General features: G+C 60.7%; 44 protein-coding genes (1 of these 44 running past the window's edge). 29 read left to right on the top strand and 15 right to left on the bottom strand.

What is annotated here, in order from left to right; genetic code table 11:
* Positions 1 to 339 precede the first annotated feature (339 nt).
* The 3 genes from OBACDRAFT_RS18410 to OBACDRAFT_RS18400 form a co-directional block, all read right to left on the bottom strand.
* Positions 340 to 1,005, bottom strand: a complete 666-nt coding sequence (locus OBACDRAFT_RS18410) for a putative globular PEP-CTERM protein (protein ID WP_043588131.1) — start codon at positions 1,003 to 1,005, stop codon at positions 340 to 342.
* A 52-nt stretch (positions 1,006 to 1,057) separates the two neighbouring features.
* Positions 1,058 to 3,241, bottom strand: coding sequence for a hypothetical protein (locus OBACDRAFT_RS18405; RefSeq protein ID WP_043588130.1), 2,184 nt, complete (start codon positions 3,239 to 3,241; stop codon positions 1,058 to 1,060).
* A 444-nt stretch (positions 3,242 to 3,685) separates the two neighbouring features.
* Positions 3,686 to 4,423: a hypothetical protein gene (locus tag OBACDRAFT_RS18400; RefSeq protein ID WP_157837173.1), complete on the bottom strand. Its 738-nt coding sequence runs from the start codon at positions 4,421 to 4,423 to the stop codon at positions 3,686 to 3,688.
* A gap of 1,420 nt (positions 4,424 to 5,843) precedes the next feature.
* Here OBACDRAFT_RS18400 and OBACDRAFT_RS18395 point away from each other — a divergent pair.
* Positions 5,844 to 7,448: an FAD-dependent oxidoreductase gene (locus OBACDRAFT_RS18395; protein WP_043588128.1), complete on the top strand. Its 1,605-nt coding sequence runs from the start codon at positions 5,844 to 5,846 to the stop codon at positions 7,446 to 7,448.
* A 139-nt stretch (positions 7,449 to 7,587) separates the two neighbouring features.
* Here the strand turns inward: OBACDRAFT_RS18395 and OBACDRAFT_RS18390 are convergent, their stop codons facing one another.
* The 8 genes from OBACDRAFT_RS18390 to OBACDRAFT_RS18355 all read right to left on the bottom strand — a co-directional run bounded on the left by OBACDRAFT_RS18390 (position 7,588) and on the right by OBACDRAFT_RS18355 (position 14,247).
* Positions 7,588 to 8,109, bottom strand: coding sequence for a GspMb/PilO family protein (locus tag OBACDRAFT_RS18390; RefSeq protein ID WP_043588127.1), 522 nt, complete (start codon positions 8,107 to 8,109; stop codon positions 7,588 to 7,590).
* Between the two features lie 8 nt (positions 8,110 to 8,117).
* Entirely contained in the window at positions 8,118 to 9,668 is a 1,551-nt protein-coding gene (locus OBACDRAFT_RS18385) for a hypothetical protein (protein WP_052362228.1), read from the bottom strand.
* Positions 9,669 to 9,707: 39 nt separating this feature from the next.
* Positions 9,708 to 11,093 (bottom strand): general secretion pathway protein GspK, encoded by a 1,386-nt coding sequence (locus OBACDRAFT_RS18380; protein ID WP_052362227.1) that lies wholly within the window; start codon positions 11,091 to 11,093, stop codon positions 9,708 to 9,710.
* A gap of 14 nt (positions 11,094 to 11,107) precedes the next feature.
* The gene (locus OBACDRAFT_RS18375) at positions 11,108 to 11,908 is read right to left on the bottom strand and encodes a prepilin-type N-terminal cleavage/methylation domain-containing protein (protein ID WP_232767371.1); all 801 of its coding nucleotides are present in this window, start codon (positions 11,906 to 11,908) and stop codon (positions 11,108 to 11,110) included.
* Positions 11,909 to 11,922: 14 nt separating this feature from the next.
* Positions 11,923 to 12,384 (bottom strand): PulJ/GspJ family protein, encoded by a 462-nt coding sequence (locus OBACDRAFT_RS18370; RefSeq protein WP_043588125.1) that lies wholly within the window; start codon positions 12,382 to 12,384, stop codon positions 11,923 to 11,925.
* Positions 12,381 to 12,992 carry a prepilin-type N-terminal cleavage/methylation domain-containing protein gene (locus OBACDRAFT_RS18365; protein WP_052362226.1) on the bottom strand — a complete coding sequence of 204 codons (612 nt, stop codon included), beginning with the start codon at positions 12,990 to 12,992 and terminating at the stop codon, positions 12,381 to 12,383. The genes OBACDRAFT_RS18370 and OBACDRAFT_RS18365 overlap by 4 nt, the downstream gene beginning before the upstream one ends.
* A 51-nt stretch (positions 12,993 to 13,043) precedes the next feature.
* On the bottom strand, positions 13,044 to 13,529 hold the full coding sequence (gene gspG / locus OBACDRAFT_RS18360; RefSeq protein WP_052362229.1) for a type II secretion system major pseudopilin GspG: 486 nt from the start codon (positions 13,527 to 13,529) through the stop codon (positions 13,044 to 13,046).
* An 85-nt stretch (positions 13,530 to 13,614) separates the two neighbouring features.
* Positions 13,615 to 14,247, bottom strand: a complete 633-nt coding sequence (locus tag OBACDRAFT_RS18355) for a hypothetical protein (protein ID WP_232767369.1) — start codon at positions 14,245 to 14,247, stop codon at positions 13,615 to 13,617.
* Between the two features lie 361 nt (positions 14,248 to 14,608).
* On the opposite strand from OBACDRAFT_RS18355, the gene OBACDRAFT_RS18350 reads away from it, so the two are divergent.
* Positions 14,609 to 15,898 (top strand): site-specific integrase, encoded by a 1,290-nt coding sequence (locus OBACDRAFT_RS18350; RefSeq protein WP_043588122.1) that lies wholly within the window; start codon positions 14,609 to 14,611, stop codon positions 15,896 to 15,898.
* A gap of 222 nt (positions 15,899 to 16,120) precedes the next feature.
* Here the strand turns inward: OBACDRAFT_RS18350 and OBACDRAFT_RS28485 are convergent, their stop codons facing one another.
* The 3 genes from OBACDRAFT_RS28485 to OBACDRAFT_RS18340 are packed head-to-tail and all read right to left on the bottom strand — an operon-like array spanning position 16,121 to position 17,371.
* Positions 16,121 to 16,534, bottom strand: a complete 414-nt coding sequence (locus OBACDRAFT_RS28485; protein ID WP_157837172.1) for a hypothetical protein — start codon at positions 16,532 to 16,534, stop codon at positions 16,121 to 16,123.
* A gap of 13 nt (positions 16,535 to 16,547) precedes the next feature.
* On the bottom strand, positions 16,548 to 16,838 hold the full coding sequence (locus tag OBACDRAFT_RS18345) for an EF-Tu/IF-2/RF-3 family GTPase (RefSeq protein WP_043588121.1): 291 nt from the start codon (positions 16,836 to 16,838) through the stop codon (positions 16,548 to 16,550).
* On the bottom strand, positions 16,835 to 17,371 hold the full coding sequence (locus OBACDRAFT_RS18340) for a helix-turn-helix domain-containing protein (RefSeq protein ID WP_157837171.1): 537 nt from the start codon (positions 17,369 to 17,371) through the stop codon (positions 16,835 to 16,837). The genes OBACDRAFT_RS18345 and OBACDRAFT_RS18340 overlap by 4 nt, the downstream gene beginning before the upstream one ends.
* A gap of 76 nt (positions 17,372 to 17,447) precedes the next feature.
* Between OBACDRAFT_RS18340 and OBACDRAFT_RS18335 the strand changes: the two genes are divergently transcribed.
* From OBACDRAFT_RS18335 to OBACDRAFT_RS25730, 27 genes are all read left to right on the top strand, one after another.
* Entirely contained in the window at positions 17,448 to 17,711 is a 264-nt protein-coding gene (locus tag OBACDRAFT_RS18335; protein ID WP_043588119.1) for a hypothetical protein, read from the top strand.
* Complete coding sequence (locus tag OBACDRAFT_RS18330; protein ID WP_043588118.1) at positions 17,708 to 18,250, top strand: hypothetical protein; 543 nt, start codon at positions 17,708 to 17,710, stop codon at positions 18,248 to 18,250. Before OBACDRAFT_RS18335 ends, OBACDRAFT_RS18330 begins: the two co-directional genes overlap by 4 nt.
* The gene (locus OBACDRAFT_RS29015; RefSeq protein WP_043588117.1) at positions 18,247 to 19,056 is read left to right on the top strand and encodes a BRO-N domain-containing protein; all 810 of its coding nucleotides are present in this window, start codon (positions 18,247 to 18,249) and stop codon (positions 19,054 to 19,056) included. Before OBACDRAFT_RS18330 ends, OBACDRAFT_RS29015 begins: the two co-directional genes overlap by 4 nt.
* Before the next feature lie 20 nt (positions 19,057 to 19,076).
* Entirely contained in the window at positions 19,077 to 20,492 is a 1,416-nt protein-coding gene (locus OBACDRAFT_RS18320; protein WP_043588116.1) for a recombinase RecT, read from the top strand.
* Between the two features lie 52 nt (positions 20,493 to 20,544).
* Positions 20,545 to 21,432: a hypothetical protein gene (locus tag OBACDRAFT_RS30875; protein WP_157837170.1), complete on the top strand. Its 888-nt coding sequence runs from the start codon at positions 20,545 to 20,547 to the stop codon at positions 21,430 to 21,432.
* 6 nt (positions 21,433 to 21,438) lie between these two features.
* Complete coding sequence (locus OBACDRAFT_RS18310) at positions 21,439 to 21,819, top strand: hypothetical protein (protein ID WP_043588114.1); 381 nt, start codon at positions 21,439 to 21,441, stop codon at positions 21,817 to 21,819.
* Positions 21,816 to 22,007, top strand: a complete 192-nt coding sequence (locus OBACDRAFT_RS18305; protein WP_043588113.1) for a hypothetical protein — start codon at positions 21,816 to 21,818, stop codon at positions 22,005 to 22,007. Before OBACDRAFT_RS18310 ends, OBACDRAFT_RS18305 begins: the two co-directional genes overlap by 4 nt.
* Positions 22,004 to 22,420, top strand: coding sequence for a nucleoside triphosphate pyrophosphohydrolase family protein (locus OBACDRAFT_RS18300; RefSeq protein ID WP_052362224.1), 417 nt, complete (start codon positions 22,004 to 22,006; stop codon positions 22,418 to 22,420). Before OBACDRAFT_RS18305 ends, OBACDRAFT_RS18300 begins: the two co-directional genes overlap by 4 nt.
* Positions 22,421 to 22,424: 4 nt before the next feature.
* The gene (locus OBACDRAFT_RS18295; protein WP_043588112.1) at positions 22,425 to 23,624 is read left to right on the top strand and encodes a DUF2800 domain-containing protein; all 1,200 of its coding nucleotides are present in this window, start codon (positions 22,425 to 22,427) and stop codon (positions 23,622 to 23,624) included.
* A 2-nt stretch (positions 23,625 to 23,626) separates the two neighbouring features.
* Positions 23,627 to 24,082, top strand: coding sequence for a RusA family crossover junction endodeoxyribonuclease (locus OBACDRAFT_RS18290; protein ID WP_043588111.1), 456 nt, complete (start codon positions 23,627 to 23,629; stop codon positions 24,080 to 24,082).
* 6 nt (positions 24,083 to 24,088) lie between these two features.
* Positions 24,089 to 24,559: a hypothetical protein gene (locus tag OBACDRAFT_RS18285; RefSeq protein WP_043588109.1), complete on the top strand. Its 471-nt coding sequence runs from the start codon at positions 24,089 to 24,091 to the stop codon at positions 24,557 to 24,559.
* Positions 24,560 to 24,677: 118 nt separating this feature from the next.
* The gene (locus OBACDRAFT_RS18280) at positions 24,678 to 25,151 is read left to right on the top strand and encodes a hypothetical protein (RefSeq protein WP_043588107.1); all 474 of its coding nucleotides are present in this window, start codon (positions 24,678 to 24,680) and stop codon (positions 25,149 to 25,151) included.
* Positions 25,152 to 25,216: 65 nt separating this feature from the next.
* On the top strand, positions 25,217 to 25,513 hold the full coding sequence (locus OBACDRAFT_RS18275) for a hypothetical protein (protein ID WP_043588106.1): 297 nt from the start codon (positions 25,217 to 25,219) through the stop codon (positions 25,511 to 25,513).
* Entirely contained in the window at positions 25,513 to 25,656 is a 144-nt protein-coding gene (locus tag OBACDRAFT_RS28480; protein ID WP_157837169.1) for a hypothetical protein, read from the top strand. Before OBACDRAFT_RS18275 ends, OBACDRAFT_RS28480 begins: the two co-directional genes overlap by 1 nt.
* A 2-nt stretch (positions 25,657 to 25,658) precedes the next feature.
* Entirely contained in the window at positions 25,659 to 26,513 is an 855-nt protein-coding gene (locus OBACDRAFT_RS18270) for a hypothetical protein (RefSeq protein ID WP_043588103.1), read from the top strand.
* Positions 26,510 to 27,457 carry a DNA-methyltransferase gene (locus tag OBACDRAFT_RS18265; protein WP_052362223.1) on the top strand — a complete coding sequence of 316 codons (948 nt, stop codon included), beginning with the start codon at positions 26,510 to 26,512 and terminating at the stop codon, positions 27,455 to 27,457. Before OBACDRAFT_RS18270 ends, OBACDRAFT_RS18265 begins: the two co-directional genes overlap by 4 nt.
* 225 nt (positions 27,458 to 27,682) lie before the next feature.
* Positions 27,683 to 29,131 carry a DNA cytosine methyltransferase gene (locus tag OBACDRAFT_RS25740; protein ID WP_081722179.1) on the top strand — a complete coding sequence of 483 codons (1,449 nt, stop codon included), beginning with the start codon at positions 27,683 to 27,685 and terminating at the stop codon, positions 29,129 to 29,131.
* The gene (locus OBACDRAFT_RS18250; protein WP_043588101.1) at positions 29,128 to 30,753 is read left to right on the top strand and encodes a helicase-related protein; all 1,626 of its coding nucleotides are present in this window, start codon (positions 29,128 to 29,130) and stop codon (positions 30,751 to 30,753) included. The genes OBACDRAFT_RS25740 and OBACDRAFT_RS18250 overlap by 4 nt, the downstream gene beginning before the upstream one ends.
* Complete coding sequence (locus OBACDRAFT_RS18245) at positions 30,750 to 31,319, top strand: hypothetical protein (protein ID WP_043588100.1); 570 nt, start codon at positions 30,750 to 30,752, stop codon at positions 31,317 to 31,319. Before OBACDRAFT_RS18250 ends, OBACDRAFT_RS18245 begins: the two co-directional genes overlap by 4 nt.
* A gap of 23 nt (positions 31,320 to 31,342) precedes the next feature.
* Positions 31,343 to 31,789 carry a hypothetical protein gene (locus OBACDRAFT_RS18240; protein WP_043588099.1) on the top strand — a complete coding sequence of 149 codons (447 nt, stop codon included), beginning with the start codon at positions 31,343 to 31,345 and terminating at the stop codon, positions 31,787 to 31,789.
* Positions 31,790 to 32,219: 430 nt separating this feature from the next.
* On the top strand, positions 32,220 to 32,651 hold the full coding sequence (locus tag OBACDRAFT_RS25735; RefSeq protein WP_052362221.1) for an Acb2/Tad1 domain-containing protein: 432 nt from the start codon (positions 32,220 to 32,222) through the stop codon (positions 32,649 to 32,651).
* A gap of 551 nt (positions 32,652 to 33,202) precedes the next feature.
* A complete protein-coding gene (locus OBACDRAFT_RS18225) occupies positions 33,203 to 33,940 on the top strand; it encodes a deazapurine DNA modification protein DpdA family protein (protein WP_157837168.1) in 738 nt (245 codons plus the stop codon).
* Between the two features lie 46 nt (positions 33,941 to 33,986).
* Positions 33,987 to 34,412 carry an ASCH domain-containing protein gene (locus tag OBACDRAFT_RS18220; RefSeq protein ID WP_043588097.1) on the top strand — a complete coding sequence of 142 codons (426 nt, stop codon included), beginning with the start codon at positions 33,987 to 33,989 and terminating at the stop codon, positions 34,410 to 34,412.
* Positions 34,409 to 34,999 carry a hypothetical protein gene (locus tag OBACDRAFT_RS18215; RefSeq protein WP_052362219.1) on the top strand — a complete coding sequence of 197 codons (591 nt, stop codon included), beginning with the start codon at positions 34,409 to 34,411 and terminating at the stop codon, positions 34,997 to 34,999. Before OBACDRAFT_RS18220 ends, OBACDRAFT_RS18215 begins: the two co-directional genes overlap by 4 nt.
* Positions 34,992 to 35,945 (top strand): phage Gp37/Gp68 family protein, encoded by a 954-nt coding sequence (locus OBACDRAFT_RS18210; RefSeq protein ID WP_043588095.1) that lies wholly within the window; start codon positions 34,992 to 34,994, stop codon positions 35,943 to 35,945. Before OBACDRAFT_RS18215 ends, OBACDRAFT_RS18210 begins: the two co-directional genes overlap by 8 nt.
* On the top strand, positions 35,942 to 38,005 hold the full coding sequence (locus tag OBACDRAFT_RS18205; RefSeq protein ID WP_043588094.1) for a DEAD/DEAH box helicase: 2,064 nt from the start codon (positions 35,942 to 35,944) through the stop codon (positions 38,003 to 38,005). The genes OBACDRAFT_RS18210 and OBACDRAFT_RS18205 overlap by 4 nt, the downstream gene beginning before the upstream one ends.
* Positions 38,006 to 39,781: a DnaB-like helicase N-terminal domain-containing protein gene (locus OBACDRAFT_RS25730; RefSeq protein WP_052362218.1), complete on the top strand. Its 1,776-nt coding sequence runs from the start codon at positions 38,006 to 38,008 to the stop codon at positions 39,779 to 39,781.
* Between the two features lie 17 nt (positions 39,782 to 39,798).
* Here OBACDRAFT_RS25730 and OBACDRAFT_RS18195 read toward each other — a convergent pair whose 3' ends face one another.
* On the bottom strand, positions 39,799 to 41,548 hold the 3' portion of the coding sequence (locus tag OBACDRAFT_RS18195) for an InlB B-repeat-containing protein (protein WP_043588093.1). Its footprint extends 1,412 nt past the window's final position; the window shows 1,750 of its 3,162 coding nt (coding positions 1,413-3,162); the start codon falls outside the window, past its right edge; its stop codon occupies positions 39,799 to 39,801.

Genomic DNA, 41,548 nt, shown 5'->3' with positions numbered 1-41,548 from the left:
TTAAAACGATCCGTCGAAAGCGGCGATGAATCGCCGCACTCCATGTCGAACCATTGAAAATGTCGAAGAACCCTATATCTCAACTTATACTGCTCAATCATTGAAGCTACGCAAACGTCGCCTTGTTAGAGGAACCACGAGAGGCACAGAAGACAGGGAACCTTTGATTTGCATTCCTATGAAGCCCGGCCCTCTGTTGCCTCCGTGGTTAATACCTATGGAGGGCGGGTCTCCCGACCCGCCGACGGTGCGAAGCACCGCCCTTCCGTTTTTCCCGGATGGGCGCGGCTGCGCCGCGTCTGGCGGGGATTGGCAATAAAAACCCGCCCTCCGATTGACTTACCGGTGACGGCGCATCACGTAGGCGTAGGCCAGCAGCGCCAGTCCGGCCAGCGCCGCATACGTCGAAGGCTCCGGCACCGCGCCCACGACCTGGTCGAGCACCGCGCCGGGGAAGTTGACGCCGATGTTTGTCCCGAAATCAGGGTCAACATCGACGCTCTGCCAAGTAACCTCGGCATACTTGCTGCCGGTGACCAAGTTGTAAAAACTGTCCTCCAACTGCTGGAGACTGGTAATGGTGGCTACCGTCGCATCGCCAGGATACTGCCAGGCGCGAGCCATGAACGTAATGGTATCTCCGGTGAGCCAACCGCCTTCCAGCGTCCAAGACGACTGGGTGTAGACTGGAATCCCGCCTCCAGGCGTCGATTCGACATAGCCGGCTTCGATCCCGTACTCCGGATATATCCTGTCCTCGAAGAGCCCGCCGCCCAGAAACGTCCACTGGTCGGTGGTGCCATAGGTCTGATACCAGAGGCCGATCACGTAGTTGTCGTAGCCCGACAACCCGTTGCCGTCCTCGTCCAGGAACTTGTTTCCACTCCCGAAGTAATCGGGATCGTTGGAGAAGTTGACACTCGCCGGGGGCGAAGCGCCCCATGCGGCATGGCTTGCTATCAGCGCCACGAGGGCGATGACGGATGCTTTGATTGATGTTTTCATAATGATGGATGTCTTTCTTTGATTCTTACCAGCTTGAGGGCCGATAAATGGTTTACTTCTGAATACCCAGATCGGGCGTGTCTGTGGTGAGGGTGATCTCCTGCGCCCAAGCGGCCGGAGCACCTTTGCGGGAGTAGAGGAACCCTTCGCCGATCCCGAATGCGGGCACGCCGCCGGACCAGCCGTTGCGAAGATAGATGTGCTCGGTGGATATGCCGGTGGCGGTCTCCGTGAGCATATCGTTGAGCACCGGCGTCACCGAAAAGCCGGTGATCGCCGAAGCGATCGGCAAGGTCGAACCCGCCGCGGTGGTTACGTTCGTGGCCAGCGTCGCAGTAGCCGACAACGGCACTGTGCCCGTCACCGTCACCGTAAACGGTGTGGCCGCGGGATTGTTGACCAGCACCGCCTCGCCCAGTCCCACTGTGAAGCCTTGTGACCAGCCGTTGCGCATCATCATGACCTCCTGCTTGCTGCCACCCGCCCAGCGGGCGGCTGCCGTGTTCATCGGCGCGGCAGGGATTAGCTGGCCCAGCGCGATGCTGCCCGTTCCGGTCTGGTCGAGTTGATACGCGACAAACTTCCGCTTCCCCGCCGGCACCGTGACCTTGTATTGGCCGAAGGGGACGCAACTGTAGAGCACCGGAGCGTCGGGCCGGGGGGCGCCGTTGACATCCACCGGGTGCAGCGTCGTGGCCAGACGCCAGAAACGGGCCTGGTCGGCGTGGGGGGCGGTGACAACCGCAAGGATGTCGCCCTCGGGACTCACCTCCACCGTGTAGGTGGAACGGGCGGCTGGCGTCCACGGACCGTTCTCAAGGTCCGTCGTCGTCACGAGGAATATCTGTTCGGTGCCGAAAACCTGCGACTGGTCGGGGTCTGCGGGATCGGGCGGCACGATGCCGCCGCCGATGACGATGCTGCCGGGCACGTCGGGGTCGGGTATCACCGTGACGGTGCCATCGTCGATCACCGGCGGGATCGTGGGCAGGGGAAGCACCTCCACGCCCGCCAGCGCGATCGCGGGCGCGGGGATATCCACCGTCACGGTGCGGGTGGCATTGCCGTTGGCGTTGGTGGCGCGCAGGGTCCAGGTGCCGGCGGTGGCGGCGGCGGCGTAGCCCGTCTGGCCCGTCACGTCGATCTCGGTGCCCACGGGGGTGATGAGCGTGAGCGTGGTGGCTCCGGTGCTCGTCCAGCTCAGGGTCGCGGGCGCGGGGCTGGCCGTCACCCGGAAAGTGTGCTCGCCGATCACGGATACCGTCACCGGCTGGCTGCCGCTGGCCGCAGCGGGGGCGGACGGGTCGAAGCCGGGGCCGCTCAGGGAAACCGTGGCGGCGTTGCTCGTCGTCCATGTCACCGTCGTGTCGAGCGTGCCGTTGCCCACCGTCGGGTTGGCCTCGATCGCCGCCGTCGGCGTCGCAGGGGCCGCGCTCACGCTGAAGCTGTCGATCGTCGGCGGGGGCACGATCGCCGTCGTCAGAAACGTGGCGACGTTCCGGGCGAACTGGGCGTTGGTGCCGACAGCGCCACCGCTACCGCTCGACGGCCAATTAATATCCAGCGCCACGAGGAAGTTCTTGTTGTTTTCGGCGAGGACGATCGTGTTGTCTGACGTGATAGCGATGTTGCCTGTGCCAATAGCACTGAATTTGCCCGCAGCAGTAAACGCGACCGAGGTGACCCCCTGGGTCAGGATTGGCCATGCTGCCGAATTGACCGTTTGCGTATTTGCCCCATTTGTACTGGCATCAGCAGTGGCTCCGATAAGGGTGGCCAATTGAGCATTGCTCGAAGCCCAATTCCCCATTATAGAAGTGACATTCTCCCCGAAAACCAGAACGGGCACATTGCTGTCGCGGAGAGCCGCCAGGACGCTGAGTTCGTCATCCGTATAAGTTTTGCCGCCACTAAGCGCATCAACGATCACGGCATCGGCACTCCCGATCGTATGCGTAGCGAGGCTGTTGTTACCCCCAACGACTACCGTAGCCCCCGTCGCCGTCAGAAAGCTGCGAAAGATGCTATAATCGGTCCCAGTGGAAACCAGGGGGCTCACCGGAGCTGCCGGCGTAAGGAATTTGATGGTCCAGGCGTTGAGCGGTGAGGCGGCGAGGGATGCCGTGAAGACCGCCAGGAGGAGGCGTAGCATAAAGCCGCCTCCGGCGAGAGGAGCGAGCAAGGCCCGCCGAAGCGTGCCTGCGATGCGTGGCGTTGTTTTTATTTTGGTATTCATTTGTTGGTTACGAACGGGGGGAAAGGGAGGGGAGGAGGAATTAATAATTAAGAATTAATAATTAAGAATGACGGGCAGGCTCCGGCGTGGCACGGCCATCCTGACCGTGGACGGCGCCAATCCCGGCGGCTTCGCCGTCTGCGGGCGGACGCCCGCGCCACAAGGGGCGTCGCTTGCGACGCCCGCGTATGCAGGACGTGGCATCGAATCGCGAGCACGGGCGTCCCGCCCGCATGCTGACGTAGCGCAGGCGTCTCGCCTGCCATCTTGTCTATTGCGCGAAGCGCGGTGACTTTTATGGAGTGCGGCGCTTCGCGCAGCAGGCTGGATTGCAGGCGGGACGCCTGCGCTACATCGGATTGCGGGCGATTGGCAGAAAAAGCCCGCGCCACTCGGAATATCATTTGGGTTTTGGTTTCTCATCGTGCGGGAGAATGGGAGAAATCAGCCGGTGCCTTCGGAGTGTTCGGCGAGGTAGGCTTTGGCGGCTACGTCTATAATGTCGCCGGGGATGCCCACGTGGTTGCCTTTGGCGTATCCAAACACCTGCACGCGCCACATCTGCGGTGTGTCGGTGGGGAGGGGGGTGGGGTCTTTGAAGGGGCTTTCGTGCACCACGTGCTCGGCGTCGAACTCGCCCGTGCCGTGATCGATCTTCACCATAAAATATTGATAGCCGGCTTTGGTGAGTTTGACGGTGAGCTGGTTGTGGTCGATATAGGCTTCGTATTGGGGTTTGGCTCCGGTGACCGCTCCGGGGAGGTGTTTGGGCAGGGGATTGAGGCGCAGGAGGTCTTTTATTGCCTGATCGAGTTTGCCGCTCCGGTTGCTGAGGATGTCGTCGCATAGGGCGATGGCCAGGGGGTAGGCTCCGGCTTCGGCGCTTTGGGTCGCTTGGGGGCCGGTGTCGGTGGTGGTGGGGCGCACATAAACGTGTTGGCCGATGGGGTTCCAGGCGGCTTCGTTTTTGTTGGCGGTGCGTTCTTCGGCCAGACTGCGGGTGGCTTGATGGTAGCGGTGGGTGTCGGTGAGTAGTTGCGCGGCTTGCACCAAGGGGGTGGCTTTTTGCCCGATGCCGAGCAGGTTGGCCACGGAGGGTAGTTGTTGCGCAAGGTTGGTCAGCCATAGGTAGGCTTCCGTCTCGGTTACGGGCAGGTAGTTGCGGGCCATGTGGTTACTCATGAGTTTTCCTTGGATTGGGAGTTGTGGTTGCGGTCAAAAGAGGCAAAATGAGCCCTTCGGGACGCCGTTTCTGGCGAATGGGACGTCGCTTCCGAGTAATGGGACGTGACGTCCGAGCAATGGGAAGCCGCGTCCGAGTAATGGGACGTGACGTCCGAGCAATGGGAAGCCGCGTCCGAGTGATGGGACGTGACATCCGAGCAATGGGAAGCCGCGTCCGAGTGATGGGACGTGACATCCGAGCAATGGGAAGCCGCGTCCGAGTAATGGGACGTGACGTCCGAGTAATGGGAAGCCGCGTCCGAGTGATGGGACGTGACGTCCGAGCAATGGGAAGCCACGTCCGAGTAATGGGACGTCGTCTCCCGATGATGGGAAATCGCGTCCCGTTCCGCCATCGTCCCGTCCGGACATGGTACCCCCTTGTTTGGGTGTTCTATGCTGACACAGCTTAAGCTAAGCTTGGGAGCTTGGGAGCTTGGGAGCTTGGGAGCTTGGGAGCTTGGGAGCTTGGGAGCTTGGGAGCTTGGGAGCTTGGGAGCTTGGGAGCTTGGGAGCTTGGGAGCTTGGGAGCTTGGGAGCTTTGTGTAGTCCCGTATGTCGCGTTTAAGCTCATTTTCAAGCAGTTAGCGGGTTTGACCCAAGTAGTTTCGGTTGTTCGTTGATCCGGTGTGCGCGTCCCTGACGCAAATGTGCGGCAGAAAAAGACGGGCTCAGATCAGCGCGTCAAGCCGTTTTATCCTATATTCCACAGTTGATGGCCGCAAAAAGGCACAAAAGGCGCAAAAAAATGCAGAGACGGAAATACTTGTGGGAACTTCTAAAAATTTCCAAGAACCGGACAAGAGCATGATTTCCATCTTCCATCTGGTAACTGATGTTACGCAGCCGAAGCAAGGAGCGGCGGTCTCCAGGCCGCCGGACGACGCGAAGCGTCGCCCGTTTGAATGCTGAACTGCATGAGGCGAGGCGCGTTGCGCCTCGTCCGGCGGCCTGGAGACCGCCGCTCCTTAGCAAACGTCCGCGTAACATCAGCTGGTAAGAAGAGTTTCCCGCCACGGCGCAACGGACGCCACGTCATCAGCCTGCTGGTGCCTCCGATACCATTTCCCAATCCGAAATATCTCACGCAGGCGCAGAGAAGAAACTGATTTTTATTGTTTGTTTTCTCTGCGCCTTTGCGTCTCTGCGTGAGATTCTTCTCTGCCTCTCAGCCGTTGCGCCCGTTGCGCCGTGGCGGGAAACCCTTCGTGTCTTCGTGTGCGATTTCTGATTCCTCTTGTTTTCATTTCTCCGCGCCCCCGCGCCTCCGCGTGAGATATTCTGGATGGGCGGTGCCCTCCCCTGACTTTACAGTTAATCTTTCCGCGCATTGCATTTCACTCAAACCCGTAAGAACCAGTGAGCCTTTCGCTGCATCATGAACACCAACACCCGCACCACCCATCCCGCTTATTATCGTCCGGCCCCCGCCGTGTCCGCCGACCAGCCCGCGTATGAAGCCGACCTCGTCATCTACTCGGCCAATGCCGCCGGTTGCGCCGCCGCCATCCAGGCGCGCCGCCTCGGCCTCTCCGTCGCGCTCTTCAACCCCCATACCCACGTCGGCGGCCTGACCACCGGCGGTCTCGGCTTCACCGACTTCGGCAACAAGGACGCCATCGGCGGTCTCGCCCTCGAATTTTACCAGCGCCTCGGCCAGCACTACGACTGCGAAGCCGAGTGGCGTTTCGAACCCTCCGCCGCCGAAAAAGTCCTCAACGCCTGGCTCGCCGAGGTCGGTGTCACCGTCCACCACGGTCATTATTTCAAAACCGCCGCCACCTTCGAAGGCCGCGTCACCGAAATCACCTTTACCAACGGCGCCCGCGCCCGCGCCCCCTACTTCATCGACTGCTCCTACGAAGGCGACCTCATGGCCGCCGCCGGCGTCAGGTTCACCGTGGGACGCGAGGGCAACGCCACCTACGGCGAGGCGCTCAACGGTCAGATCGTCCACCCCAAGCACCAGTTCGACAACCCCGTCGATCCCTACATCGTCCCCGGCGACCCGAAGAGCGGACTCCTCCCCGGCATCGAACCCGGGCGTCCCGAACCCGGCGCAGGCGACCACCGCGTGCAGGCCTACAACTTCCGCATCTGCATGACGCAGGAAAAGGACAACCTTGTGCCTTTCCCGAAGCCGCAAAACTACGACCGGCAGGCCTACGAACTCCTTGCCCGCTACCTCGCCACCGGCTGGCGCGAGACATTCAACAAACACGACCGTATCCGCGGACTCAAGACAGACACCAACAACCACGGCGCCGTCTCCAGCGACTACATCGGCGCCAACTACGCCTGGCCCACCGCCTCGCACGAGGAGCGCGAAAAACTCTTCCAAGCCCACGTCACCTGGGTGCAGGGCCTCTGGTGGTTCTACGCCAACGACCCCGCCGTGCCCGCCGACATCCAGCAAAAAGTGAACACATGGGGACTCGCCAAGGACGAGTTCACCGACAGCGGCAACTGGCCCAACCAACTCTACATCCGCGAAGGCCGCCGCATGGTCAGCGATCTCGTCATGACCGAGCACCACTGCCTCTCGAAACAGAAGGCGGACGACGCCATCGGCATGGCCGCCTACACGATGGACTCGCACAATTGCCGCCGTTTCGTTGACGAAAACGGCCACGTCAAAAACGAAGGCGACGTGCAGGTGCGCCTGCCCAAGCCGTATCCGATCAGCTACCGCGCCATCGTGCCGGCAAAGGCTGACAACGTGCAAAACCTGTTCGTGCCCGTGGCACTCTCGGCTTCGCACATTGCCTTTGGTTCCATCCGCATGGAGCCCGTGTTCATGATCCTCGCGCAGAGCGCCGCCATTGCCGCCGCCACCGCGCGCCGCGCCGGCGACGCCGCCGTCCAAGCTGTATCCTACGCGGAACTACGCCCGCAACTCGACGCGGCAAAGCAGGTTCTCGCCTGGGACGACTCGAAACGACACGCCGGCGACGGCAACGACAGCAGCCCGATCGGGCGCTGAGCATTTCTCCCGGAGGGCGGGTCTCCCGACCCGCCGGACGCGGCACAGCCGCGCCTTTCCGATTTCCGGAAGTGCGAGGCTCGCGCTTACGCACGAGCCTCGTCGGCGGGTCGGGAGACCCGCCCTCCCCTATATTCCCTCAGCGCACCAGTTCGACCGAGGCCACCTGGAATGTCACGTTGACCATGCCCGCGGCCCCGCGGTCCTGCTGGATCGTCAGTTGCTCCAAGGCCAGATAGGGCGCGCGACCCGCCAGTTCGGCATAGAAACGAATCACCGCCGGCATCTCCGCGCGGCGGCTGGATACCCGCACGGAGTGAAACGCAAACTGGCTGGTGCGCTGTGTAGTGGGCGAATCACTACTCACTTGCAGGCCGGCGTTGCCCGCCAGCGCCATCACCTCGGCCACCAGCTTGGTCGCATCGTAGGTGCTGTCGGCATCGAGATTGTCCACGGCGGTGGTCGCGGCCGCCTCGATCACGGCCCGGTTGTCCAGCAACACCTGTTGCGTGGCCAGATCGGTGCCGGCAACACGCCACGCACGGTAATTGGTCTGCAAACGCTTCGTGGAACCGCTTAGCCAGATGGCCATCACCACCACGACAAACGCGAGGACGAGGAGTTTTTCACGAAGATTGCGGGAGAAAAAATAGGATTTCATGGGAGGGTTCAGCTTTTCAGTTTTTCCGTTTTCAGCTTGTCCGCCGTCGCAGCGGAACCGCCTGGCAGGGGCGTAGGAATGTCGGCCCCTTCGATGTCCGCCGGGCCGCCGGCAGGCGGAGTTTCGGGAGGCTCGGGTTCAGGAGGAGGCGTCAGGCCGGGCAAGATCACTCGTTTGATAACAGGGGGAGTGGCTCTGGCTGGCGCAGTGGGAGCGGGCGCGGCAGGCTGCACCGCCGGTTCCGGAATGCTGACGGGTTCCACTTCGACGGTGCCTGCCGCGGGCACGGGGGTGAGGGGGACGGGCGTGGGAGCGGCTTCCGCAGGCGGAGGCTCGGGCTTGCGCGCCCCAGGGGGCACGACGGGCGCCCCATTGGCGGCGCGCAATGCATCGGGCTTGAAGGCGAGCGTGATAATGAAGGACGTCAGACCTTCGCTGGAGCGATTGATGCGTGTCTGCTCGCTGGCGATGGCGGGCAGGTTGCGCAGCACTTCTTGATAGGTGCTGACATCGGCGGGTGTCTTGCTTTGCGCCTCGATTTCGAGCTCGGTGGCGCTGCGGGTGACGACGCGCAGGAAGGTGATCGACTGGGGACGTCCGGGGTTGATGAGCGCGAGCATTTCAAGCGGCATGAGCCGGCGTTCGGAGAGTTCGCCGATGCGCTGGGCCAGCCCTTGCGCCGTGAGCAGGTGCTCCACGTCGGAGGTCTGGGCTGCGATACGCGCCTGGCGTTTGGTCGCCTGCCAGCGCAGGAGGCTGGCTCCAACCTCCACCAGCGCGGCCCCGATGATGAGGCATATGATGAGTTGCACGCCGCGCCACAGCCAGTTGTCACGGCGCGCGGCTCGTTCGCGGGCGGCAAGGAACTCGCGGTCACGCACGTCGGCCATGTCGAGATCGGCCACACGGAGAACAAACGGGGAGTGCGCGCCGGTGACGCCGCCAATGGTGCCGGTGCCAGCGACGCGGAGTTCCACGTCGCCGTCGTCACGAACGGCACCGTTCAACGGGCCTTGCACGACCGTGACCTCGGCATCGGCGGGGAGTCCGGCGCGGGCACACAACTCCGCGGCAAATTTTTGTTGATCGGCCCCGAGGCATTCGCGGACGAGAAGCACGGACGGGAGCGCCTCGCCGTTGCGCCAGGCCAGGCCAGTGATGCGCGCAGGGCCTTGGTGCAACACCACGCCGTCGCGCTTGGGCCGCGAGGCGAGGAGCGGGAGGAATTCGGGCAGCACGGAACCGGTCTGCTCCCACGTGGCGGTTTCGTCGGCGGTGAAGCGGCGGCGGTAGGCCGCGTAGGCGAGCGCCGATTTGCGGTCGGGAGCGGTGACGTATCCGTAATAAAGCTGCGCAGGGCCAAAGGGTGAAAGCCCTTCGAGCGCCAATATCACCTGGTCCTCCACGGAGGTGTCTTCGGCCAGCGCAATGGTCCGCACGAAGAACCGGTCGCCGGGCAGCAGGAGCACGGGTTGCGGCCCGGTGTTTTCCGGTTCGGGACCATCGGGCGAGAGTGTGGTGGGAGCGTCGGCGGCGGACGTTAAATGCGGCGATGACATTGAGGTGAGTGAAGAAGAGTGGACGTGAATGTTGAGAGATTAAATTGAAGAGGTGGACCTGACAGTGGCGGCTCTGGCGGTGGCGACGGGAGCGGCGGTGGTCGTCCCGGCCCCGGCGTCGGTCTCGTTGTTCTCGTCGGCGGAAGCCGGGGGGCCGTTGTCTTCGAGGATTTCGAGGATCGTGAAGGGATAGTTCAATGTTTGTTCGCTGGTGGAGGACGAAGAGGTGGAGGAGCCGGAGGTCGTGGCTCTGCCGGAATTGGAGGCGGTTCCCGTTCCCCCGCGAGTCGCGCCGCTGTTGGCAGTGTTGCCTGAGCCGCCGGTGTTGCGACCGCCAGTGTTGCGACCGCCGCCCGCGCCCGTGGCGCTGTTGCCGCTGCCGGAGGCGTTGGCATTGGTGGCGGTGGTGCTGGTGCTGGTGTTGCCCCAATAGCCGGTGGCGGTGGTCGAGGTGGACGGAGCGGCGGTGATGTCGGGGAGGCTGACGCCGTCCTCAAGGGCAAGCAGGACTTGCAGACGCGATACCGCGACGCCTTCACGGACGGTCACAAGGACGCGCAGGCAGCGGATTTCGGCGCCGAAATATTGGTAATCGGCATAACCCTGCGCGATGCGCGCGGCTTCTTTGACGTCGCGGAAAAAGGGGAGCGTGCCGCTGGGGGGGGGGGTGGTGCCGTCGTTGAATTGTTGCAGGCGCTGGATTTGGTATTCGTCCATGCCGGCCATGGTGAGCAGGCCGGGACGGGCGGAGTTGATGTTGGTGCTGCCAAAGCTGTAGAGCGACATGCTGTCCTGAAATACTTCGCCGAAGGGCGTGAGCCGGCCGGTCTCCGCGTCGATGAGGTAGTCGCGGACGATGGCGATGGCGGCGACTTCGTCCCACGAGCGGGGGGAGCGTTGGGGGACTTTGTGCGGGAGGGGCTCGCGTTCGTAAACCGAGGGGGCGGAGTCGAAGTTGAGCGCGTTGTGGTCGGCCTTGGTCCAGGCGAGCCAGGCGTCGGCAAAGCGCTGGGCGTCGCGGGTGAGCATGTTCTGCTTTTCGCAGAAGAGGATGAGTTTGTTCTGGTCGATTTTGGGGAGGGAGAGCTTGCCGCTTTCGTCCTCGAAGGTGATCTCCACGGTGACGCCTTCGCGGGGCACAAGGCCGGCGTAGGTGTAGGGGTCGGCCCAGCCTTGGGCAGGGGCGTAGAGTTTGTCGCCATCGATGGCTTTGACTTCGGCCATGACGGCGAGGGTGAGTTCGAGGGCGGCGTAGGCGTCGTCACGCAGGCGGTGGCGGTCGGCCTTGCGGGCGGCGAGCAGGAGGTCGAGCGAACTGGCCTCCATGAACTTCATAATCATGAAGGAGGCCAGCAGTAGTGTCACGAGCACTACAATGATGATCGAGCCGCGGGTGCGCGGGACCGGACACCCTTTATTCTTCATTCTTAATTCTTCACTCAAAACCATGTGGCCCCCTCCCCTTTGCCCGGCAGTGTGAAGGATGTTTCGATTTGCATGTCGTCGCGTTTGAATCGCAGGCGCAGGCGGGCCGGCAGTTTGTATTCGCCGGAGGTGGTGTCTTTCTCGATCTCCTCCTTGGTCTCCCAGCGTTTGAAGTTCTCGTCGTAATAATCGTAACCGAGCGACACGATGAAGGGCGACACAACCGTGGCGCGCGGCGGGTCTTCGTCGTAACGTTCCTCCAGGCGCGACTGCCAGAGCATCACGAGGCCGCGGCGTTCGACGACGCCGAGGGAGCAATCCACGTCGGGCAGGGGGCGTCCGGGCCAGGTTGCGAGCCGTCCTGCGTCGCGCTGGGTGTAGAGGATGCGCACGGCGTTGCCGCCTTCGGGCATGCGGACTTCCGCCACGCGCAGGCCACCCGCGCCGGGGCCTTCGATGCTGGAGCGCAACGTTTCCTGGACGTAGCGGGTGACGGCGCGCGCGTGTTGATCGAAAAGACGCTCGTCGCCGCCTTTGCCCCAGGCTTCGGCCATCGAAAAGACAAAAATGTTGAGCGCCACCATCAGCATCCCGAGCAGCGACAGGGCGAGGACCATCTCGATGAGCGTAAAGGCGCGCGCGCGCCGCTGCCGCGGTGCGCGCGAACATCCAACGCCGAACATCCAACATCCAACATCCAACAGCGAACGGCGAACAGCCAATGAACAAGCCAATGGCGCGGCAGCGCCTGGCTTGGGTGTTGGATGTTGCCACATTGGATATTGGATGTTCGGCGTTGGATGTTGGATGTTCACGGCGTTCACGGCGGTCATCGCATTCTGGCGCGTTCGTCCTCGAGACGTTTTTTGGCGTCGTCGCGGAGTTTTTTGCGGTCGGCTTCCTCGGACCAAGTTGGACGCAGGAGGGTGAAGGTTTCCGTCATGGTGACGGTTTCCTTGGTGTCGGGTTTGGGCAGTTCGACCTCCAGCACGGCGGTGAACAGGTCGCTCACCGGCGTCGGCTCCACGGTGGCTTTCCAGCGCGCGGTGCGGTCGCCGGGGAGAACAACGTCGTCGCCTTTCTCGACATCCTCGAGCTTGGCCGTCTTGAGAAACTGGATACGCACCCAGTGCAGATCGTCGTCGGTGGTGTCGGTCTGGCGAATCGCGGCGTTGGCCGAGAGGAGGTTGACGTAGGCCGAGCCGAGGACGACGGAGGCAATGGCAAAGATGGCCAGCGCCACCAGCACTTCGATCAGGGTGAATGCGGGGGGGGGGGGGCGGGGGTTCATCGGGCGTTGGGATCGGGGGGCAGGGCGGCGCAGGTCCAGGGGTCGATGACGAGGACTTTGCGGACGTTGCCGCGCTGCACTTGCACGCGCACGGGGGCGCAGGTGCCGTCGTTGAAAAAACGCAGCGAGTTGACGGGGGTTTCCTCGACCTGCCCGCCGAGCAACACGGACTGCGCGCCCTCGGCTTTGATGAGGCGCACTTTCACGCCCTCGACCTCCGGGAGTGTTTTGCTGTGGCCGTTGCCATAAAAATAGGAAAAGCCCTCGTCCTCCGTCACCAGATCGAGCGTCATGCCGTCCTCCACGGCCTTCAGCCGCACGGTCTGGAGGAGGGCGAGGAGGGCTTCCTCGGGGTCTTCGGTTTGCGAGGCGTTAAACAGGGCGGAACTCCCGGTAATCATCACGCTGCTGATGAGCCCCATGATAAGAATGACCAGCAGGACTTCAACGAGCGTGAAGCCGCGCGCACGTCGCTGACGCGACGTGCGCGAACGTCCAACGTCCAACATCCAACATCCAACATCCAACATTCGATGTTGGAGGTTGGGCGCATCGGGCACGACGGGCGAACTGCCAGCGACGGTCGATACCTTCACAGGTTGCCACATTGGATGTTGGATGTTCGGCGTTCGATGTTGGACGTTCGCGCCCACGGCGCGTTAGTCCTCCCAGTTGCCGATGTCGTCGGCGGTGTCAGGCTGGCCGTCCGCTCCCATCGAGAACACGTCGTAGCCACGCGGGTTTTTCGTGCCGGGGTAACGGTATTGGTAGGGGCGTTTCCACGGATCTAGCGGCACTTTGTTGCCTTCAAGGTAGGGGCCCTTCCAACCGGTTTTGTTTCCCGGATCGGTAATCAGCGCCTGCAACCCTTCGGCTGTGCTTGGGTAAGTTCCCATGTTGATGCGGTACTGGGTGAGCGGCGTCTTGATCGATGAGTTAACAAAGATTTTGGCCGTGGATTCGTTGGCTTCGTCGAGCGTGCCTCCAATACGAGTGAGCACGACACCGACCAGCAGGCCGATGATCGCAATGACCACCAGAATTTCGACGAGCGTAAACCCACGGCGGGCGGCGCGAGAATCGCGGAAAGCGCGGGCGGATTGCCCGGAAAACGAGGAGCAGGCGATACGGGATGAGGTTTGCATAATCATGGTTGAGAAAAAGAGGCGGCGTTGGATTGCCGGGGAGTGGATGGATTTCGCGCGCGGGGGGGGGGGGGGGGGAAGCCGCTCAATTGGCTGGCGCCGGTGCTGCGGGAGCGGGGGCGGCATTCGTCGCGTTGCCCTGCTGTGCCGCCTGTCGCTGAGCCCGGCGGCGGGCGACTTCGGCTGCGATGGCCTCGAGTCGCTTGGGATCGATTTGCGCACCGGTGCGGGGTGTGGCGTTGGGGCCACCCGGTTGGAACGTGCGCACGCCCCGCGGGTTGCTTGCCGTGGCGACTGGGGCCACCGGAGCATTGGCGATGGTGGCGGCCTTGAGTTTCAAGCGCACGGTTTTGCCCGCCTGTGTGACGGTGAGGGCGCCGTCATCGGCGTCGAAGGTCTTGATCGCGATGGGGCCGCTTTCCTTTTCGCTGACCCAACTGGATTTTTGCACGGTCGGGTCATAGAGACTGAAGTAGCGCACACCTTGGTCCACGATGTAGCCGCGAAACTCAAGCGCCTGCGGGTCCGCCTCGGCAGACGCGCCCGCCTCCGGGGCTTTGCCAAAAGGCGGATTGTCGATCAGTGTTTGCAGGTCGATGGTTCCGCCCGAGACCACCGGCGGCGCGGCGAGGAAAAGAGCGGCAAACAACGCGCCCGACGCGGCTGCAACGAGGGCTGGAGAGGTATGGAATAAACGTGTAAGAATCGAGGCGATCACGACGGGCGATGTGCAGAAAACGATGATGAGTGGATGCTAAACGAGAGACGAAGACTGTCGGGAATTGGGCCAGCCACCGGGGCGTCTGGCAATAGCAACTCTTGACGCCATATGCAGGTCAGGGGTTTCAGGGCTGGCTGCGCGGGTTGCAGTGTTCATCACTGTCTGGCGGAGAGGGAGGGATTCGAACCCCCGGTTGGCTTTCACCAACACCTGATTTCGAGTCACACAGCCCCCGTTTTTACTCGTTTTTATTTATTCGCAAAAACAAATTTCACGAGGGGAAACGTGGGGTTTACAAAAGAACACAGATAAATGAATTGATAAATTGAGAAAAAAGGGGGTAGAACAGGGGTAGATCATGCCCAAGGAATCGACCACGTTTTGGACCAATCGCGGCGTCCGCTGTTACCGCCTCACGAAAAAAATGCCAGACGGCACCGTGCACATCGCAAGCAATTTCACGATGCGAGTGAAGCGCAACGGGCGCATCGTCTATTTCGCCCTCCCATCCACCAAAAAGGATGCTGCCGACGAGGCCAACAAGATCGACCGCTTCCTCGAACTCCGCACCAACACCCTCGACATGGCTATCCAGCGTTTCGACCCGGATCGGTGGGAGCGGCTTCACCCCACTGCCAAGATTGCCACCGTCGGCGACATTCTGGCGGCGCACAAGGCGGCGGAAAAAGCCCTCGGCCTTGAAGAAGTCACCGCCAAAGACTACCGAAACAATCTCGTCCTCACCTTTCGCCAGGCTCTCGCCCACCGAAAGAAAAAGAAGCCGTCCGAGATTCCGGAGGAAACCATCCATGCCATGAGCATCGGCGAGTTCACGCACCGGCTCGTCTCCGATTTCAAAATCGCCCGCGTCTCCCTCGCCGGCGATGACAAGGCGGCGCAGGAGGTCAAAAAACGCTCCGTCAACGCCGTCGCCCGTTCGGTTGCATCCCTGTTTGGCAAGGAAGCCCGCAAATACTACTCTCACCTCACCCTGCCTGCCGATCTGGACAATGTGCTTGAGTCGATGCCCTACGCGAAGACGGCAAAAACCAAATACAGGCTCCCGTCGGTGAGCGTCATCATGGACGTTTACAACGGGGCAGGGGATTTGCGGGCCCTTGAGAATAAAAACGATTACCTTGCCTTCCTTCTGGCCGGGCACGCCGGCCTGCGCAAAAACGAAATCGCAGAAGCAGTGGTGGAATGGATTGAGGATGTTCCTGGCGGGCTTCCCCGCATGTGGGTGAAGGCAACCCCTACATTTAAGCCAAAGGCAAAGGATGAAGGATGGGCGGAGATTGCTCCTTGGGTTGCCGATGAAATCAGGGTCTTCTCTCCAAAGTCCGGGCTTATTTTACAGGACAAGGACGAAAAGAGCCATGAGCGAACGGTCGCTGTCTTCAAGCGCCTCAACGCATGGCTCGAAGCCAAAAAGCTCCTGTCAGGCAAGGGCGCTCGACGCGTCCACGAGCTGCGCAAACTCTTCGGATCCTACATCGCCAACACGCGCGGCATCTACAAAGCGCAGAAAATGCTTCGCCACTCCACGCCGCAGATCACCAGCGACACCTACGCCGACGTGCATCTTGACGATGCGCTGAAAGACATTTGGGAGAAGCGGCCAGCGTGGGCGACGGGCATTAAGTGAATTTCTTTCACGAATTTACGGAAAACAACGAAAACTAACGGTAAACACCTGTTTTGTGTTTTCGTGGGGATTTTGAAGGGAACGAAACACGGATAAAGACAACGGTGAATCCCTTTCCCTCCCTGACGGAAACCCCCTCACGGAATCCCCCCTATAAGGGGGGATTCCGTGAGTGAGGGGGATTTCCGGCAGGCGGGAGGGTGCAGGCGGATGGGGAGGAAGCTAGGGGTTGTATTGCTCCAAGATACGTCCGAGCGCAGGATCAGTTTCATCGGTGTATTTGGGGTTCGAAAAATGCCGCTCAATGGCCACTTCGACATCATAGGGGAATACGCCAAGGTTCTTTACCTGAAAAATCATCTCCTTAACGGCATCTTTCCATAATTTCCCGTGTCGGATAGGTTTGCGAAATTCGAAACCTACGCGGGCATGGGCTAATTCATGGACGAGTGTTATGAGGAATCGGTATGGGTTTTTTTCATTATTGAGTGTTATTACGGAAGTGCGTGTTCGAAAGTTGGAACGGCAATCTCCCAATTTTGTTTTTCTTGGGGGAACAATTCTGATCGTAGCGCGATAGTATTCGGCCCAAGAGACGAGCAAGGGGAGTGCTTCTGTCGGGATCGGGGTTTTCAATAGCGCAGAAGCGTCAGGCACTGAAGGTGATAATGTCTCCCCTTGATATGTCATTTCGGTCAATTACGTCGATGGTTAAGCCTACACTTTCGCCCATGAGTGCTTCTTTCAGAACTTTCCTAAAGCCTTCAATGGCCAGAATGGTGACCTGTTTGCTCTCCCCCGATGGCTTCTTAAGATAGAGCACATCTCCTTTGCGGACCGCCCCCTTGGATACAGTACCGGTTACAATCGTGCCGCGCCCTGTGATTGAAAAAATGTCTTCCACACAGAGCTCAAAAAATGGTTTTTGATCTGCACTCATTGGGCGATCCTCCCCGATTTTCCTGCCCACTGCTTGAGAATCTCATCAAGATTGATACCGCTCTCTTCGAGGCTACTGATTTGTTCTTTCGTCAGTCTTGTCGGCGTTTTTTTAGTTTTGGTATGCCCTCTGGAGCGGGCAGGAGAGGATGCAGCGGGCATTGAGATGGAAGCGTCTGCGCGAAAGGTTTCATGCAGACGGGCTATTTCCTTTTCTTTCGCTTGGAGGAGTGCGTTGAGCACTGCATTTTCTTTCTCCAGTTCGAGGATTCGGATATTTGCTTTCTCCAGATTATCGTAACTCATTTTTTTTGCGTTGGTTGCGTTTAGACTGACGGTGTCATCGAAAAGCTGCTCGACACTTATGCCGAAAAATTCCGCAATCCTGTGCTTGGTATTTGGATGCGGGTTCTTGATTCGTCCTGTAACTATTTTATGGATACCCGCATATTCCATCCCGACTCCAGTGGCGAATGCACGGATGGAAACCCCCCTTGTTTTTAGCAGGTGAGAAATTTTTTCACTGTAATTCATTTGTGGGTAATAGCTTGCAGGAGTGATGTATTTTTTATGTTGTTTTGATGTAATTTTGCTCTTTCTGTGCTCGACAATGACACCGCACAGAAAAAGCAAAGTTGCCCCTACCAGAATAATCACTGCGCGCAATAAAAGACCCCGCCTAAGCGCGCAGGCTCGCGCCCGCCAGGGCCGGAAGCCCAAGGACATCGCCGTCCGCATCCTCGCCGACCGTTGCGAGGTCAGCTACAATCACGCATGGCGCGTCGCCACCGGCCGCCGGATCAGTCACTACCTCACCGCGCAGCTCGTCATCATTCGCGCCGAGTTGGCCGCGCAAAAGCAGGGGGCAGCATGAGCATTCCCGACAAATACGAACTGCATATCGATGACTTGCCCCAATTCTTCCCTCCTGGAGAAGGAAATCGCATGGGCATCATGACGATTTATGGGAAGGTGGGGAAAGAGGGGAAGCTGCCCATCTCGTTCGAGAGATTTTGCCGTCACTGCATTGTGCTCATGGCGAATGACAATATCATCAGGCATAAAGACGGTAATTATTACCGTCCGAAGGCTGGGCCTGTGGTGAAAAATGCATCCCTTATATCTTCCCCCGCCAGTAGGCGGAGAAATGGATGCATGGGAAAATCGATGGGCTTTCAGATAATAAACAGCCCAAGGAAGGTGGCTACACTGGAAAGATACGCCGTTATCTTTGATGCTAATGATGCAGGCACCATCATCGGAACACGCGCCGATATAATAAAGAGGCTGCGCCAGCTCGCCAATGCAATGGAGACCGGTGATGGAGCAGTGTGGGGCGAAGCCATCCTTACCGGCCACGAGCTAAATGCCGCCGATTACGCCCCCATTTCTAAAAGCCGTAAAAAAAAATGAGAACCGCCCCTGCCATCATCATCGACAACGACGTGATTCCCGTCCGCCCGGACTCCGGGCATGAATACACGATCGAAACCTCTCTTGTAGCCAAAGGCTACGGCATCGCGGAGAATGTTATCCGCAACCACAAGATGCGTCACGCCGACGAACTCATCGAAGGCAAACACTGGGTTGTCACAAATAGTGACACCCTTGGCGGCGCCCAGGAAATGACCCTCTGGACGAAGCGCGGCGTGATCCGCCTCGGCTTCTTCATCCGCTCGGTCCGCGCCCGTCGCTTCCGCGACATGGCGGAAGACCTGATCATTGACCGCGCCGCCGAGGTTGCCGCCAGCCGCTCCGTGCAGTTGCTCGCGGAGACGGTCGGTTCGCAGGTCACGGTGCTGGAAAACTTCGCCGCCCGACTCACCCGGCTCGAATCCGCAAGCCACACCACCGCCACCGACTCTCCGCAGCCGACCCTTCCGCCGTCAACGAACGCCCACACCACAACCATACGCTGCACGATCATGCTCGTCAGCCTTGCCATCACACTCAGCGGACACCCCGTCGCCAGACTCACCATCGCCCAAGGACGCACCACCACCAGCCTCATTACCTTTGAAGGCGTCGCACTCGACGCCAACCAAAAGCCCATCACTACCAGCCCCCTGCTACTGGAAGGCACGGTGATCCAGACCACTATCAGGTCGATGGTCCGCATCACACGCCTCCCCGACGGCACTCGCGTGCCCGACCTCGCCTCTCCCCCCGCCTTCGTTGCCACCGACATCACCGCAGCCATCCCCGTCGAAGACATCTAGCCTGTATCCACTTTTTAATTATGTCCACCGAACTCACCACCGCTCCCCAGGAACGCGCCCTCACCGTGTGGGCCAAACCGACCACACAGGAAAAGATCAAGGCTCTCGTGCCTGCCACCATGAGCTTTGATCGTTTCGCGCGCCTGACGACATCGCTCATCCACCGCAATCCCGAACTCGCCAACTGCGAGCCCGTCTCCTTCTTCGCCTGCCTCTCCGACTGCGCCACCATAGGCGTTTATCCCGATCCCGTCACCGGCCAAGCATACCTCATCCCCCGCTGGAACAGCAAAAAACAGATCAAGGAATGCACCTTGCTTGTCGGATACAAGGGGCTCCGCACGATTGCCCTCCGTTCCCCCGACATCGTTGACATCTGGACGGGCGTCGTCCGCGTCGGCGACACGCTCAAGCTCATCAAGGCTCCTCGTCAGGAAATCATCCATGAGCCCCTTCCGGATGAAGCCGGCGAAGTCATCGGCTACTACTCCTGCTCCTCCCTGCGTGGTGGCGGCACAAGTTACGAATGGATGCCCGTCGCCACCGTGCGCAAAGTCCGCGACGAGGCTCTTGCCAAAATCAAAGAGGACTGGAAACGCGAACAGTCACCGTGGGTCACGTGGGAAGAGGAAATGGGCCGTAAGACCGTCCTCCGCCGTCACTTCAAGTCCCTCCCCCTGCGCCCCGAGGATCAGGAGGCCGTCCAGCGCGAACTGGATGACGACCTCAAGAACGTCACCGGCACCGCCCCCGAGGATGGCGCGGCTCCCCCCGCCGGTGAACTGCCCGCTGCACGTCCCAAATCTCCCTCCCGGCGCGGAGGAGCCGCCGCCGCGAAGCAGGTCACTACCGCCGATGCGGGGGCCGATGAAGATCCCACGCCCCCCGAACCTCCGCCACCTGCCGCGGCAGGCGACACCACCATCGAGGCCGAAGTCACGACGGTTGCCGCCGCTCCCGCCGCTCCCGCTGCTGAATCCCCACCGCCCGCGAGACGGCAACAACAGCCCCCCCCCTCCCCTGCCCCGGAAGCGCCGCCCGACAAAACCGCCGCCGCCCCCGAGATCGTCCCCGGCGTCAACTTCCACGGCTTTCACGGCAAAGCATGGCCGCAGGTTCTGCGCCTCACTATTCAGAAAGTTTCCCTCGCGGTGACGCAGGCTGGAAAACCCCTCGCCAAACTCCAGGTTGCCACCGAAGGCTTCGCCGGAGAAATCCTCACCTTCGAGGGCGTCGGTATCCACGATGCCACTCAAAAACCCATCATCCTCACCCCCTTCCTCAAGGAAGGCTCTGAGATCGAGGCCAACATCACGGCCAAACTCCGCCCCTCGAAAGAACGTGACGATGCTGGCAAGCCCAAGCCCGACCTCACCAAGCCCCCCATGCTCTTCGCTGATAGCGTCAGCGAAACCACACAGGTCGAACAATTCTAGTATCCGGTAATCCACCACAACCATATCGCCTGCCCCGGCAGGCGTAACGAAAATGCAAACCGCACCCGCAGCTACTGCTTTGCCCGCATCCCCCGGCCCCTCGCCCACCGCCATCACCGTCACCGGCAACCTCCCCGCCGTCCCGATCATCGTCGTCGCCTCCGACGTCATGGACCGCATCCACGAGCTCGTTGCCTCCGCCGCCGCCGTCACCATCACCGACGCCGCCTCCGCCTCCGCCGCTGGCAAGCTCCTCGTCGAAGTCACGGACATCGTCAGGACCATCGACAAAGCGCGCCTCAATCTCAAGCGCCCCTTCCTCGACATCAACAACGCCATTCAGGACGCCGCCACCCGCGCCACCACTCAACTTGCCCCCGCCGAACGCGCCCTCCGCTCCGTCCTCTCCAAGTGGAAGGACGAATGCGACCGTCGCGCCAAAGAGGAAGAGCGCCGTCGGCAGGCCGAACTCGCCCGCATCGCCGAGGAACAGCAAAAGGCTGCCGAGGCTGCTGCCGCCGCCGAAGCCGCCCGCCAGGCAGCCGAGGCCGCCGCCAGCGCCCCCGCCCCGTCAGCCGCCGCCGACTCCGACTTCGTCGAAACAGACCTTGAAGGCATCGACATCATGGCCGCCGAAGTCGCCTCCGATGCCGCCGCCCGCCAGCAGCAGGAACTCGCCGCACGCGCCGCCGAGCTCGCCGCCACCCGCCCCCAACTCATCCCCGCCGCGCCCGCCGGTATCCATTACCGCATTACGCTGAAACACACCGTTACCAACGTCCACCTCCTCCCCACCGACCTCGTCATTGTCACTCCCAACGATTCCGAAATCCGCCGCCGCTTCTGCGTCGGCTGGAGCGAAGGCACCCCGCTTCCGTCCATGCCCGGCATCCGCTTCGAGATTGAAAAGCTCCCCATCGTTAACAGCCGCCGCCGTTGATCCGCCATGCGCGTCAAACTTCCTCCCAACACCCGCCGCGCCGCCCACGACGCCCGCAAAAACGCCGCCAAAGCCGCGCCCGCCTCCCTCACGCCCGAACAGCATGAGGACATCCGCAACACCATCGTCACCACCCTCGCCACCCTCGAACGCGAAACCATCGACGCCAGCCAGCTTGCCGCCGCCTTCGTCCTTGATGCGCCCATCCCGATCCGCCGCCTCATCGGACTCTACGGCTCCCGCTCCACCTTCTGGAAGTGGGAAAAAGACGGCCTCCCCGTCCGCACCGTCGAAGGCCTTGGAGCCTCCGTCGTCCCCAGCCAGTTCAAAAACTACCTCCTCAAAAAATTCGGCACCATCAATCCCGCCGAAATCAACCGGTCATGAAACACCGCATCGCCGCCGTCCGCTCCGATTGGGACACCAAGCCCGCCGGCATCTACATGACGCCCTACGACCGCCCCGACCCTCACTACACCTCCCGCGTCGTCATGCTCGATGCCGACGATCCGCGCGTCGCCGCCTTCCTCGCCAAAAACACCGCGCCCTCGAAGCGCCAAAAATCCGCCCGATGAATACGCATACAACACAAACCACAAAAGACTGCCGCGCGCCCGTCCATCTGGCTTCCGGCAAGGAGTTCGTCTGTGCCTGGACTGCACTCGCCAGCGAAATTTACGCCATCGGAAAAGCATCCGGCTTCTACGATCACGCGCATACCGATCCAGAGTTCAATCACGCGGAAAAACTGGCGCTCATGCACAGCGAACTCAGCGAGGCGCTTGAGGGACTGCGCGACGGTCCGTTTCCCGGCAAGGCGGACGACAAACCCACCTATCGCCCGATGGTCGAGGTCGAACTGGCCGATACGATCATCCGCATCATGAACTACGCGACGCACTGCGGCCTCAATGTCGCTGGCGCCCTCGTGGAAAAGGCGGCATTCAATGCAACGCGCGGCCACCGCCACGGCGGGAAGCGATTCTAGCCCGATGAACCTCCCTGCACGCCCACGCTTCCGCGCCTCCAGCGTCCCGCAGCTGCTCGCCTGTCCCGCTGCCGCCATCCTTGGGGCCATCGTCAAGCCCTCGCCCGATTCCGCCGCCTCCCTCCTCGGCACATGGTGCCACTGGCGCGCGGCCCGCACCCTTGCCGATGAGCACGGCGCCACCGCTCCCTCAGACGGCCTGCCAGAGCCCCAAATGCCCGATGGCTGGACCCCCTCCGGCTTTGAAAACTGGATGGTCGATTACTACCTCGGCACTGTCCTCACCTCCACCGACGCCGACATGGCGATTGAGGTCGAGGCCGAGATCGTTGCCGACTTCGACCGCTTCGACCTCACCGGCCACATCGACGCCTTCGGCATCACCGCCGACGCCACCGAGGCTGTTGGCTTCGACCTCAAGACCGGCTCCGAACTCGTGGACGAAGCCGAGCAAAACGCCCAAGTCCTTTCCTACATCGTCCTTCTCTACCGCGCCTACCCCACCCTCCGCCGCATCACCTTCGCCATCGTCCAGCCCCGCAACAACCCCGACGAAGGCATGGAGCGCGTCACCTGGGCCACCGTTGAAGGCCCGCAACTCGACGGCGTTACCTCCTACCTCGAACGCGAGCTCAACCACGTATTGAAAAACCCAAGACAACTCAACTCCGACGGCTGGAAGCAGTGCCGCTACTGTCCCGCCGCCGGAAAAAAATGCCCGGCCATCGATCAGGAAATCAAAATGAAACTGCAACTCACCGACGAACACATCGCCGCCATCGCCGCCGAACCGACACTCGAACACATGCTCGACCTCGAAATGGCGCGCAAAAAACTCGTGCCCATCCTCGAACGCGCCCACGACGCCCTCAAGACCCGCGTCCGCGCCGAGGGAGAGTCCATCGCCGCCGGCCATCGCATCTTTATCGAGACCCGCAACAGCGGGCGCGAAATCACCGATCAGGCCAAGGCTGCCGAAATCCTCTCCGACCTCTCCGACGACCTCTATCACCGTTGCCACAAGCACATCCCCGGCGAGATCGAGCGCGTCCTTGCCGAAGCCGAGACCGTCCGCACCGGTAAAAAAGTCCCCATCGACTCGAAAGACCCGACCAAAACCTCCGGCAAGAAACTCTACCGCGACCGCCTCGGCCACCTCACCGAAATGAAAACCTCAGAATGGCTCCGCATCGCCCCCATCTGACCATGATCGACTTCACCCTTGACCTCATTCCGCCCAACAAAACCGCCCAGCAAAAAGGCGAACGCATCATCACGCCCAAGGACGGCAGTGGGCAATATATTCTCCACTACCAAAAAGCCTCCCTCGCCGATATTGAGCGCGCCTACTGCACCCTTCTTGTCACCCACCGTCCGCCCCAGCCGCTCGCCGGATTCGTCCGCTGCCATCTCACCTTCACCTGGCCTTGGCTCGCCAAGCACACCAAAAAACACCGCGCCTTCGGTTGGTATCCACACGGCGGCAAACCCGATTGGGACAACGCCGCCAAGCTCTTCTGTGACTGCCTGAAAACCGTTGGTTTTTTCCAGCGAGACGACGCCCAAATTTTCGACGGACGCCTCATCAAAGGCCACGGCGACCGCCCCGGCATCCGCGTCCGACTCTCCGAATGGCACCCCGGCCAGACCCTTTCCTCCTAACCTACCATGCCTAAAATAATCGAAATCACCGCCGGCGACCAAGCCGGTTTTAATCATCCGTTCGAGCAATACTCGAACTTCAAACCGTCCATCACGCTCCGCGCCGTCCTTCTCGACGGCGAGGATCCTGTGAAGGCCATCCAGAACCTCCAACGTGATGCGCACGACTGCGTGGAAGCGGAGAAGGACCGCATCCTCAAGCACCTGGCTATCGAGCACGCCGTCGAGCGCACCGAGGCCATCATCAGCAGCAGGCGGGCGCAGATCGCCAACGGCGAGAAGCTGATCGCCGAGGATGATGCCAAGTCGGAGGAAGAGCGCAGAGAAAACTGCGCGTGCGTGGTAGGCTACGACCCGGTGGCCGATGCCCGCGAAAGCATCGAGACGTGGCGGGCGGAATTGGCCGCGTATCAGGAGCGCCTTCACCTGCTGGAATACGGCACTCATCCCGACGACCTGCCGCCGATCTCCGTCTAAAATTTTGGGCGGCGGCATGGTGTCCGGGGAGACCCCGGAACGGGCCGAGGCATGTCCAGCCGAGTATGCCCAATGAAACACCGCCGCTCATCCATCATAAAAACGTATCCAAAATATCATGTCAAAAGTCGAAATCAACAGGGTTGCCGAAGTCGTCCAGCGCCACGAGGTCGAGCCCGAAAAAATCCGCGCCATCATCGAAGAGTTGAACGCTCTGGCCCAACCCGAAGCGGATGGCGAAAAAGAGCCCGCGGTCAAAAAACAGTGGTGCATCCTCATTTCCGATCCCGAAGGCACGCTCCCCGAAAACGACCTGACGGGCTGGGTGTTGCAGATTCCGGAAAACGAAAGCGTGCTCACCACGCAGGAGCGCATCCACCGCGCCGCCTACGAGTTCAATACCACGAAGAAAGGCCGGGTGCTCCCCGCCGAGACGATGGGCGATGCCATCGAGAATATCCCGTCGAAGCACTTCAAAGAACAACAAGTCTGGGTGAAAACCAAAGTCCCCGTCCTGATGCTCCGCACGGATAACGAGATTCCGATGGAGAAAACCGACAAGGACACCCGCCGCCGCCAAGGCGACGTGTAGCCCCTTTCACGCGCCCGGCTGATTCGTCGGGCGCACAACCAAACACCATAAAACGAATACACATCATGCCGCTACAACCACCATCCGCCGTCGAGAAACCCGCTCCCGAAATCAAATCGCTCATCAACAACCTTGAGGCGCTCACCGAAGAAATCCACGCCCGCGCAGGCCTGCTGAGCGAACGTCTCCGCCCGATTTCCACGATGCCGGAGCCTTCCCCGGGGAATCCCGTTGCCGATAAGGAACGCAGCGTCGCTGCCGATCCTTCTTACCGCGTGGACGATCACATCCGCCGCATCACTCACAAGGGAGGGTGCGCGCTGGGTGTCATCAACGACGCAATTTCCCGCCTCCAAATCTGATGCGCACCGTCGATAACATGCTGGCGGACCACATGGCCCGACTCAACCGCCGTCAGCGGCACGCTCTTGCCGAGCGTGTCGCGTGGGTTCTCGCCGCTCTCGCTGTCGCCGTCGGGCTCATGCTCATCGGGCGCTACATCTGAAGATGTATCCAAAACCGCGAGACGACGAAAACCGGGCCCAGCGCGAACGCGAAATCCACGCAGACTTCCTCGAATACCAATCACTCATCAACGACGGCCCCATTGTCCGCCCCCACCGATCTCCACCTCTCATGTCCGACTCATCCATCACACCAAAGCTCGATCTCGCCTCCATCATCAACCGACTGGAGACAGACGTCCTCGCCCTCGAATCCGCTCGTGACATCGTTCATTATGGTGGCACCTGCAAAAAAACCTTTGCCGAGGACATTCGCGCCATTATCGCACACGCCCGTCGTGCCGAAGCCGCCGAGGCGCTGGTGGCGGAGAGTCAGAAGGCTCTCGCCTTCGCCGCATCATGTATCAAGAGCGGCGAGCCGTGGACCGACACCTGCGAGCGGGTGATTGGTGCCGCCCTCGCCAAGACACCCGCCGACATGGGCGCGGAGTTGAGGCAGTTGCGAGAGCTTACCGACCCTAACCGGGCGTTCGTGCCGAAGGAGGATTATGACGCCATCCTCGAACGCGTGAAAAAGATGGATGCTTATGAGCATCAGAGTGCCGAGCGATTGGGTGAATTGTCCGGCATCAATGAAGCTCTTCGCGCCCGCGTATCCAAACTCGAACGCGACCTCGCCGAGGACCGCGACATCGCCGAGGCGGAGGCGCAAATCGACTCCGATGAAAAGAAGGCGCTCAACGCCGAGCTTGCCAAACTCCGCAAGGACAAGGCGCGGCTGGACTGGCTGCTGTCTCACGGCTACGGCGCAGACACCGAGGCGGGCCGGATCAACCTTTCGGTAAGCACTGCCCGCGACGCCATCGACGCCGCCATGTCAGCAAAGGAGGGCGCATGAGCACGCAAGCCACCCTCCATTTCGGCGACTGCATCGAAGGCATGGCGACGAAACTCGCCCCCGATTCCATTGACCTCTGCGTCACCTCCATCCCTTTCGGCGCGCTCTTCATGTATTCGGGCAAGCGCGAGGACATCGGCAACAACCGCGACTGCCTCATGGTCGAACGCCATGCCGACATGCTCGCCGATCAGTTCGGCCTGCACATGCGCTTTTGGGTGGCGCAACTCCTCCGCGTGATGCGTCCCGGTCGCAACATCTGCATCCACATCCAGCAACTATTAAAATACGCCAACCAGCACGGGGCGATGGGACGTCGCGATCTGCGCAACGCCACCGTGCGCATGATGGAACTCGGCGGCTTCGAGTGGAAAGCCGAGTTTGCCATCCCCAAAAACCCGCAGGCGATGGCGCAGCGCAATAATCTGCACTGCCTCATGTTTGCCACGGGCAAGCGCGACGCCGTCGATCTGGGGCCGGCGCCCAATGATTTCGTTCTCGTCTTCCAGAAGCCCGGAGAGAACGCGGTCCCCGTCCCCGCGTTGCGCGATGAAAACGCCAATCCTCGCGGATGGGTGGCGACGGAAGAGTGGATAAAATGGGCCTCCGGCGTGTGGGACGACATTCGCGAGACCGACGTCCTCGACGGCTGGAAGTCCGCCCGCGAGACCGACGAGGAGCGGCACGTTTGCCCGCTACAACTCGAAGTCATCCGGCGCTGCGTGAAGCTCTACACCAACCCCGGCGAGCTCGTGCTGGATCCCTTCATGGGCATCGGATCGACCGCCTATGTATCCGTTGAGCAAGGACGGCGCGCGGTCGGTTTCGAGCTCAAGGAAAGCTATCACAACCTTTCCATCCGTAATCTCGAAAAGCAGGCGCACGACATGCGCGAAGCGTCGGTCGATCTGTTCACGATGGCGGGGGCGGGAGGTGCGGCATGATGTGGCATGCTCTGTATCTGCTGTTGTCACTTGGCGAGCGTGCCAGCCGGACCGTCGCCAGAGGCTTCGACTCATTGGCTGCCAAGTGTCGCCGTAGGCAGACAACACTTGTTATCCGCGCCCCGAGAATTTGGGAGTTCGTCGGTGGCGATGTGATGTCTGGGTATGAAGCGCACCGGGAAATTTTAGAAAAATATCCGGAGGCATTCAAAATCAGCAGGCCGTATGGCTTGGAGCGGTGGTTTCTTGGCAACACGCCAGTGGCGGAATTGTTCTCCGACCCCGAACACATGGGTTGCGTGCGGTTATTCATCAAGCGGCGGGAGGGGTGCAAATGACATGGATACTCCCACGGCAATTACTCACCTCTCCCTTTGTTCTGGATACGGGGGCATTGATCTTGGACTGTGCCGAGTCGTCAGAGGTCTGCGCACGGTCGCTGCTTGTGAGATCGAAGCCTTTGCCGTCGCAAATCTGGTCGCGAAAATGGAAGCGGGATTCCTGGACGCGGCACCTGTCTGGCCGGATGTTAAAACCTTCCCTTGGTCCTCTTTTCGAGGCGTTGTGGACATCTTGTCTGGTGGATACCCGTGCCAGCCTTTCAGCGCCGCCGGAAAGCGACGCGGCAAAGACGATCCCCGCCACCTGTGGCCGCACATCGCAAGGGGAGTTCGACTTTGCCAGCCCTCCGTCTGCTTCTTCGAGAACGTCGAGGGGCACATTTCGTTGGGACTCTCCACAGTCATCAGCGATCTGGAGGAGATGGGTTACAGAGCGACGTGGGGCATATTCAGCGCGTCTGAAGTCGGCGCGCCTCACCAGCGCAAGCGAGTCTTCATCCTGGCCCACCGCGTCGGCGCGGGACTGGAAAGACTCGTCCGGCATGTCATCGACGGGGACGAATCCGGACGGCACGATGCGCACGCGGACGGATCAACTGGCGAGGGCGGTGTATGCACAGCATGGCCTGTCCGGCCCGGAGAGCGGCAGCACTGGTGGGAGCCTCCCCGCGTGCTGGCCGACACCGGAAGGGATGAGCGGCGGCAAGACCAGTCGGGGCGGAAGCCGGAAGGGCGAACTGCTATTGTCGGGAATGGTCAAGATGTGGCCGACCGCGACGACGGATGCGAGCACAGAGCGGACAGAGAAATACGCTCAGGGCGGGATGCCACTGACGGCAGCCGTCAAGATGTGGCCGACGCCCAACACCTGCCCGGAGGCGCCGAACAACTCGACGAACCGGGGGAACGGTGTGCATCGGAATCGCAACACGACGCAATGCCTCGGGGAGGCGGCGAAGCAGTGGGCGACACCGAGGGCGCAGATAGCCAATGGCCCGGACAACTGCCCGAACAAGCAGGGGGCTGTGAGCCTGCAAACGCAGGTGGCGTCATGGCCGTCACCGGCGGCGAGCACGGGCGAAGGCGGATCGCACGGTCTGGACGGCGGGACAGGAGCCCGGTCGATGCTGCCACCGGAAATGCGCAACTCGTCGGGCAAACTGAATCCCCGCTGGGTAGAGACGCTGATGGGCGTCCCGATCGGATGGACGTGCCCAAGCTGCACGTCACCACAGACAATCGCACGGACGAACTCCGGCTACTCGGCAACGGCGTTGTGCCCGACACCGCTGCACGAGCATTCGTCGCACTTTGGAGGGAACTGATGCCATGATTACCACCATCGAAAACGACACCCTCTCCCTGCTCTTCGGCTCCCCGTGGCCGCTCGAAGATCACGCGCATTTCGTGCGCTCGAAGGCCTTGCCGGAGGCGGAAATCAAATACGACGAAAGCGCCGATACCTACGAGGTCCGGGCCCCGGCGCGCTTCGCCCCGCTCATGGGGATGGAAATGCCGGTGCCATGTCGCTCTCCCCTGCCGTTGCCGGATTTCCTGTTCGACTATCAGGCTTGGATCACGCGCATGGCCGTGGAGGCGAAACGCTTTGCCGTGTGGGCGGATTGCGGCTTGGGCAAAACTCCGATACAACTCGAATGGGCGCGGCAGGTGCACCACCTGACCGGCGGGCGCGTCCTCATCATGGCTCCGCGCGCCGTCATTCCGCAGACCATCGAGGAGACGGAGAAATTCTACCCCCAGCTTCCGCTCACCTGCCCGGACATCCGCCTGTCCCGCATCACAACCCGCGAGGATCTGGCCGTCTGGTGCAAGGAGGGCCCGGAGCCGTTTGCCATCGTCAACCCCGAAAAGATGATCGACGGCGTTCTCCCGGAAATGCGTTGGCTCTCCGGCATCGCTCTGGACGAAAGCTCGCTCCTGAAGACAGGCGGCGGCGTGATCAAATGGAACCTCATCAAGTCGTGTCGGGGGATTGAATACAAACTCAGCCTCACCGCCACCCCCGCCCCCAACGACACGATGGAATACGCGTCGCAGGCTGCGTTTCTCGAAAAGCTCCGCCACGAGGGCGAAATTCTCTGGACGTATTTTGCGAAGGACAAACGGGGCGTTTGGAAGGTAAAACCGCACGCACGCGATGCGTTTTACCGCTTCATGTCGAGCTGGTCGATCTACCTGCGCAAGCCGGGGGCGTATGGATTTCATGATCCATTTTCGGATGTGCCGGAGCCGGAAATTGTCGAACACCGGATCGAGCCGACGGCAGAACAACTTGCGGCCCGCGACCAGGTGCGCGGCGTCCGGGAGGAAGGCGACCTGTTGCCAAGGGAGCGCATCGGCGTTGCGCAGCGCGGGAAGCTCTCGCAGATCGCCAAAGGATTTCGTTACGAGGGGGGCGAAAGCTCCCGCAAGGTCACGCCCATCAAAAGTCTGAAACCGACAGTCGTCGGCGCACTCGTCCGCAAGGCGGCGGCGGAAGGCAGGCAGGTGCTTGTCTGGTGTGTGTTTGACGAGGAGGCGAAGATCGTGGGGCGGCACCTGAAAGGCGTTAAAGGCGTTGCGCAGTTGCACGGCGACACGCCGGAGGGGAAGCGCGAACGGATCCTTGAGGATTTCCGCCACGGCAAAATCCGCGTGCTGGTGGGCAAGGCGGGGATGCTCGGCTACGGCCTCAATTTCCCGTTCGTGGAGACGATGGTGTTTTCGGGCTACGATGATTCGTTCGAGCGGTTTTATCAGGCGGTGCGGCGGGCCTACCGCTACGGCGCCACGAAGCGCCTCACGGTTCACCTGCCCTACATTCCGGGGCTGGAGGATCACATTTGGGAGAACATCCTGCGCAAAAAATCTCAGTGGGAAGAGGACACGGCGGCGTGTGAACGGGCGTATGCAGCGGCTTTCTCGTGTATTCAAAACAACACTACGAAATCATGAAACTAGCAAAAGCATCTCAAGAGGAAATCGACACGCTGATGCGCTGGCTGCAAGCCCGTGAGAACGCGAAATTCGAGAACGCGAAAGATCGCCCGCCCGCCTTCAGTCGCGTCGTTTTCGGTTACGAAACGCTCGTCAATAACTGCTGCGACCCAACGAAGGACTACCTTGCCTGGAAACCCGGCTACGCGCCGTCCGACACGGATCGCTACCGTTCAGCACTCGAAAAGATCGCTGCGCTGCCGACAGACCAACTGGCCTCCCCCGACCAATGCAACGCCGTCGCGATAGCGATGGATGCACTCAATCCGAAGACCTCAGACCAGACAGCACCGGAGGCACGCCCTGACCGCGGCTTGGTTGTCCAATTGGGCGACCGGGAACTTGGTCTGCTCAGGGAGCTGGTGGAAAATCGTAATATCTATGCGGCTGCGCACGATCTGCCGAATTACAAACCGGAACAGGCGGCAGCCTGCATGATCGAAGAACTACTCGAAGCAAAGGCGATGTTTTGGGCGGATGAAGTAGCCAAATTGCGTAACACTTCACCGAAGGCCGCTGGTTAACCGATCTGCCCTAACTTTTTCATATGAAAACCGACTTAAAAACACTGAGATTAACAGAGGACGAAATAAACTATGTTTGGCACGTGTTGGACAACTTGAAGGGGGAACTTACCGGCGAAGAATCGGATGCGAACACGTTTTGCGATGTGTTCAACAAATTCCAAGACGCTCGCGAAGGGACTGATATAGCCGAACCGGAGATAATACTCCTCACACACGAAGAAATCGCTGTTGGCTACCACAGGTTGCAGGAAGGTGACTTCATCAGTGTCGGCGATCTCTTCCGACGATACACCGCGACCCCGAATACTGGGAATGGCAAAGGCAAACTGACTCGCTTCCGATTCGAGCGCGTCACCGAAGACACCACCGTCAGAGGGCACAAGTTCGTCGGACTTTTGTATCTACCGAGTTACCCGGTCGTAATTCGACCTCGGTCTAACACACCAGCGGAGGCGCACCCTTTATGAGTAACGAAAAGACCAATACATCGGAGGCGTTGCCTCCCGCGCCAAGGTTCGGCTGGATTTTACAGAGAGGCGACCTCCCGCCCAAACGCGTCCGCCGGCGCACAACCTTCCGCTGGCGAAACATGGAGTTCTTCACTGATCGCCGTCGATATGGCCCCGGACGTCCGTGGAGCGGGAATACATACTGGATGGTCACTCACGCCAGAACAGGCATCGCACTCACTTGCCCTCGCTGCTGCACGGAGAGCGGTGCCATTGAGGATGCAAAAGTCACACTGCGCAGCCAATATCGCACGCTCGCTAAACTACCCACACTTAAGGCGAACCGCGAAGCCCCGGAGCCGGAGGCTTCCGGGAGCTGACTGGTTATCAAATTCCACAGGCGTCACCTGCCTACGAGTGGTGAGTTCGGAATGCAGCCCGCTTTATCATGTCAGGAGAATCAAATACACACCCGATAAGGGAAATTACCACGCACCGGGTCAATCCGGCCAACGACAAGATCCGTATCATCGTCAACGATGCGCCCGGCGCAGGCGGCGCAAATCACCGCTACGAGTTGACGGGGTTCGACACGGCGAACAATCCGTCCAAGTCCGATCCGCAAGGCTACACGGCTAGCTTCTCGAGACAGGTCATCCTGTTCCAGAACGGCCCGATTCCAGAGGCCGGAGTCAACGGCGTCACGCAGGAAGTCTTGCTCGCCATCGTGCAGGATCGTCTTGAGGCGTTCCAGAAAGGCCCCTTCGCGACGGAGGAAAACCAGCGTGCGCTGGACGCCGTCAAGGAGGCGCAACACTGGCTTCAGTTCCGCACGCTCAAACGCATGGCGCGTGGTGTGGAAGGAACCCACATCAAATGAACAACCCGTGGGAAGCGCATACGCACCACGCTTATTTTGATAACACCTCCCGGCCCGGTGGGCGAAGCCTCACCGGAGACGGATGGTTAGCCACGTAATAAAAAAAGGATACAAAAATGGGATATTTTTCAAACGGTTCAGAGGGCGACAGCTACCAAGAACGCTTTTGCTCAAAATGCGTCCATGACGCGCAAAAAGGATGTCCAGTGTGGTTAGCACACGAGGAATTCAATTATGAGGAATGCAACAAGAAGGGTAGCATTCTTCACATGCTAATCCCGTTGTCGAAGGATGGGCTGACAAACGAGCAATGCGCCCTGTTTGTGTCAAAGGCCGCGCATTGCGAATGGAGGGAGTCCCTCGGTGAGATGGTCCGCATCGTAGAAGCCATGCGGCACGTTACCGGGATCGGGAAAAACCAAAACGAGCGACTTGTGCGAGCGAAAGCTCTTTTGGCTAACCCAAAGCTGACCGGCGCGGAGCGTCCGGTCTAGCGACATGTTATGCCATTACTTTTTGAATACATGGAATTTTTTCCCGGAATTTGCAATGTGTCGGACTGTTGGCCCTTCGCCCGCGTGATGGTGTCGGTCAACCGTCTGCGCACGCGCAAATCCCCCTTCCGGGTTAACTCGTGGATGATGGATTCCGGGGCATTCACGGAGCTTACCACGCATGGCCGCTACCGACACGAGCCAGAGGATTACGCCGATCAAGTCCGGCGTTGGTCGAGCAACGGCACGCTGCTTGCAGCTGCTACACAGGATTACATGTGCGAGCCGTTTGTTTTGGCAATTACGGGGAAATCCGTGGCAGAGCACCAAGCGTTAACCATTGAGCGTTACGTGTGCCTGCGTGAGTTAGTCGGGAGCGTCTATTTGCTCCCGGTCCTGCAAGGTTTCGCCGTCCCGGATTACGTGTCGCACGTCAAGCAATACGGAAAGCTACTCGCGCATGGTGCATGGGTCGGAGTCGGATCAGTGTGCAAACGTAACGTCGAGCCGGGCGTCGTGGAGGATATTTTGCTTGCGATCAAGCGCGAGCGGCCCGACCTCCGTCTGCACGGCTTCGGGCTCAAGATCGAAGCATTACGCAATCCGAGCGTGCGTGAATTACTGCACTCCTCCGACAGCATGGCTTGGAGTTTCGATGGTCGGCATAGCGAGGAGGAAAACGCAAGCGCCCACGATCCGCGCCACGCCCTCCGCTACTGCGCTCAAGTCGAGACAGTTTTGAACGAGAAACAATTCATCCAGCCCCTGCTCTTCGAGTGGTGGCATAACACCTGATTCTGGAAAGAGGCGTTCGTATATCAGTCACCAATTTTTCACTACAATGATACCTCCCGACCTTTTCAAACTCCCCGTTCTCTCCATCCGCCAGCCGTGGGCATGGATGATCCTCAACGCCGGCAAAGACGTCGAGAACCGCAACTGGACAACGCGATTCCGCGGACGCTTCCTCATCCATGCCGCGAAGGGATGCACTCGAAATGAATACGAGTCCGCTTGCGAGTTCGCACGGCTCGAATTTGACGGAGACATCCCGAACCTCGATACCATCCCACGCGGCGGCATCGTCGGTGTTGCGGAACTAGTGGACTGCGTAGGGTTCTCCGAATCGCCGTGGTTAGTCGGTCGGTACGGCTTCGTCCTCCGCAACGTCCAACCCCTCCCGTTCCATCCCTGCAAAGGCGCGCTCGGCTTTTTCTACATCCCGTCCCCGAAACCCGCCGATAAACACGAACTCCCTCTAACATGAGCAAACCATTCCGTATCAAATATCCGGTGACTGCCTTCACTCCGGAAGACACCTCCCGCGCCTCCGAAGCGTGGGGCTGCAACTGCGGCCCCGGCGCATTGGCGGCAATCCTCGGGCTTACGCTCGATGACGTGCGCCCGCACATCCCCAACTTCGAGCAGCGTCACTACACCAACCCCTCCATGATGGAGTCCGCTCTTCGGTCTCTCGGTGTCGGCTTCCGCAACGTCGATGATGGGCACGACCGCACGGACGGCATTCTTACCCTCCCGGCCTACGGACTTGTCCGCGTGCAATGGGATGGCCCGTGGATGCGCCCCAAGCCGGGCCGGGAGCGTTGGGCGCTCATGGACCAATACAAGCATACCCACTGGATCGCCACGGCGAGATTACCGGACATGCCGGATCCGACAATGACGTGGGTATTCGACATCAACTTTGGATGGACCGACCTGGACTGGTGGGCGGACGTGGGCGTGAAGGAAATCACGAGCTGGTATCCGAAGGCGACGGCGGGCGTGTGGCTACCGACGCATCGCTGGGAGTTGATCTTTCCGGGAGAGAAAGGAGATACGACCAATGGCTGAAAACTCGAAAATCGAATGGTGTGACCATACCGTAAACTTCTGGTGGGGTTGCACGCTGGCACTATTGTCCGATGGCAAACTCAGCGAGGAGTGCCGAAACTGCTACGCATTGCTCCTCTCGAAACTTTTTTCACGAGGCAAAGCCACATGGGGACAGTCGGGGAAACGCTGGATTCGCCACGAAGCGGCGAGGCGCGAACTCTACAAAATCGACAAGCGCGCAAATGAGCGTGGCGTGCACGAACGTGTTTTCATCAACAGCATGAGTGACACATTCGAGGACCGCGACGATCTCAACGAGGCTCGCGGCTTTCTTTGGGATGCCTGCAAATTTGTAACTAACCTCGATATTCTGCTGCTCACGAAGCGGCCTGAAAACGTATTACGCATGGTGCCTCCTGCTTGGCTGAAAGACTGGCCGACACATGTATGGATCGGGACAACGACGGGCACGCAGCAAGCCGCTGACGAGCGAATCCCGCACCTGCTGAGCATCCCGGCTCGCGTGCGGTTCCTGTCGGTCGAGCCGATGCTCGGTCCGGTGGATATTGAGGAGCATTTAGACGACCAGATTGACGGCGGCTACGTGCTCGGCTCATCGCCGATACATTGGGTCATCTGCGGCGGAGAGTCCGGCCCCGGCGCACGCCCGATGCACCCCGACTGGTCTCGCTCCATGCGCGACCAGTGCGCGGCGGCCGGTGTGCCATTCTTTTGGAAACAATGGGGAGATTGGCGCGAACCGCTGCCCGGTGAGGAATATGATACAAGCAAGGGGCGTGCCGGCAGTCCGCCCGCCTTCATTGTCGCGCCTGATGGCTCCGTCCACTGCTACCATAACGACAGGACAGAGGGCGGCGCGGTCATGCTGCGCGTCGGCAAGAAAGCCGCCGGTCGCCTGCTCGACGGCGTAGAGCACGATGAATTTCCGACGCCCGCCGCATGACCACCTCTCCCGCGATCCTCGATTTCGATCCCGAAACCCTGGAGATCGAGACCATTGAGGTATTCGATGAAGACACGCCCGTCATCGACATCGACGTCGAACTTGTCACGCCGGAGCCGGGCACGCCTGCCGACCTGGGCGGGCTGCCTGCCGTCAACTGGACCTACCGCGACTACCAGCTCGCCGCTTTCGACGCAATCGACCACGGCTTTGCCCATGTCCAGCGTATCCTGATTGTCCTCGCCACCGGCCTCGGCAAGACGGTCATTTTCACCCGCACCGCCGGCATCTTCGTCAAAAACCACGGGCACGTCCTCATCATTGCCCATTCCGAAGAACTCTTGGATCAAGCCGCCGACAAGCTCCTCAAGTCCACCGGACTCGAAGCCGCCAAGGAAAAAGCCGAGCATCACGCCACCACCTACGATCCTGTCGTCATCGCCTCCGTTCAGACGCTCTCCCGCGAAACCCGCCTCAAAAGTTGGCCCCCCGATCACTTCTCCCTCATCATTATCGACGAGTGCCACCGCTCGATGGCGAAATCCTACCGCGCCATCCTTGACCACTTCGCCACTGCCCGCGTCCTCGGAGTCACCGCCACTCCCGACCGTGGCGACAAACGCGCCCTCTCCCCCATTTTCCAGCCGGTTCCCATCACGACAACCGGCGCCGACGGCAACACCGTCACCAAACTCCATCCCGCCGCCTACGAGTTCAACCTGCTTCAAGCCGTCCGCGCCGGCTGGCTTGTCCGCCCCGTCGTTAAGACCCTCCCCTTGGAAATCGACCTTAACGGGATAAAAACCCGGCGCACGTCCAACGGATCCGACTTCGATCCCACCGAAGTTTCCCACCGCATCGAACCCTTCCTTGGAGAAATCGCCCGTCTCATCGAAATCGAAACTCGCACCCGCGGTCAGGGTCTCATCTTCACTCCCTCCGTTGCCACCGCCCGCATGATGGCCGATGCCCTCCTCGCCGTCGGCATCAATGCCGGTTACGTCTCCGGCGACTGCCCCGACCGCGAAGCGAAAATTGCCAACTACAAGTCCGGGCAAACCCGCGTCCTCGTGAACGCCATGCTCCTCATCGAAGGCTTCGACCACGACGCCATTGATTGGGTATCCGTCCTCCGCCCCACCAAGGTCCGTGCGCTCTACGTGCAGGCCGTCGGGCGCGGCACCCGCCCTCTCTCCCCACTCGTCCACGCCCTCAACTCCGCCCCCGATGCCGACACACGGCGCGCCCTCATCGCCCGATCAGCGAAGCCCGATCTCCTCATTCTCGACTTCCTCTGGCTCACCGAAAAGCTCGACCTCATCACCCCCATTCACCTCGTTGCCACCAGCGACAAAGTCGTCGAAGCCGCCGCCAAACAAAAAAACACCGATGGCGACCTGCTCGACCTCGAAGCCGCCGCCGAATTTCAGGCACAACGCGACCTCCTCAAGTCGCTCGAAAAAGCCGCTGCCGAAAACAAAGGCCGCAAAGGCGCCACCATCGACCCCCTCGCCCTCGCCGTCTCCATCGACTCCGACACCCTCGCCAGCTACCAGCCTGCCGAACGCTGGGAATTTCGCCCCCCCTCCCCCCCCCAGATCGAAATCCTCAAGAAAGCCAAAATCGACATCTCCAAAGTCACCACCACCGGCCTCGCCTCCAAAATCATCGAACGCCTCGATCACCGCCGCAAACTCGGCCTCTGCTCTCCCCCTCAGATGAACTTCCTTGCCAGCATGGGCTACAAGGATGCCGCCCTCCTCTCCTTCAAGGAAGCCGACCGCCTCATCAAAGACAAAATGAGTTCCTTCGCCCTCAGCCGCTCGATGCACAACGCCCGCCGCATCCTCGAACGCCTCGAAACACACCTGCACCCTCCCTCCGGCTTGCCCCCTCCCGACGAACTCACCACACTCGCCCACCTCCGCGATCTCCGCGTCATTTTCGACAAACATCCGGTCGCCCTCCCCCGCGAGGCCAGGTCAATTCTCGCCCCTCTTTCCTCTCACGCCAATTCGTCCATCCGCTCCGCCGTTCTTCCTCTCATCACAGGCGCATAAATGTCTCCCGACGTCCTCGACTTCGATCCCGATGCAACCTTCATGCCTCCCGCGGAAGCATCGCCACCTCATGTCCCGTCCGCAGGCCCGTCCCATTGGAAATCCGCGCCTGTTCGTCGCTCCCTGTATGAGACGTCCTCTCCGCGCACACGCCATGCTGCTGCCGCGCAATCAACACAGGCCGCCGGAATTGGCCGCGTCCCTCCACATTCCACCGATGCCGAGGAATATCTGATCTCCTGCTGCCTTCTTGATAGCGACGTCATCTCCCGCTGCATGGAGGGGAAGATCGCGGCGGCATCCTTTTACACGCCGGCCAACCGGGTGATTTTTGAAAAGCTCGTCGAACTCTACAACAAAGGCGCGGTCATCGACATCGCCGTCGTGGCCGAGGAACTGAAAATCAGCCATCAACTCGATGAAATCGGCGGCTACGCCTACCTCACCCGCATCAGCGGCTCCATCCCGACCACCGCGCAAGCTGGCTACTTCATAGAAAAAGTCCGCGAACTTCACATACTCCGCGAGATTATCATCGCCGCGACAAGCGCCGTTGAAAACTGCTATAACTACGACGGCGACGGCCTCGATGATGTCATCGAACCCGTCAAAAAACTCCCCGCCGTCATCGACGCCCACGCCTCTCCGCTTGCCGACGTCCTCCGACCGCTCGACACCTTCACCTACCCGGTCAGTGACCCCAACATCCTCATCGGCCCCGCCCGCCGCTACCTTGGACGCGGCGGTTCCCTCCTCATTCCCGCTCCCTCCGGCATCGGAAAATCCACGGCCAGCTACCACATGGCCGCCTGCTGGGGCGTTGGCCGCGACTGGCTTGGCCTGTCCTGCACCGGCCCGCTCCGTGTGCTGCTCATCCAGGCCGAAGACGATGAAGGCGACGTCGGCGAAGTGGCGGAGTCCATCAAACAAGGCCTCGGCCTCACACCTGCCGAAGCCGCGCTCTTTCACAAAAACGTCCACTGTATCAAGGACCGCGCCAACATCGCTGAAGACTTCATTGACGCCCTCCGCGCCTACGTTCGCTACCACCGCCCCGACATCGTCATCATCAATCCCCTCATGCGCTACTGCCCCGGCCTGTCCAAGGAAGAAATCGCCGGCCCATTCCTTTCCGCGCTCGATCACCTCGCCGACGAATTTCACTTCCTCACCATCGCCTTCCATCACACACCGAAACCGCCCGCGCAGGATCCCAAGACAGCAGGCAGACCCCAGCCAAAGAAAGACGCCGTTGACCGCCAATACACCGCCTTTGGTTCCAGTTCCCTCACCAACTGGGCCCGCGCCATCATCAACATGACGCAGATGCGCGGCAAACCCGGCCACTTCATTTTCAGTTTCGACAAGCGCGGCACCCGTGCCGGACTCTACCGCGAAGTCCCTCAAGGCATGGCCGTGCGCAAGGAGACCGTCACCGAAATCCACGTTTGCCACTCCACCCGCCAAATCACGGTCGAAGGCCGTCAGTATCCCATGATTCTTTGGGAACGCTGCGAGCCCGAACCGGAAGATGAAGCGACCCCGCAACCCACGACACGCACCCCCGGCGGACGCCCGCGCAAATACACCGACGCGGAAGTCGCCGCCATTTTCCCCCTCGGAGAGGAAGCCCGTCTCCCGCTTCCTCAGATAAAGAAACTCGCCGCCGAGCGCCTGTTGATGCCCGGAACTACATTCTCGGACTACCGCTACAATCTCATGACCAGCGGTGCCATTGCCATGCACCAGGACGGACGGTATTACCGGTTGATCTGATGCAGGCAACGCCCGCCTCACATGCTGATGTCGTAGTGGACGCTGGGTGAGTTGATGGTGTCGAACAGCGTGTTACTGAAGTAGAGCTTTACCCGGTAGTGGAAGTGCGTGCCTGTCAGCCCGGCGCTCACGCCGCCGAAGGTGTAGTTCATGCCGATGTCGATGAGTGCCGATTTCGACAGGGTCAGTCCGTTCACGTTGCGGTTGTAGTTGGCGGAAATCAGGCTTGTCGCGATGGTTGCGGAGAACGTGCCGACCCCCTGATTTGCCGAGTCCCAAAACTCAACCTCAGTCCCCGAACTCGCCCCATTGTCGGCCACGACGGAGAACACTACCCGTAGCCCATTCTCGATACCGGAGAGTGCCGTGCTGCTGATCAGCATGTTGAACGTGTAATTTGCCGCGCTTTCCGTGACGACTGGCGCGGAACTGCCGACGTTTTTCATGCCCGACTGGTCGCCTGTCACATACACGGCGAATGTTCCCGGTCCATACCACACCGCAGTCAGCGTGGATGCCTGATTGATGGCCGCTGGCAGCGTCCTTCCGCCGACGGTGCCATTATTCATGTTGTTCGGGTAATCGTAGAAGTAGTTGCCCCGCGTATCCGCCGCCCAGCGGGCAAACACATGGCCCGCCTTCGTGGAGACGGGAAAGAACGACTTGCCGCCCAGCGCAGGAGCATCGCTCCATTTCCTGACACTTTGCGCTGCGACGGCGCTTCCACCCTGCGAATCGAAGGTCAGCGAGAACGCACTCACCCACACCGCCGTGTAGGTGGTATTGGTGCTTGGCGCGGTCAGGTTGGTGGAAATCTGCACCGGCCCGCTTCCGATCTTCCAGCCTTGCAGGTAGTGTCCCAATTTCGTCGTAGCCGTGGGCGCGGCAACCGTGGCGCCCGCATAGGTGTTGATCGGGCTGACCGCACTGCCCCCGTCCGCATCGAACGTCATCGTGACTGCCGCCGACCACTTGGCATAGGCCGTCAGATTCGAGGCGGGCATCTGTCCGAAGTTGAACGGCGTGCTCCCCGCCGCCGTCGTCATCCAGTTGACGAACACGGCACCCGCTTTGGTCGGGTCGGCGGGGCGCGTCCACGTTTGCCCGTAGCCAACAGTCTGCGACGCGACGGCACTTCCGCCCTGCGAGTCGAACGTCAGCGTGTAGGTTTTCGCCTGCCACTTCGCGTAAGCGGTGGCGTTCGCCGTGATCGGGCTGATGAAGTCGAACGGCGTGCTGCCGTCCGCCGTCGTCATCCAGTCAACAAAATCGTAGCCCGTGCGCGTCGGATTCGCCGGCCTCGTCACATTCCCCGTCGTCACTTGCGACGCGACCGCACTGCCGCCCTGCGAATCGAAGGTCAGCGTGTAAAGCGTGATCCCCTCCGACTGCCCCGCCGACAGCTCGGCCACCTCGGAATCACTCAGCCAGCGATCCCTAACGCGCAGCGAAGTCCACATCACCTTCTCGTCATCCGTAAATATCGCGGAGACGGGACGCTGCGCTGTCCGCCATGTGCTTTGGTTAAAAATATATCGATGGTTGAAAAACCACGGGTATTTGGCGGCGCGACTGTCAACGGCGCCCTCCATGATTGCGCTCCTGTAAGTAGTATCGGACACGGTGACAGCCGACAGGCTGCCATTGAAAAACACCCGAGTTGGCTCCGCTCCGCTCACAATCGAGAACACGCAAACGTCGCCGACATTGACGGTCCCCAACGTGGCGACGAGCGCGGGGGTGGCGGGACGCGCCAGCCTGTCCGCA

Origin of the sequence: Geminisphaera colitermitum TAV2 (assembly GCF_000171235.2) — a bacterium.
Lineage (GTDB): Bacteria > Verrucomicrobiota > Verrucomicrobiia > Opitutales > Opitutaceae > Geminisphaera > Geminisphaera colitermitum.
Note: the sequence above shows the minus strand (reverse complement) of the source record. Positions and strands in the feature narration are given on the sequence as shown.

Bases quoted from the DNA above. Each gene is read 5' to 3' on its own strand.
- OBACDRAFT_RS18335 (WP_043588119.1), top strand. From the start codon at position 17,448: ATGACACCGCACAGAAAAAGCAAAGTTGCCCCTACCAGAATAATCACT.
- OBACDRAFT_RS18310 (WP_043588114.1), top strand. From the start codon at position 21,439: ATGCGCGTCAAACTTCCTCCCAACACCCGCCGCGCCGCCCACGACGCC.
- OBACDRAFT_RS18205 (WP_043588094.1), top strand. From the start codon at position 35,942: ATGACCACCTCTCCCGCGATCCTCGATTTCGATCCCGAAACCCTGGAG.
- OBACDRAFT_RS28480 (WP_157837169.1), top strand. From the start codon at position 25,513: ATGCGCACCGTCGATAACATGCTGGCGGACCACATGGCCCGACTCAAC.
- OBACDRAFT_RS18210 (WP_043588095.1), top strand. From the start codon at position 34,992: ATGGCTGAAAACTCGAAAATCGAATGGTGTGACCATACCGTAAACTTC.
- OBACDRAFT_RS18275 (WP_043588106.1), top strand. From the start codon at position 25,217: ATGCCGCTACAACCACCATCCGCCGTCGAGAAACCCGCTCCCGAAATC.
- OBACDRAFT_RS18345 (WP_043588121.1), bottom strand. From the start codon at position 16,838: ATGAGTGCAGATCAAAAACCATTTTTTGAGCTCTGTGTGGAAGACATT.
- OBACDRAFT_RS18295 (WP_043588112.1), top strand. From the start codon at position 22,425: ATGAACCTCCCTGCACGCCCACGCTTCCGCGCCTCCAGCGTCCCGCAG.
- OBACDRAFT_RS18365 (WP_052362226.1), bottom strand. From the start codon at position 12,992: ATGTGGCAACCTGTGAAGGTATCGACCGTCGCTGGCAGTTCGCCCGTC.
- OBACDRAFT_RS18300 (WP_052362224.1), top strand. From the start codon at position 22,004: ATGAATACGCATACAACACAAACCACAAAAGACTGCCGCGCGCCCGTC.
- OBACDRAFT_RS18390 (WP_043588127.1), bottom strand. From the start codon at position 8,109: ATGAAATCCTATTTTTTCTCCCGCAATCTTCGTGAAAAACTCCTCGTC.
- gspG (WP_052362229.1), bottom strand. From the start codon at position 13,529: ATGCAAACCTCATCCCGTATCGCCTGCTCCTCGTTTTCCGGGCAATCC.
- OBACDRAFT_RS18380 (WP_052362227.1), bottom strand. From the start codon at position 11,093: ATGAAGAATAAAGGGTGTCCGGTCCCGCGCACCCGCGGCTCGATCATC.
- OBACDRAFT_RS18395 (WP_043588128.1), top strand. From the start codon at position 5,844: ATGAACACCAACACCCGCACCACCCATCCCGCTTATTATCGTCCGGCC.
- OBACDRAFT_RS18400 (WP_157837173.1), bottom strand. From the start codon at position 4,423: ATGAGTAACCACATGGCCCGCAACTACCTGCCCGTAACCGAGACGGAA.
- OBACDRAFT_RS29015 (WP_043588117.1), top strand. From the start codon at position 18,247: ATGAGAACCGCCCCTGCCATCATCATCGACAACGACGTGATTCCCGTC.
- OBACDRAFT_RS18270 (WP_043588103.1), top strand. From the start codon at position 25,659: ATGTATCCAAAACCGCGAGACGACGAAAACCGGGCCCAGCGCGAACGC.
- OBACDRAFT_RS25735 (WP_052362221.1), top strand. From the start codon at position 32,220: ATGTCAGGAGAATCAAATACACACCCGATAAGGGAAATTACCACGCAC.
- OBACDRAFT_RS18250 (WP_043588101.1), top strand. From the start codon at position 29,128: ATGATTACCACCATCGAAAACGACACCCTCTCCCTGCTCTTCGGCTCC.
- OBACDRAFT_RS18410 (WP_043588131.1), bottom strand. From the start codon at position 1,005: ATGAAAACATCAATCAAAGCATCCGTCATCGCCCTCGTGGCGCTGATA.
- OBACDRAFT_RS18385 (WP_052362228.1), bottom strand. From the start codon at position 9,668: ATGTCATCGCCGCATTTAACGTCCGCCGCCGACGCTCCCACCACACTC.
- OBACDRAFT_RS18405 (WP_043588130.1), bottom strand. From the start codon at position 3,241: ATGAATACCAAAATAAAAACAACGCCACGCATCGCAGGCACGCTTCGG.
- OBACDRAFT_RS18370 (WP_043588125.1), bottom strand. From the start codon at position 12,384: ATGAACCCCCGCCCCCCCCCCCCCGCATTCACCCTGATCGAAGTGCTG.
- OBACDRAFT_RS18305 (WP_043588113.1), top strand. From the start codon at position 21,816: ATGAAACACCGCATCGCCGCCGTCCGCTCCGATTGGGACACCAAGCCC.
- OBACDRAFT_RS30875 (WP_157837170.1), top strand. From the start codon at position 20,545: ATGCAAACCGCACCCGCAGCTACTGCTTTGCCCGCATCCCCCGGCCCC.
- OBACDRAFT_RS18215 (WP_052362219.1), top strand. From the start codon at position 34,409: ATGAGCAAACCATTCCGTATCAAATATCCGGTGACTGCCTTCACTCCG.
- OBACDRAFT_RS18285 (WP_043588109.1), top strand. From the start codon at position 24,089: ATGCCTAAAATAATCGAAATCACCGCCGGCGACCAAGCCGGTTTTAAT.
- OBACDRAFT_RS18265 (WP_052362223.1), top strand. From the start codon at position 26,510: ATGAGCACGCAAGCCACCCTCCATTTCGGCGACTGCATCGAAGGCATG.
- OBACDRAFT_RS18245 (WP_043588100.1), top strand. From the start codon at position 30,750: ATGAAACTAGCAAAAGCATCTCAAGAGGAAATCGACACGCTGATGCGC.
- OBACDRAFT_RS18330 (WP_043588118.1), top strand. From the start codon at position 17,708: ATGAGCATTCCCGACAAATACGAACTGCATATCGATGACTTGCCCCAA.
- OBACDRAFT_RS18220 (WP_043588097.1), top strand. From the start codon at position 33,987: ATGATACCTCCCGACCTTTTCAAACTCCCCGTTCTCTCCATCCGCCAG.
- OBACDRAFT_RS18290 (WP_043588111.1), top strand. From the start codon at position 23,627: ATGATCGACTTCACCCTTGACCTCATTCCGCCCAACAAAACCGCCCAG.
- OBACDRAFT_RS18320 (WP_043588116.1), top strand. From the start codon at position 19,077: ATGTCCACCGAACTCACCACCGCTCCCCAGGAACGCGCCCTCACCGTG.
- OBACDRAFT_RS25740 (WP_081722179.1), top strand. From the start codon at position 27,683: ATGGCTTGGAGCGGTGGTTTCTTGGCAACACGCCAGTGGCGGAATTGT.
- OBACDRAFT_RS25730 (WP_052362218.1), top strand. From the start codon at position 38,006: ATGTCTCCCGACGTCCTCGACTTCGATCCCGATGCAACCTTCATGCCT.
- OBACDRAFT_RS18350 (WP_043588122.1), top strand. From the start codon at position 14,609: ATGCCCAAGGAATCGACCACGTTTTGGACCAATCGCGGCGTCCGCTGT.
- OBACDRAFT_RS18240 (WP_043588099.1), top strand. From the start codon at position 31,343: ATGAAAACCGACTTAAAAACACTGAGATTAACAGAGGACGAAATAAAC.
- OBACDRAFT_RS18340 (WP_157837171.1), bottom strand. From the start codon at position 17,371: ATGAATTACAGTGAAAAAATTTCTCACCTGCTAAAAACAAGGGGGGTT.
- OBACDRAFT_RS18280 (WP_043588107.1), top strand. From the start codon at position 24,678: ATGTCAAAAGTCGAAATCAACAGGGTTGCCGAAGTCGTCCAGCGCCAC.